The sequence below is a fragment of the Nocardia sp. Tas62D01 genome (assembly GCF_055232035.1).
Genome location: NZ_JBUYUZ010000001.1, coordinates 687862 through 743538, shown reverse-complemented (window position 1 = coordinate 743538; position 55677 = coordinate 687862). Strand labels below are relative to the sequence as shown.

Below are 55677 nucleotides of genomic sequence, written 5' to 3'. Positions count from 1 at the left end.
TATGCACGCCGCGGTCGACGAACTCGAGCGCGAGGTTCTCGCTTCCGCCACGTGGCGAGTCCGGGCCGTGGAACGGGGACGCGTCGGTCTCGGTGGCGGGCCTGCCTTGGGTGAGGGCGGCGACACCTGAGGCGAGCAGGAATGGACGGTCAGTACCAACGAGTGTGTCGCCGATGGTCTGGACTGCGGTTCGCTCGGCCGCGTTCGAGGCGGCCGGGTTGGACCAGTCGTGCTTGTTCGCGAGATGGATGACGGCCTCGGTGTCCTTGGCTCCGGCCCGGATGCTGTCGAGGTCGTCCAGGTCGCCGCGGCGGACGTGGGCCCCCTTCGCCTCCAGGGTCGTGGCGGACGCGTCGGACCTGGCCAGTCCGGTGACCTCGTGGCCCGCAGCGAGCAGTTCGTCGACCACGGCGGAGCCGATCCATCCAGAGGCTCCCGTGACGAAAACGCGCATGACGTGATCTCCTTTGACGCCCGCCACCGGGCGGAGCGATTGATTCGGTGATTGATGTCTGTGACTGACGTCAGCCACAGACATGACCATACGCCTCCAAGTCAGTCGCTGTCATCACTACACTCGACCGCATGGTGCGTTGGGAACCGGGGGCTGCCGAGCGGCTGCAGAAGGCCGCGCTCGATCTGTTCGCCACCCGCGGGTTCGAGCAGACGACCGCCACGGAGATCGCCGAGTCCGTCGGCCTGACGGAGCGGACCTTCTTCCGCCATTTCAGCGACAAGCGCGAGGTCCTCTTCTACGGGCAGCACCTGCTCGTCCAGGCGTTCCTTACTGGCGTGGACACCGCACCACCAGACGCATCCCCGCTCGAGATCGTCGCCTCCGCCCTACAGTCCGCGACGTCCTTCTTCCCTAACGAGCGCCGGCCCCACTCCCGCACGCGACAATCCGTCATCGACCAGAACCCGGCGCTGCAGGAACGCGAGCGGAACAAGCTCGCCAGCCTCGCCACGACAGTCGCCGGCGCCCTCCGCGCACGAGGCGTCGACGAACTTGCCGCCACCCTGGCGGCAGAGTCAGGCACCACCGTGTTCGGGATCGCCTTCACACAATGGATCCGCGAGGACGAACAGCGATCTCTCGCCGACATCGCAGCGGAGGTGCTGCGCGAACTGCTGACCCTGACCGCAAAGGCGACGGCGTCAGGAAGGATCCCGCGATAACACGGACAGGTAACCACAAGAACCCTCGCCGCTTCGCTATCAGCTTGCCGTCCTCGTCATCGAGATAGAAGAACCGCTCCAGCTCCGGCCGGGTCGGCGCCTTCCCGTACGACGCGGCCTACTCATCGGTCGAGAACTTCACTGGCATGGCCGCCGACCGTACGCGGAAACCGCAGGCCAGGGGGCAACTTCACCGAAGGAACCGAACCCCCCAGCCAAGATCAACGGCTTAGCGTTGACCGCTGTACCGATGTTCCCCAAGCCCGGGACCCAGTACAAGCCCGCGCGGCGGGACAGAAAGGTCGGCAGCCACGACGGGCCATTGAAGACCGAGACATCGGGAACGCAGATCCCGGTAGATCCTTGGGTGGTCGAATGGCTCGTGAGCCTGGTGGACGGCCGCGCTGCCGGCAAGTTCGCGAGGTTCGCGGCCAGTCGTTCGGGTGCGCATGTCTCAGAAGGCGCTACGCAACCGCGTCTATGAGGCAGGCTCGGCCATGGGTGGGGAACCGGCCAAGCTCGTCCCTTGAGGGCCGGACGGGAAGATGCGCCAACAGATGGGCTTCCATTCGCTGCGTCATCTGTACGGCTCGTTGCTGGCGGATGGGGCCTGCAGACCGGCGGATGTGACGCGGCGCATGAGGCATAAGAACTACACCACCACCCTCGATGTCTACGCGAACTGGTGGACGGACAGCAGGATGCGGCGCTGACCATCGGGGACGCTCTGCGGCGCGGGCTTCGGGAATACCGGAAGACGGTCAGCGGGTTGCGGATCGTAGGTGAATCGTAGACAGCAGGGCGACACCCCCAAGATGTGCAGGTCAACGCTGGGATAGGCTCTATCGGTCATGATGTCGGTTTTTACGGGTCCGTTCAACGGTGCGCCCCAGACGGTCTACCTCGATCATGCGGCGACCACACCAATGCTGCCTGCCGCGATCGAGGCGATGACGACTGCCCTCGGACTGGCGGGCAACGCGTCATCGCTGCACGGTTCCGGTCGCGCGGCCCGGCGACTGCTGGAGGAAGCGCGCGAGTCGATTGCCGCGAATCTGGGCGCCCGACCCTCCGAGGTGATCTTCACCTCGGGTGGAACCGAGAGCGACAATCTGGCGATCAAGGGCATTTACTGGGCACGCCGCGACGACGATCCGCGGCGGACCCGGATCATCGCGAGCTCGACCGAGCATCACGCGGTCATCGACACCGTCGAATGGCTGGAACAGCACGAGGGCGCGCAGGTGACCTGGTTGCCGGTGGACGCCGACGGTGTGGTGTCGCCGCGCTCGCTGCGTGCCGCGCTCGCCGAATACGTCGACGAGGTCGCGCTGGTCTCCGTCATGTGGGCCAACAACGAGGTCGGCACCATCGCGCCGATCCGTGAATTGGCCGCAGTGGCACAGGAATTCGGCGTGCCCATGCACAGCGACGCCATCCAGGCCGCCGCGCAGCTGTCGATCGATTTCGGCGCCAGCGGTCTTTCGGCGGCCAGTTTCGCCGGGCACAAGGTCGGTGGACCGCACGGTGTCGGAGTGCTGCTGCTGGGCAGGCAGGTGTCGTGCGTGCCGCTGCTGCACGGCGGCGGGCACGAGCGGGATCTGCGCTCCGGCACGTCGGATACCGCGGCGGCGGTTGGGCTGGCCACCGCGCTGCGCGAGACCGTGGCCGAGTTGCCCACGCGCACCATGGAATTGACCGGTCTGCGCGACGATCTGATCGAGCGGATCCGCGACACCGTCCCGGACGCGGTGCTCAACGGTCCCGAGGGCGAGCACCGGTTGCCCGGCAATGTGCACTTCACCTTCCCCGGCTGCGAAGGCGATTCGTTGCTGATGCTGCTGGACGCGGCGGGGATCGAGTGCTCGACCGGGTCGGCCTGCACTGCGGGCGTTGCCACGCCGAGCCATGTGCTGATCGCCATGGGCGTCGAGCCGTGGCAGGCGCGCGGTTCGCTGCGATTTTCATTGGGACACACCTCGACTCGCGCCGACGTGGACGCGTTACTGAAGGTGTTGCCCCAGGTAGTGGAGCGGGCCAGGGCCGCGGGCCTGGCCGGCGCGAAGGGAGGTGTCTGATATGCGAGTACTCGCCGCGATGAGTGGTGGTGTGGATTCGGCGGTAGCGGCGGCACGTGCCCTCGACGCTGGTCACGAAGTGGTCGGCGTGCATCTCGCGCTGTCGGCGACGCCGGGCACGCTGCGCACCGGTTCCCGTGGCTGCTGCTCGAAGGAGGACGCCGGTGATGCCCGGCGGGCCGCCGATGTACTCGGAATCCCGTTCTACGTCTGGGATTTCGCCGATCGCTTCAAGGAAGACGTGATCGACGATTTCGTCGCCGCCTATGCGGCGGGCGAGACGCCGAACCCGTGCCTGCGGTGCAACGAGAAGATCAAGTTCTCCGCGCTCGCCGATCGTGCGGTGGCGCTCGGCTTCGACGCCGTGGTCACCGGGCACTACGCACGACTGGAGGACGGGGTACTGCGGCGCGCGGTCGATGCCGACAAGGACCAGTCCTACGTGCTGGCCGTGCTGACCGCACAACAGCTTTCGCGCGCCATGTTCCCGGTGGGCGACACCCCCAAGCCGCAAATTCGCGCCGAGGCCGCCGAGCGTGGCCTCGCGGTGGCAAACAAGCCGGACAGCCACGACATCTGCTTCATCCCGTCCGGCGATACCCGTGCGTTCCTCGGCGCGAAGATCGGCATCCGCCCCGGTGCGGTCGTCGACGGTGACGGCCAGGTGCTCGCGAATCACGAAGGCGTGCACGGCTTCACGATCGGCCAGCGCAAGGGTCTGGGGTTGCCCGGGCCCGCGGCCGACGGCAAGCCGCGCTATGTCACCGATATTGATCCCGACTCCGGCACCGTGCGGGTCGGCTCGGCCGAGGATCTGCAGGTCTGGGGCGTGCAGGCCGATCGCGCCATCTGGACCTCCGGCGAGGCGCCGGACGGGCCGATCGAATGCGTCGTGCAGGTGCGCGCCCACGGCGGCATGGCACCCGCGGTCGCCGAAGAGGTCGGCGCGGGACTGACGGTGCGGCTGCGTGAGCCGCTGACCGGCGTCGCCCGCGGTCAGGCCATCGTGCTCTACCGCCCGGACGCCGCGGGCGACCAGGTCATCGGCAGTGGCACCATTACCGGCACGGCGCGCGACGAATCGGGCGCGGCTCGCGATGAGTCCAACGCGGTCAGTGGTGCGGGCGCGACGCAGTGACCGCCGTCGGTGCACGGCACGAGAGGCGAGCACCGCTGATGTCCGCCGCCGTGGTGCGCCGCATCGATTCGGGTGCAGCGCTGTGAGTGCCGCGCGTGTTTCGCGGTACGGTGAGCGAAATCGGTTCCTGCACGATGCGATGAGCGGCGCAGGAGCGACACAGTCCACTGCGGGAACGCGCCGCATCTTTTCGTCATCCCGGCGTCTGCGGGGATGCGGCACACGATGAGGCGCGAGCCTCGTACAGAGGTGGCATGGTGAGCGAGATCGCCAGGGAATCGGGCGTAGTCGACGCGAAAGGACCCGACGCGAAAGAACCGCTGCGGATCCGGGGCGGTATCGCGACGGCCGTCGGCTCATGGCCGGGTACCGACCCGCGCGAGGCAGCGGCCACCATTATCGGTGAGCTGCCGGACCTGGCGCATCTCGTGGAATTGCCCGGGCGCGGCGTGGGTTCGGACATGATCGGCCGGGTGTCGGCGCTGCTGGTCGATATGCGATTCGATACCACCACGCGGGGTTACCGACTGGCGCCGCGACCGGGCGCCGCGTCCCGGCGCGCCAATGATCTGCTGCGTTCGGATCTGGACGCGCTCGAAGAAGCCTGGGAGACATCGGGTTCGGCGGGCACCGGCCGCATTGTCAAGGTGCAGGCCACCGGCCCACTCACCCTCGCCGCGCAGGTCGAACTGCCCGGCGGGCATCGCATCCTCACAGATTCCGGTGCGGTGCGCGATCTTTCGGAATCCCTGGCCGAAGGCTTGGCCCAGCACGTGGCCGAGGTGCGCAAGCGGCTCGGCGCGGAAGTGATTCTGCAACTGGACGAACCGTCGTTGACCGATGTGCTGAACGGTTCGCTGCGCGGGGCGAGTGTGCTCAACACCGTGCGCGCCATGCCGGAACCTGAGGCGCTCGCGGTATTGGACGGGGTGATCACCGGCCAGCCCGCACCTGTGCTGCTGCACAGTTGCGCCGAATCGCCCGCGCTGGCGTTGCTGCGTGGCAGCGCGGCGGCCGCGATAGGTTTCGACGTGGCGACGATCGGCACGCCCGACCTTGACAGCATCGGCGAAATACTCGATGCGGGTAAGCAATTGGTGCTCGGCCTGGTGCCGACCACGCCGCCCGCGAAACCGGTCACGTGGCGCGACTTCGCCGAACCCGGTGTCCGCCTGATCGATCGCCTCGGCTTTCCCCGAACCGCGCTCGCCGATCAGGTCGTGGTCAGCCCTGCATGTGGATTGGGAGGCGCTGCGCTGGAGTGGGCCCGCCAAGCACTCCGCTTGTCCGCCGAAGTGGCTCGCGCCTATGCCGAAGAGCCGGATTCGCTCACCTTCGGCTGACCCCGCAGCCCGGACGTCTGCCCGCGAGCAGCGCCAAGTATCGCCGCATTCATCCTCCGTTCTGCACCATCGCGCGCAGATCGTGAGGCCGAGGGGTGCCGGCCGTACATGGCCCGGCCGTGCGCCCACGCTGCCGGCTCGGCTAGCTCCCGGACACACCGGTCGGCAACGCCCACACGGACCGAACCGGGCGGCGACGTGCGGGAACGTGCCGTCGAGATGTCGGTGGGCTCGGCTAATGTGCGTTGGGTGAGTGACAGCGACAGTGCGGCGGTTCCGGCGACGGCAGAGCAGCGGGTGGAGTGGCAGCGGCTCGCGGACGAGGTTCGTGAGCATCAGTTCCGCTACTACGTGCGCGATGCGCCGATCATTACCGACGGCGAGTTCGACACGTTGTTGCGGCAGTTGCAGGCCATGGAGGAGGAGCATCCGGATCTGCGGACTCCGGATTCGCCGACCCAGCTGGTGGGTGGCGGGTTCGCCACGGATTTCACCGCCGTCGACCACCTCGAGCGGATGCTGTCGCTGGACAATGTGTTCGATTTCGACGAGCTGCGCACCTGGGCGAGCCGGGTGGAGGCCGAGACCGGGCCGAACCTGCACTACCTGTGCGAAGTGAAGATCGACGGTGTCGCGCTGAACCTCGTCTACGAGAAAGGGCGCCTGGTGCGCGGCGCGACCCGCGGCGATGGGCGCACCGGCGAGGACGTCACCCTCAATGCCCGCACCATCGAGGACATTCCGGGCGAGCTGAAGCCCAGCGACGAGTTCCCGATCCCGGACCTGCTGGAGGTCCGCGGCGAGGTGTACTTCCGGCTCGAGGACTTCGAGACGCTCAATGCCACCATTGTCGCGGAAGGCAAACCGCCGTACGCGAATCCGCGCAACACCGCGGCGGGCTCGCTGCGGCAGAAAGATCCCTCGGTGACCGCGCGGCGCAGGCTGCGGATGATCTGTCACGGCTTCGGGCGCATCGAGGGATACACCCCGACCGCGCAGTACGAGGCGTACCGCGCGCTCGCCGCATGGGGGCTGCCGGTGTCCGAGCACACCAGGCGGGTGCAGGGCATCGACGCCGTGATCGAGCGCGTCGCCTACTGGGGCGAGCATCGCCACGATATCGAGCACGAGATCGACGGACAGGTGATCAAGGTCGACGAGAGGGCGTTGCAACGCCGCCTGGGTTCCACCTCGCGGGCGCCGCGCTGGGCGATCGCCTACAAGTACCCGCCCGAAGAGGCCACGACCAAGCTGCTGAACATCGAGGTGAATGTCGGCCGCACCGGCCGCGTCACCCCGTTCGCGGTGATGGAGCCGGTGTTCATCGCGGGTTCCACGGTCGCGATGGCGACGCTGCACAATGCCTCGGAGGTCAAGCGCAAGGGTGTGCTGATCGGCGATACCGTCACCATCCGCAAGGCGGGTGACGTGATCCCCGAGGTGCTCGGCCCGGTGGTGGACGCGCGGACCGGCGACGAACGCGAGTTCGTGATGCCGACGCACTGCCCGGAGTGCGGGACCGAACTGGCGCCGGCGAAGGAGGGCGACGCCGATATCCGCTGCCCGAATCAGCGGTTCTGCCCGGCGCAGCTGCGGGAGCGGGTGTTCCACGTCGCCGGACGCGGTGCGTTCGACATCGAGTCGCTCGGCTACGAGGCCGCGATCGACCTGCTCAAATCCGGTGCGATCACCGATGAGGGCGACCTGTTCGACCTCACCGAGGAACGGCTGCTCACCACGACTTTGTTCGCCAACAAGGACCGCAGCCTTTCCGCCAACGGCAAGCGACTGCTGGAGAACCTGGCCGCCGCCAAGGACCGCCCACTGTGGCGCGGGCTGGTCGGCCTGTCGATCCGGCACGTCGGGCCCACTGCGGCGCGCGCGCTGGCCTCGGAATTCGGCAGCATGGAGCGGATCCAGGAGGCGTCGGCGGAGGAGCTCGGCGCTGCCGACGGCGTCGGCCCGACGATCGCCACGGCGGCGGCGGAATGGTTCACTGTCGACTGGCATCGCGCGATCGTCGACAAATGGCGTGCCGCGGGCGTACGGATGGAAGACGAACGCGACGACTCCATCAAGCGCACGCTGGAGGGTTTGTCGATCGTGGTGACCGGTTCGCTGCAAGGCTTTTCGCGCGACGGCGCCAAGGAGGCCATCCTGGCGCGCGGCGGCAAGGCGTCCGGCTCGGTCTCGAAGAAGACCGCCTTCGTGGTCATCGGCGATTCGCCGGGGACGAAGGCCGCCAAGGCGGAGGAGTTGGGTGTGCCGATTCTGGACGAGGACGGGTTCCGGTTGCTGCTGGAGGCGGGACCGGCGGCGGTGACGCCAGAGGCGGTCGAGGAGGACAGGGCGGCGGAGGACGAGTAGGACACGTCGGTCGGTCGCGCGCGGTGACGATCGGGGGAGGGCCGGGCGAACCGGTACGGGGGTCCATGGCGACCTGACCGCCGGATGCGCGGCGAGGGATTCGAGGTACGGGGGTTCGATCTGTGCATATCGGCCGCATCGTCGTGCGATCTCCAAGGGGAGCTGGTGACGGCGGCGACGGCTCGCCTGGTGAACGACACCAGAGCGGCGGGCGGCCGCATCATCGCGGTCGGCACCACGGTGACGAGAGCGCTGGAAACCACCGCCGATCACACCGGAAGGGTGCACCCCGCCCAAGGTTGGACCAATCTGGTCCTCGGCCCCGATCGCCCCGCTCGAACGGTGGAGGCGATTATCACCGGTTGGCACGCCCCCGGCGCCTCGCACCTGGACCTACTCGTCGCGGTAGCAGGCAAACCCACCGTCGACGCGGCATATGCCACCGCCCTCGACACCGGCTACCTCTGGCACGAATTCGGCGACAGCGCCCTGCTTTTCGGCGCTAGGAAGGTCTGACGGTGACGGTGGCGTCGAGCTGGCCGTCGATTTCGACCCGCCCGCACTGGCCGTTACTCAGGTTGAGGTGGCGCGTCGCGGTCTTGGTCTTGGAGGTCTTGATGGTGGCATCGACGATCACGTTGACCGGTCCCACCGAGCACACCTTCGAGATCGCGGGCGAGCCATTGAAACTCGCCGTGCCGCCACCCTGGCAGGTGTTCGTCTCGTTATTGAAGAAGATCCGCGCCGTACCATCCGGGCAGGGCGCTTCGGCGCTGGCCTGAGGACCGACGACAACCATCGACCCCATGGCGATGGCGGCCACAATGGAGCTTCGGACTACAAGGCGCTGAACCGTCAGTTCCATTGTTACCATCCGTTCAAGGGCTTCACAGCTGTAGCGCCACATGAGCAACCGTGGCGTCAGCATGTTAACGTGCCACGCAAACCCCCGCACAACGAATTCGCCCCATACCCAGTTCAGCGCCGGTTCACGGGTCGCCGCGGGCCCCGCCGGAAACAGGAGATCGTCGACGGGCAGGGTCGTTTCCGCATAGCGCACCGGAATGCGGTCGCCCGGAAGGTATTCCGTCCGCGTCCGGTAGCCGGTCGGTGTCGGCTCGGTGTGCTCGAAAACCACGTCTTTCGTGACCACCCAGTACACCGCGTATCCAGCGCGAACGTAAAGCTTGGCCTTTGTGCCGAGGTCGGGGCGGTGAGCTATCCGATCGTCGACATTTCCGCTGGTAGATGGTGCGAGTAGGGTGTTGTCCACAGGCGCTTGGTCAAGCGTCGGTGTGCCGGTCGGCGATTCGGTGGGTGCGGGGTTGGGTGGTGGCGGTGTCGCGGGGTGGTGGGGGAGACGACAGGATGGCGGGATGCTGCGGAGTTTTCAGGTGACGAACCATAGATCGCTGGCGGATCGGCAGGAGTTGCGGTTGAGCCGGGGGAGCGGGCCGGTGGCGGTGCCGGTGACGGCGGTGCACGGTGCGACCGCCGCGGGTAAGACGAGCCTGATCGACGCGCTGGGGCAGATGCGGGATGCGGTGTTGAATTCGGTGACCGGGTGGGACCCCTATGCGGGGCCGGTGCGGTCGCCGCATCTCGGGTTTCCGGATCGGCCTTCGGAATTCGTGACGGGTTTCGTCGCCGAGGGTGTGCCGTATACGTATGGCTTCCAGTTGGACAATGCCGATGTCACGGCGGAATGGTTGCATGCGCATCCGCGGTCGCGGAAGCGAATCGTGTTCGAGCGCAACGGAGAACAGATCAAGATCGGTCCGATGTTCGAGGCCGCGCGGTATGGGATCGCGGCGCTGATTCCGCTGGTGCGCCCCAACGCGTTGCTGCTCAGCCTCGCCGGGCAGATGTATGCCGAGTCGCTGGTGCCCGCCTACCGGTGGTTCTCGTCGATGCTCGAGGTGCAGCACGGTCGGACGGAGGCAACCGCGGTCGCGCATCGGCTCGGCAGCCACGTGTCGGCCTCACCGGATAATGCGGCGCGGCTGCTCATGCTGTTGCGTACCGCCGAGCTGGGCATCACCGATCTGCTGATCGCCGAAAACGATCCGCTGTACGCCGACTACCTCCGGGAACTCGACCGCGATATCGCGGCGACCGCCAAGCAGGTCGAGCTGTGCGCGTCCTCACCCGCGCACGCCGACAACCTGTTGCGGGAGAACGGCATTACCGCGATCGTGCTCGATCGCGAGCTGAGCAACCTGAAGGCCGCACGCGACGCCCTGTACACCCGCATGGTGGCCCGCCGCGGCGTCGGCCTGAGCCTGGTGCACACGGGCATCGACGCCCCCTTCGATATCGCGGACGAATCCACCGCCACGCTGTCGCTGTTGCGCCTGTTGCCGACCATGCTCGACGCACTCGACTCCGGCCGCGTGCTCGCGATCGACGACATCGACGCCAATCTCCCCACCGAGGAGACCGACCGCCTCATCCAGCTCTTCCAGAACCCCGAAACCAATTCCCGTGGCGCACAACTGATCTTCACCACGAACAACCGCGCCCTGATCGACCGAGGCAACGGCCGCTCGCAACGCACCCGCACCGCCGTCTGGCAGGTCCGCCGCACCGACAACGGCGCCAGCGAGCTAGCGGCGCTGTAGCTCCATACGCCGGATGGACCGCCGCGCTGCCTCATCGGTTGCCAATTATCGCCGAACGATGCAGCAGCGGTGGTCGTGGATCGCTGACCGCACGAAGCAGCAGCGGTGGCCATGGAACGCCGACCGCAACGGAAGCGGCAGCGGTGGGCAGGGAGCAGCAAGCTCACGTTCTGGTCGCACGTGGCGAACGCCGAGGTCGGCGCGGCCGTGGCGTGATCGTTCCTCGCGCCGGAACCAATAGCATGGTGGACATGCTGCAGTTCGGGATGCTTCTGATCATGGTCGCCGCGCTGGTGGGGTTGATCATGGTCTACGTGCGTGGGCGCCGAGGGTTCCAACCGGCGCAGCCGGAAACGGGCTCGCTCTACCTCACTGGGGTGAGCCCGCGCCCCGATGCCGAGGGCGAGCAGTTCGTTACCATCACCGGCAACCTCACGGGGCCCTCGGTGCCGGGCATCGTGGTGTACGGCCGTTTCGCCTGGGACGTGAACGCCTGGCCCGCCATCGGCGACTACATCACCGTCATCTACCCACCCGGCAAACCGGAGCGCTTCCAGGTCACCGTTCCCAGTGCGGGCTGAACCCGCCGAGCGGAACATGGCCGTGGCAAACGTCGAGTAGGCCCTCGGCCATGTCCCGCTCGCGCCGGTCGGCTGTGACGTGGGGCTCTTCGGGGTGGATGGCAGGATGCCGGGTATGGGTGTGAAGGACTCTGGGGTCGTTGTCCGGGATGCTCGGCCGGACGAGTACGACGCGGTGGGCGAGCTGACCGTCGAGGTCTATGTCGGCGAGGGGTATGTGGATCCTGCGAGTCCGTACAAGGCGGAGCTTGCCGACATCACGCATCGTGCGGCCGAGGCGCAGGTGTTGGTGGCGGTGCACGGTGACCGGGTGGTGGGGTCGCTGACGGTGGCCCGGCCCGGCACGCCGTACGCGGGGATCGCCCGACCGGGTGAGCTGGAGTTCCGGATGCTCGCGGTTGCGAAGACGGCGCGCGGACTCGGCGCGGGAACGGCGTTGGTGCGCACCGTGATCGAGATGGCGACCGCGGAATCCCTTGCCGCGGTGGTCCTTACGACCATGCCCGCCATGGTCGACGCCCGGCGGATCTACGACCGCTTCGGCTTTGTACCAGTGCCGGAACGGGATTGGCGCACAGAGGCAGGCGAGTTGCTAACCGTCCTCAGCCTTCGACTTGCCTGACCCAGCACGATGCCCAGCCGGGGGACGCAACAACGGCCCGAACCCGGCCAGGCACTCGACGCAGGACCTTCGTGCAACTCGCGCGGCACTCGACCTGCATGGCCTGAGACGCGGAGAGACGGACTAGCCCAAAACCGTTGCGACGATTCCGGCGAGGTAGCCGAGTCGTGCTACCTCCGACGGGCGGAAGTCGGGGCCGCCGGGTCGGCCGAGCAGCAGCACCTTGCCGGTATTGCCCAGCGGTGCCGCAGCCAGCTTGGTGTCCATGTCGTTCCAGATCTGCGGTACCCACTCGGCCTCGGGATCCAGGACCGCGGGCTTCTCCAGTGGCATCCACGGCGCCGAAGCCGCTTGTGTCTCCGGCGCACTCGGGCTGCCGACCACCCGGTAGGCGCCCTGCGGGCCCATGTCGATGATGGTGCTCCAGCCGACCCGCAGCACCCGGGGCACGCCGTCGACGAGCACCTGCAGCCGGTCGTCGCGGGCGCTGGCGACCTGGTCGATGAGTTCGAGTTCGCGGTGGGTGTCCAGCACGCCGGAGTACGGGCGGATGGAATCCACGCGCACGTCGCCGATCGATTCGGCCGCGGTGATCAACGTGTCGGGTAGCGCGCCCTGCGGTACCTCCACGACGAGGTCGTCGACCGCGAAGCCCGCGCCGCGTTCCACCACATCCAGCGAGAGAATATCGGCGCCGACGGAACCCAGCGCGAGCGCGAGCGCACCGAGGCTTCCCGGTCGATCCGGAAGTTGCACGCGGAGCAGGTACGACACGCGCGTTCCTTTCCTTGGCGGCCGAGGCTATGTACACGCATACCCGGTTCTCGCAATACTTACACCCCCGAGTCCCGGTTATCGACTCGAAGTAGCGCCAGTGATGGATGTCACTCGGTAATTTCACGCGAACACAGCGTGTCACGCTATTACTCGGGGTGTGTCGTCGCGCGCCCGGCTCCTGTGAAAGTGAGCTCCCGGCGAGTCGCTAGGCTGTGCGTGGCCGATTCACCATGCTCAACCATGCCGAAAGGGGTTCCGCGGTGCCCGCCATCTCCCGCGACGAGGTCGCACACCTTGCCCGGCTGTCCAGGCTCGCCCTGTCCGAGTCCGAACTCGATCAGTTCGCCGGTCAGTTGGATTCGATCCTGAGCCACGTGCGGACCATCTCCGAGGTTGCCGCAGCCGATGTTCCCCCCACCTCCTCGCCGAACCCGGCGACGAATGTCACGCGGCCAGACGAGGTCGTGCCCTGCTTGACCCCGGAGCAGGCGCTGTCCGGCGCGCCCGCGGTCGAAGAGCAGCGGTTCCTGGTGCCGCAGATTCTGGGAGAGGGCGAATGAGCGAGCGCAGCGAGCGAACGATAGACACAGCCGAGCGGTCGCTCGTGACGGCGCCGAGCGTTAGCGAGGTGTCGGCATGAGCGAGCGCAGCGAGCGAACAATAGACACAGCCGAGCGGTCGCTCGTGACGGCGCCGAGCGTTAGCGAGGTGTCGGCATGAGCGACCTGACCACCCTGTCGGCCGCCGAGCTGGCCGACAAGATCCACGGTCGCGAGGTGTCCTCGGTGGAGGTCACCCAGGCCCATCTGGACCGGATCGCGACGGCGGACGGTGAGATCAACGCGTTCCTGCACGTCGCGGGGGAGCAGGCACTGGCCACCGCGGCCGGAGTGGATGCCGCGCTGGCCGCTGGCGGTGCGGCCGCGTCGCCGCTGGCCGGAGTTCCGTTGGCGCTCAAGGACGTTTTCACCACCACGGATATGCCGACCACCTGTGGCTCGAAAATACTCGAGGGCTGGGTGTCGCCGTACGACGCGACGGTGACCACGCGGCTGCGCGACGCGGGCATCCCGATCCTCGGCAAGACCAATATGGACGAGTTCGCGATGGGTTCCTCCACCGAGAACTCAGCCTACGGCCCGACCCGAAACCCGTGGGATACCAGTCGGATTCCCGGTGGCTCCGGCGGTGGTTCGGCGGCTGCACTCGCGTCGAACCAGGCGCCGCTCGCCATCGGTACCGACACCGGCGGTTCCATCCGTCAGCCCGCCGCGGTGACGGCCACCGTCGGCACCAAGCCGACCTACGGCACGGTGTCGCGCTACGGCCTGGTCGCGTGTGCGTCGTCGCTGGATCAGGGTGGCCCGTGTGGGCGCACGGTGCTGGATACCGCACTGCTGCATGAGGTGATCGCCGGATACGACCCGCGCGACTCCACCTCGCGGAAGGTGCCGGTGCCGCCGGTGGTCGCCGCGGCTCGCGAAGGCGCGAAGGGCGATCTGCGCGGGCTGAAAGTCGGTGTGGTGAAGGAACTTCACTCCGACAGCTACCAGCCGGGCGTGCTCGCCTCGTTCGATACCGCGGTCACCGTGCTCAAAGAGTTGGGCGCGGAGGTCGTCGAGGTGTCGTGCCCGCACTTCGAGTACGCGCTGTCGGCGTATTACCTGGTGATGCCCAGTGAGGTGTCGTCGAACCTGGCCCGCTTCGACGCCATGCGCTACGGCCTGCGCGTCGGTGACGACGGTCAGCACAGCGCCGAGCAGGTGATGGCCGCGACCAGGGCCGCCGGATTCGGTCCGGAAGTCAAGCGCCGCATCATGATCGGCACCTACGCGCTGTCGGCGGGTTACTACGACGCCTACTACGGCCAGGCTCTGAAGGTGCGTACGCTGATCGCGCGCGACTTCGACAACGCCTACGAGAAGGTCGACGTGCTCGTCTCGCCGACCAGCCCGTTCACCCCGTGGAAGCTGGGTGAGAAGGTGGACGATCCGCTGGCCATGTACCTGTCGGACCTGTGCACCCTGCCCACCAACCTCGCCGGACACCCGGCCATGTCGGTGCCGTCCGGGTTGAGCAAGGACGACGGCATGCCGGTCGGCCTCCAGATCATGGCGCCCGCGCTGGCCGACGATCGGCTGTACCGCGTGGGTGCGGCATACGAGGCGGCGCGCGGACCGATCGCCTGACCTGAATGGTCGGAAGAGTTGACGGGCGCTGCGTCTTCCGGTGCGGCCTGCGCCCACTCGGAGTCCGCGTCGGTCTCCGGCGGCGTTGCGGTGGGATCCGGATAGTCCGGCATACCGAGGATGGCCGTGCGGAGTTCGTCGTAGGTGGGCAGCGCGGTGCCCAACCGCATGCTTGACTTCGCCCAGTCGGTGTCGAAACCGGCGAGGTCAGCGAATGCAACGTCGAAGTCGACCACCGCGTCGTATTCGCCGGAGGTCCGGATCCACTGGTTGACCGCGTCACGCTTGGCCGCGGCGGTGGCCGAGTAGACGGCGGCCGTCGCGTCGGCGCGAGTCAGTGGGTGCGGAGGGATTCGGATTGCCGGCGGATGCCTGCGGTCATGCCGGCGAAGCCGCGCTCGAGGGCTTTGCCGAGCAGGGCCGTTACTACGGGCTGGAGCCGGCCTGCGAGTTCGAAGTGGGATTCATAACGGGTGCGATCGGGGCCGAGCGCGGTGACCGTATGCGAGCGCTGGCTGTGCAGAGCGCCGAGGGGGACCGGCTTCATGGCGTAGCTGAGTTCGTGGCCCGGGGTGTGGGTGCGGACCCACTCGCGTTGGCGTCGGGGGGTGGAGCCCACCAGTTTGACGAGCATGTCGATCGGCTCGCCCGGGACGAGCGAGCTGCGGCATTCGACGCAGAAGGGATTCCACTCGCCGTAGCGGGGGAAATCGGTGATCACCTGCCATACCAGCTCGACGGGGGCGTCGATGTCGACGGTGGCGTCGATGACGAAGGTCATGGGAGCAAACTAGAACATGTTTCAGCGCCGGGCAAGGAGCGGGGCCGTCAGCAGGTGCCGAGGGCGGTGCCCTGGTCGGTGCCGTACCGGTGACCGTGACCCGGCGGGGCATTCAGTGCGCCCAGCAGATCGGTACTGGCCTGCAGGAAGCTGACCACCGGAAGCCATTGGGGGACAGGGGCGTCCACTCGAACGCCGGTGAGGTCGGGGCCGTGCCACAGCAGTGACGGTGACCAGTGGACCACCGGGTCGGAGCTGTTGGCCAGTACGGTCGCGCCGGCGCGGTGGACCTGGCCCGCCGGTGGGCCCGCCCAGAGGGCGGCGCAGGTGCGGCGGTCCTGATCGGCGTTGTCGGTGAAAACCGAGCTGCCGCCGAGGGCGCCGAGGCTCTGGCCATAGATGTATAGCTTGGGCCTGTGGTCCAAGCCGCGGATGCGGTTCTCGACGGCGGTGAACAGTGCCCGCGCGTAGGCCACCGCGTCGTCGCGGCCGAACAGGAACGTGGCCCAGCTGGGGGCGTAGGAGTACTGCATGCCGACGAGGGTGACATCGCCGCCGAAGCGTTGGTAGAAACCGGTGACTGCATTGGCGTCGATCCAGCCCGACCCGGTCGGAATCGCGACCACGATATTGGAACGGTCGAATCCGCCCGAACGCTCCAACTCCCGAATCGCGAGCGCCACCCGGGAGTCGAGGTCGGGCGCGGAATCCAGGCCGACGTAGACCCGCACCGGACCGGCGGGCGAACCGCTGACGAACTTGCGACCCTCCGCTCCCAGAGACGGCCAGCTGACCGCGGATTCGGCGCTGCCGGACCGGAGGAACGAAACCGGTCGCACCAGACTGGGATCGATCGTCGCATTGGCCGTGGCGTAGGCGTCGCGGCGCCAATCGACCACCGCGGGAACGCCGACGAGATACAGCGCAGCCGCCGCGACCGTCGCGACCGCGATGCTGCGCGACGACCCCAGCGAGCGCACCACCCAACCCACGCCGCGAGCGATCCCGGCGAACACCCCGACAACCAGCACGACACCGATCGCGCAGCGCAACCAGTAGTCTGCTCCGGTAGGCGGCCTACCCATCGCTGCACGCAGCCCGTTCTGCCAGTGACCCGCCTGCGCGGCTGCGCCGACGATCGAGACTCCGGTCAGGCCCAGCAATGGCAGCCGCCAGCGTGCCAGCCGCCGATCGAGATCGAAGTCCCAGCGCCCCAACAGGAATCGAACCACGGCCGCGATGCCCGATGTCATCGCGACGAGTAGCCCGGTCAGTACCGCCTGGGTTGTCGGCGTGCGCGGAAGCAACCCGGGAGCCAACGACATGAGCGTGCCGATCCCGATGCCGAGCGTCGTGCCTATCCGGGGCTGTAGCATCCGGTGAAAGGTATTGGTAGTGAACAGTTTCCAGTAATCGACCTGGTTCTGCGGCATCGGTGCCCGCGATTCACAGTCGATCACGTCATCCGTCGCGGAACCGTTGACCCGAGATTCGACTGTCGAGTGGATCGGCACGCTGATTGCGGTCTCCGGTGACGGTCTGTGTGTGCTGGGAGCGGCACGTAGCGCGCCGATGTTAGTCGCTGCGATCGCCGACGCGTCGTTCATGTTCTGCGCGAACGTGGCGTCCGTGGTCTCGGGTGCCGAGCGAGTTGGCGCGGACGCTGGGTCGCGCGTGGTGAGGTTGGTCATCGTTGAACACCCAGTGCGTCAGTCTGTTTGAGCGATGTGCGGCGAGTCGTTGTCGCGGGTGCACCGTCGCCGAACGTGCGGTGCGCACCACCGGCGGTCCGGGCGTCGCTGCGGCCGAGGGTGGGGAAGGCGCCCGCGAACGCGGCGAAACCGGCGGCGAGGCCGAGGATGCCGCCGCCGACGATCAGCGACAGCCAACCGCTGAAGCCGCGCTCGGCATCGGAATCTGCTGCGCCCAAGAGTGATTCGGTCACCGGCACGCCGTAGTCCTGTCGCCGGGAGTTGATATCGACGAAGGTCGCTGCGATGGTGGCCATCGTGTTGCAGCGGGCGCGGGAGAGGGTGTCCTCGCGGGCGACGCAGGATTCGTGCATGTGCTGGCCGAGGGTGGTGTCGAGGGCCTGACGGGCCCACGGACCGAGGGGTTCGCCGTGCTGGCCCGCGTAGCGCAGGAGATCGTATCCGAGGTCGTGGGCCTTGCAGGCGGTCTCGAATTCGACGGGCAGGGTGACCGGCGACGAGCAATCGCCCATCGGGTTGGCCAGCAGGCGGTCGACGATGTCGGGTTGGTAGCCGAATGTGGCGGCGAAGTCATCGGGGATGGCGGCGGCCGAGCCGGGACCGCCCGCGGCCAGGTCCGCCACCGCGGCGCCCGCGGAGATGTTTTCCACCGGGGTTCGATTCGCCGTGGCGGCGTGCGTCGCCGGTGCCGGGACGACGGTGGCTGCCATGGTGGTCAGCGCCGCCGCCGTCAATGCCGCGGACCGCCGCAAGCCCGTGGAGCGCGTGGATGATAGGGGGCGTAGGTCGTCGGTGGCGGCCGCTGACTTGGCGCCGGCCTGCCGTTCGGTGGTCGGTGTGCTCATGATCGATGACGCTATGAATTGGCCGCGCCGCGGCGCCTCCTGCCGGGGTGCGGTTCCCTGGCGGTGCCGCCGGGTGAGCGGCGCCGACGGCTACCCCTCGGGTACTGGTGCGAATTCACCCGTGGGTATGAGGACCGCGGCAGGGTCGGGTTCCTACTGTCGTAGTCATGAAGCAGAAACGCGCTGCCGCGAGCAGCCTGATGAACGCTCGGATGTGGTTCGACGTGTTCACGGTGCTCGTCGCGCTCGTCTTCTACGCGGTGGCGTGGCCGACCCTGCACATCACGCACGCGGTGCCAGTGGCGGTGCAGCCCTTCATCGCCGCGCTCGCCGCTTTCCCGATCCTGCTGATCCGGATCAATCCGGCGCTCGGCTGGGCGATCTCGGCGGGGTCCGCGCTGATCATCGCGCTGGCGATACCGCATCAGCCGCACAGCGAGATCCCCATCCAGGTCGTGCACATCCTGTGCCTTTTCGCGTTGTTGTTCGCCGTGGCGGTGCGCGCGGCGGTGCCGATCATCGCCGTCGCATGGGGCGCGACTTCGCTGCTGCTGGCCACCACCATGTCCGGCGACGGGGGCGATCTCGCGAGCTCGGCCTGGGGTTGGCCGATCGCGCTTGCCGCCGTGGTGCTGCTCGCGTTGCTGGTGCGCTGGTTGGTGCAGTCGCGCCAGCAGTTGCTGCGCAAGGAGGAGGAGAACGAGCTGGAGCGGGCCCGTCGCGCCATCCTGGAGGAGAAGGCCCGCATCGCCCGCGACCTGCACGATGTGGTGGCCCACCACATGTCGCTGGTGGTGGTGCAGGCGCAGACCGCGCCGTACCGGGTCGAGGGTGTGACGCCGGCCGCGAGGGCGGAATTCGAATCCATCGGCGCCACCGCGCGCGAGGCGTTGAACGAGATCCGCGGCATGCTCGGCGTGCTGCGCAGCGACGGTCAGCTGCCAGAACACGCGCCGCAACCGAAGGCCGCGGACGTGCTGAGTCTGTTCGAGGGCGCGCGCCGGGCGGGTGTGCGGATCGACTGGACGATCGACGGCCCGCTGGACGCGGTCCCCGAGACCACCGGCCTCGCGCTGTACCGAATCGTGCAGGAGTCGTTGTCGAACACGTCCAGGCACGCACCCGGCGCACCGGTTCAGGTGGAGATCAGGTGCGGCGTCGAGCTGCAACTGCGGGTCGGCAACGACCCCGGCGCGGTCGCGGCCGGGCAGGGCGACAACGGTGGCCACGGCGTCGCCGGAATGCGTGCCAGGGCGCTGGCGGCGGGCGGCGAGGTGAGCGCGGCACCACGTGCCGACGGCGGTTTCGAGGTGCTGGCCCGGCTGCCACTGAGCCCGACGGTCGAACTGTCACTCGATCCGGCCGCCGCACTCGGCTCCGTCGCCGACAAGGTGACCTGAGGGCGATACCACGAGGCCGGCTGCATCTAAAGCGAGCTGCTGATGGCCTCGGCACGACCGGCCGACCGCGACAAAACGGCCTGCCGGCGGGCGTCTCGGATTCCTCGAAGCGGCCGAGGCAGAAAGGAACTCGAATCATCCGGGTATATCGTCGGCTCGTGCCTTATACGTGTTCCATGCGCTGACGCGGCAGCGGGTTCATCGGCGAGTCAGCACACCCGCCGGAAGCGAAATATCATGGCGGACGACGGAATCCAGCCAGCCCATCGTTTCTACGCCGAGTCGTCGTCGAATCGTTGCCCGCCAATGCATCCACGATTGTGTGGGCATCACCCACCAACGCCGACATTAGCGTATCGCGGGCGGCTTAATCGTCCCCGGCGATCGCTGGTTTTCCCGGGTCGTCGTAATCATGCGCCCGGCACTGCGCGGCGATGTTGTCCCTCGACCCCCGCGAACGCGCCGTCGGCGAGCTCGGGAACTCGCTGCTCGAAGACTACCGTCGAGGCGCTGCGGCGAGTCAGCTTGTGCCCATGGCGGATCGGTGCCATCGGCGTCGCCGTGCTGGTGCTGCTGCACATCGAGCACGGCCGCACCCCGTACCCGCGACATGCCGCTACCCGGCTCAATCATCAAGTCGTATACAGGTATCCACGTCGGCGGCGCATTGTTCAATTCAGTCATAAGTAGGGCGTCGGTTCCATGACGGTGATGGAGATAGCGGTCCGGACATGGGCTTCAGTCGAAAACGGACAAAAAACGGATCGGAGGATCCATTGTCAAAGTGTCGCCGCTGGAGGTTACTGGATAGAGCGAGGTCGGCACCGCTGCAGGAGAACACTTTTCACCTCATCATCGATTGGAGCAGATCCATGCCACCTGTTATCACTACCCTTACACCCAGTTCGGGGCCCGTCGCGGGTTTCAACTCTGTGGTGATCACCGGCTCCGGTTTCAGCGGTGTCGGTCCGTTGACCGTGCGGTTCGGCACGACGGCAACCACATTCACCATCGACTCCAATACCCAGATCACGGCCATCGCCCCGCCTGGGACGGGCACGGTGAACGTCACCGTCACTGCAAATCTGGACGGCACGAGCAGCCCGCTGCCCTACATCTATGGCCCCGGCCTCGTCTATGCCAGCGATGGCGTCAACCCCGGCACGGTGTATTCGATGCCGGCAACCGGTGGCATAGCAACCCCCGTGGTGACCGGCCTGAATGCGCCTATGGGTCTCGCCCGCGTCGGTAACACCCTCTATATCGCCGAATTCGGGGCCAACAGGGTGGTGTCGGTGCCGGCAACTGGCGGCCCGGTAACCCCCCTGGTGACGACCGGTCTGTCGGGCCCTGTCGATGTCGCCGTTTCCGGTAGCACCCTCTTCATCACCGACAGCGGCAACCTGAGGGTGGTGTCGGCGCCCATCGGCGGCGGTAGCCCCACCTTGGTCGCCACCGTCGCCACCGGCGTGTTCGGTGTCGCGGTTTAACCTTCAGGAGAACTGCCGAATTATTCGCGTGTTGTCCCCGGTCGGCCTGTGGTTGGCCGGGGACAATCGTGCGAGCTGTATGCAGCCCGAACGCCTTCCAGATCCGGCCCACCGTCGACTTCGACAGTCCGCTCTCGGCGGCCATCGATGCCCGCGACCAGCGACCAGTGCGTGGCATCGGCCGGCTGCCGTTCCAACGTCGCCACGAGCACCGCCTCGACCCGCTCGTCGGTGATCGTACGCGGCGCCCCGGGCCGCGGCTCATCACCTAAACCCTCGATTCGCTTGTCCAGGAACCGTTTCCGCCACTTGGTCACCGTCTGCGGCCAAATCCCCAGCTCGGCGGCGACCTCCTTGTTCGACCGCACCCATCTTCCCCGGACGTGTGTTGACGTGTCTTGGTGTTGACGGCAGTGTCGGTGTCCGCCCGAAGGATGGCTCCCCTTTCGGTTTGCGTGCATGGTTTCCCCTGTATGGCAATGGTTTTGGTGAGCGCTACCGGTGTGGTCGGATCGAGGGGTGAGGGGGGACTGGGTGTGGGGTGAAGGGGGTTCATAAGCACGCCCGACCCCCGTGCCTCGATGGAAGGTGGAGTGCAGTCTGCGTGGTGTCGTGATGTGTGTTGGTGGGCTAGTCCGGTGGCTGGTCAGAGGATCGCTGTGTGGTGCTGTCCATGAAGCGGAATAGTTCGACGCTGTACTCGTGGTGGAGTTCCTGGACAGCTCCACTCCACCGGGCGGCCTTTACCTATTTATGGATTGCCGAGCTCACTCGCACATGATCCCTGGGCATTTCAGCTACCGGGTGCCTGGCGCTGCGTCGGGCACCGAACCCGCCAGCGGAGTGGAGTCGACGTATATGACCTCATAGACGCGTTCGGTGAACTTCCAGCCCTCCGAGGTCCGCTGGTAGCGGTCGTGGTAGACGGAGTAGTTCAGATGCGAGCTGCCGTCGCGCAGGCGCCCGAACTCCGAGAGGTAGGCTCGGCCGATCGCGGTTTCGCCGTTGAGCTGGATCGTGCCCGGGTGCGTGTTTTGTACGAAGTAGTCCCAGAGATCCTTCAGCCGCTCGATCCCGGTTCGGATTTCCTCGCGGCTGACGTACTCGACATTGGCGAGGGGGATCCGCAATTGGCCGTCCGGTGTGAACAGTGAAATGAGGCGGTTGTAGTCCCCCATCATCCTCGCGTCGGTGAACTCCCCGCGCAGAGCCTCGATCTCGAAGCGGTCGGCGATCGCCTGAATGTCGCTCATCGGTTTCCTCTCTTGTCGGCCTTGTCGGCCTCGAACTGTGCGGTATTGCGCTGCTGAGGCGGTCACCAGCCGTAGGGGGCCGAATCGACCCCAGGCGACGAGCGCGGCGAGCACGAGCAGGATGGTTCGGCTGGAGGACTTTCACCAGGCCGGACATGGCGAACATGGCGGCCAGGATCGCCTGCACGATCCACAAGAACACGGTCATCGAGGGTCTCTCCGGTGTCGTTGGTGCGCGTCTCACCAGTACGACGACACAACCCCTGAGAATGTGAGGTGCCGCGCGAACCTCACAGTTCGATGCGCTGTTTCGTCGAAATAGTGACGACAGATGCGACCAAGGGAGTCGGCGACACTATGAGCACCCGATCCGAGCCAGGAGACGACCGGCTCGATCCGAGCCTGAGCGCGATCATGAGCGAGCGGCGTCAGCTGATCAATCTCGCCTACCGACTCCTCGGCTCCCTGGCCGATGCCGAGGATGTCGTACAAGAGACCTACGCCCGCTGGTACGCCATGTCCCCACAGCAGCAGCAAGCCATCGAATCCCCCGGCGGCTGGCTGATGAAGGTCGCCAGCCGCATCCGCCTCGACCTGCTCGGCTCGGCACGAGCCAGGCGGGAAAGCTATGTGGGCGAATGGATCCCGGAGCCGCTGCCCGATCGCACGGAATGGATCAACGGACGGGCGGGCGGCGCCACCGTCGATCCGGCCGACCGAGTCACCCTCGACGAGTCGATCAGCATGGCCTTCCTCGTCGTGCTCGAATTGATGACTCCGGCCGAGCGCGTCGCGTTCATCCTTCACGATGTGTTCCGCTACTCCTTCGCCGAAGTGGCCGAGATCGTCGGCCGGACACCGGCGGCATGTCGCCAGCTGGCCTCCTCGGCCCGCCGTCGTATTCGCGCGTCTCGGGGGCCCACGACTCCCACAGTTCGGCGCGCCGACATCGTCAGGGACTTCAAACAGGCATGGGAAGCCAAGGACCTCGCCGCCCTGATCGGCCTCCTCGACCCCGACGCCATCGCAATCGGCGACGGCGGCGGCCTCGTCAGCGCTGGAGTCCGCCCGGTCGAAGGCGGCGAGCAGATCGCACGCTATGTCGTCGAATTCACCAACAGGGCAACCGATCTGACGATCCTGGAGCATACGGTCAACGGTCAGCCCGGCCTGGTGGCTCAGCAAGACGGCGTCACCGTGGCGGTGCTGGCGTTCGACATCGCAGGCGACCAGATCAAGCACATCTGGGCAGTACGCAACCCCGAGAAGCTCCGGCCTTGGACGGCGGTCTGACGCGTTTTCGCGTGGACTGGTGAGGTCGCGCGCATACCGCTATCGGCGGTACGCTCGGCGGTATGGCTGGACGAAAGACGTCGGTGTCGTTCGACGACGAGACGCTAAAGATCCTCGCACGCCGCGCCGAAGAAGAAGGCGTAGATCGATCGGCATATCTGGCGCAGTTGGTGCTCCGCGACGATCTACGGCGCAGGATCACAGCCGACAGCGCCACCTTGAACGCGGCTGGGCACACCCCTGACCGCGCAACCGCGGTCACCGCGGCCCTTATTGCGCAGCGCCGCGCGGCCGATTGATGGCAACGCCCCGATTCGGCGAGGTCTGGAACGCCCCGTCGGGCTCAGTGCTGCCCGGCGGAATGCTGTGCCTGATCGTCTCCAGCGACGATTTCAACCGCATCAGGCGCCAGTACATCATCGTCGAGGTCGTCGCCGAGCCGTTGACCGGCGACGCGATCCTCTGCGATCTCGGGCCTGTCGGCGTCGCGCTGACCGGTGCCCCCTTCACGGTCGGCCCGGGCTGGTGGACCGGCGTTGAGGAGCCCATCGCGGTGCTCAACGAGGAAGTCGCGCGGCGGGCCGCCGACCAGATTCGGGCAATCCTCGGCCCCTGACCTGCCTGGACGAACGGCCGGAACACACCAACTACCGGCACCGCTTCCGGTTGGGGTCCCGGTAGTTCTCGCACAAAAACACGGAAATGCTGGTCAGAGACGGTTTTTCGCACTGATGGTTGTGGCGATTGGGTCGGGTAGCTATGTCGCAAGTTCGTTGCGCAGGCGCCGTATCTCAGCGCGTCGTCGTAAACCCCGCTGGTCAAGCTCGGGCCGAGCCCGGCGCGACTGCAGGTGCGTGCACTACCGTGCGACGTGACCGCTCTGGTCGACATCGCCGAGCGGGCCGATCCCTATCCCGCGCAGATCCGTTCGGTCAGCTGCTGCCGAACGAGCCGCCGCCGCCCCAGCCGCGGTTGCCCCAGCCGTCGCCCCAGCCGCGGTTGCCCCAGCCGTCGCCCCAGCCGCGGCCGCCCCCACCGCCGCCGCCCCAGCCGTGGCCGCCCCCACCGCCGCCGCCCCAGCCGTGGCCGCCCCCACCCCAGCCGTGGCCGCCCCCACCGCCGCCGCCCCCACCGCCGCCGCCCCAAGGGCGATCAACCTGTACCACTACGGGTACGGGCGTCGGCGCGGCCACAGCAGGAACCGCCGCCGTCGTCATCGGAATGGCTATCGCGGCTCCAACGAGCGCGACCTTCGTGAGCAACTGGCACGTGGTGGTTCGGTGCGTCTTGTTGGTCATCATTACCTTCTTCCGGCGAGTTCGTCGCACGGACCTAACTCGCCGATTGTCGAGTTCATTGACATTCAACGACGCTTATGATATTAGCCCTGCACCGTCGTCGCCACCACCACGCGAACAGCCGGATTGCGTAGTGACCTAGTCCGGATCGGTGCTGCTGGCGTCTCGGTGTTCAAGGTGCTGGAGATCGAGGGTGACCGCGCGGGTGTTGGCGGTCGGGGACGGCGCGCTTGGCGACCGCGGCTTATCGCCGAACGGTTTTCCCGGACAAGGGTTTTGGCTGCGCAGCGTCGCTCGGTTTCGTCGCCGGGTGTACCGGTCGCGGTGATCGCGGCGGCGAGCACCGTCGGGCTCGGCTCCAGCGGGTGACGTTCGTCGTGCTGCGGGTCTCCACCGCCCCAGAGCGGAGGAGCCAATTAGGGTGAGCGAGTGGCAATAACGGTTTTGATCGCCGACGATCAGGCGATGGTGCGTCAGGGCTTCGGGGCGTTGCTGGCCGCCCAACCCGACATCAGCGTCGTCGGTGACGCGCCGGATGGGAATGTCGCGGTGGCCGAGGCCAAGCGGCTGCGACCGGATGTGGTGCTGATGGATGTCCGGATGCCGGAGATGAACGGCCTCGATGCCGCGCGCGCCATCCTTGCCGCCGGTTTCGATCCGCCGGTGCGGGTGCTGATGCTGACCACGTTCGATATCGACGACTATGTCTACGAAGCGCTCAGTCTCGGTGCGAGCGGGTTTCTGCTCAAGGATGCTCCGGCCGAAGAACTGGTGCGCGCGGTCCGCGTGGTCGCCGACGGTCAGGCACTGCTGGCGCCGACCGTCACTCGCAGGCTGATCGCCGATGTCACGCGCCGCCGCACCGCGACTCGCGCCAAGCCCACTCCCGCTTTGGGTTTACTGACCCCGCGCGAGCGCGAGGTGCTGGAGCTGATCGCGAAAGGCATGTCCAACACTGAGATCGCCGAAACTCTTTTCGTCGCCGAGCAGACCGTGAAAACCCATGTCTCCAAGGTGTTCTCGAAACTCGACCTGCGCGATCGCGCGCAAGCTGTCGTCCTGGCCTACGAATCGGGCCTGGTCACCCCGGGCTGATCGGCACGCGACGGGCCGATCCGTAGCAGCCGGATCAGTGCGGGCATTTGCCGCCGCGTAGTTCGTCGAGGTGCCGCGCGATCAGCAGCGCCAGCCGGTCGAGCAGCGCGGTGGCGTCCTCGAACTGGCCCGTATCGGCCTGTGCCGCAAGGGCGATGGCGACGTCGCCGGATTTCGTCGGCACCACGCCGAACTGCCGGACCAGGTAGACGCCGGTGTTGTCGTCCGGTCCCCAGCCGCCCTTGAACTCGGCGCCGGTGATCGAACCGAGGCCCCAGCGCTGTTCCGGCGTGATCTGCTGCATCAACTCGGTCACAGGGGCGGACTGCGCCAAACACGGCAGCCGCGAGGCGAACCGGGCCTGGTTGGCCAGCGTCCATTCGGTCTGCCCGAAGGCGGTGTAGTCCAGCCGGGTTCGTGGCCCGGCCACGCCGGTCACCGCATCTCCGGCCTCATCCAATACTTCCTGCACGGCCTTCGCGGCTTCCAGGCCGTCGCCGAGCGACTCCCAGAGTGCCTCGGCCGCACCGTTATCGGAGACCGTGATCGCGGCCTCGGCGTCGCTCGCCGCGCCTTCGGGATCGTGCCGCAACGCGGCGATCGCCAGCGGCACTTTGATGGTCGACCAGGCGATGCCACTGGTCCAGTCGCCGAAGATGGTCATCCGGCCACCACCGACCGGCATGATCGCCATCCCGACCTGACCGGGCAGGTTGGGCTGCAGCTGGGTGAAATCGGCGGCCAGCGAGTCCGGCAGGTTGATCGACCCCCTGGGACGCCACGACCCAGCGGTGTCGACTGTGATCGTCAGCGCGGTCGATGGCTCGTGCTTGTTCGGTAGCAGACCGCAGGAGGTCACCATGAGCAGCGTGGCCACCGCAGCGCAGTGCAACACCGCGCGCCAGGCAGAAATTGTTCTCAAAACCTCATCACCGCGTTCTCCCCACCACCACAACATGTGACCGTTGTTCGTCGGCGGTGCAAAACTTACCCGTCACACCCGAGAGCCCATTCGGCCGGTGACCGAACGTCGGCATCATCATCGCGTCGTCGGACAGTGACTCGATGATGATGCCTAGTGGATAGTTTTGCCGATTTTCGCGAAGAATTCGAAACGTCGTGGCCACGGGGCTACCCGGTAGGCTGACTGACCTGTATTCACCTCGAAGGGGGTCGCGTTGCTGAAAAGCGGTGAGGTGTTTGCCGGGTTCACCATCGAGCGTCTGCTCGGGCAGGGTGGCATGGGATCGGTGTACCTAGCCCGCCATCCTCGATTGCCCAGACAGACCGCGCTCAAACTGCTCAACCGCGAACTGTTCACCGACGCCGAGGTGCGGGCCCGCTTCGAGCGCGAGGCCGATCTGGCCGCGCATCTGGACCACCCGAATATCGTCGCCGTCTACGACCGTGGCTCCGAGGACGAGCAGCTATGGATCTCCCTGCAGTACGTCGACGGCGTCGACGCGGCGACGGTGAACCCGATGACGCTGCCGCCGGAGCGGGCGGTGCAGATCATCGAGGGTGTCGCGGGCGCACTGGATTACGCACACGGCATGGGCGTGCTGCACCGCGATGTGAAGCCCGCCAACATCATGCTGGCGCGGTCGGTCGGCGGGCAAGGGGAACGGGTGTTCCTCGCCGACTTCGGGATCGCCCGGCTGCGTGAGGATTCCACGCACCTGACCCAGGTCGGTATGTTCACCGCGACCCTGGCCTACGCGTCGCCGGAGCAGATGACCGGCGCGCATCTCGACCATCGCTCCGATCAGTATTCGCTGGCCTGCGCGCTGTACTGGCTGTTCACCGGGATGGCCCCGTTCGACGCGCCCGATCCGAACGACATCATCCGCGGCCACCTGCAATTCGCCGCACCGCCGTTGGCCGCGAAACGGCAGGGCCTGAACCCGGCGCTCGACGGCGTGCTGGCGCGGGCCATGGCCAAACGTCCCGATCAGCGCTACGCCTCCTGCGCGGAGTTCGCCGCGGCCGGCCGCCACGCACTCACCGCGCCCGCGCAACCGATGCCACCGGTGGCCACCGTCCAGATGAATCCGTCCTTTTCCGCTCCGCTGCCGGTGTATTCGGGACCAGGAGCGACGCTGAGTGTGCCGCCCGCGAATCCCACCATGGCGGTGCCGCCCGCCGCCGATCACGCGGCATTTCCGCAGCCGGTCGGTGTGCCGCCGCAGGCTGTGGCTCCTGCCGGACCCGGGTACGGTGGTGCGCCGCCACAGCCTGCGGCCTATCCCGGGCCATCTGCGGTGAATCCCGGTGCCCTACAGCCGATGCGGGCCGCTCCTCAGGCCGGTTCCGCGCAGCCGGCGGGCGGACCGAGCTATATCTTGTCATCCACACCGCATGGGTATAGCGCTGCGCCCCAGCAGCATTCGGTTTATCCCGACCCGCGCGCGGTGAATCCAGTTGTCGGACAGCCTATGCCGCCTATGCCGTCGCAAGTGCCGTCGGCGTACCCGCCTGCGCCGCCGGGGCCGCCGGGGCCGAGTTACGGTGGCCCGCAGCAGGTGCCGCCGCGCAGATCCTCCGGTACCGTCGGCTGGGCCGTGCTCGGCGTCGTGGTCGCTGTTGTCGCGGTGGTCGCCGTCATCGGGGTGATGGCCTTCGGCTCGGGGTCGGAGGAGGATTCCGCGACATCGTCCGGGCCGTCCTCGGCGCCTGCCACATCGCCCGCGCCGCCGGATCCGCTGGCGCCGAGCCGCCGCGCTTTCCCCAACCTGCTGCCGCAGGGCGCCAACCCATTCGGTAACGCCGCCTACCAGGACGCGAGTTGCATGTCTCGCAAAGCCGCCGACGGCCTGCGGCTCAAAGATGAACCGCTGCAATCCAGTCGGTGGGTGACAGCGTGGGAGTGCAGCCGCGACGTCTCCGACACCAACCACATGAACTACACGATTCTCGCCTACGATTCCCCGGCGGCCGCGCAGGCGGTCGTCGCCGCGCTACCCCCGAATACCGCGACTCCCGGGCGCAAGAGCGCCGCAGCCCAGACCGCGCACCTGTGGACCGAGCCCGACCCGCCGGGCCCGCTCGCGCCGTTCTACCACACGGCAAAGCTGGTGGTCAGCTTCGAATCCGATCCCGCCCGCTCGAATTATCTGCTGTATGTGAGCGATCACGGCACTTCCGGCGCCTCGCAGACCGCGCCGCCGTCGGTGCAAGACGCGGTTACCGCATGGTGGGCCGCTGCGCCGTTGTAAGGACCCTGGGAATTGTTGCCGGACGGTGGAATCCAGAGGGCTGCCTCCTCGCGCCGATATCGACACGCCGACGCCGGGGGTGTCGCGGTTTCCGGATTCAGTCGACGGCGAGTGCCTCGACGATCGGCATACGCGCCGCGCGCATGGCGGGCGGGATCGAGCCGAGCAGGGCGAGGCCGAGGGCGGCGGTCCCGTAGACCAACAGGATCGGGCTCGCGGCGTAGACGATATTGATGGTGATCGCGTGGCCCATGGCGACCGTAGCCAGGAATTGCACCGCCGCGCCGACGACGAGACCTATTGCCGCGCCGACCAATCCGATCCCGGCCGCCTCGGCAAGGACCGAGCGCAACAGAAACTTGCGGCTGGTGCCCATGGCGCGCAGCACACCCAGTTCGCGGCGGCGTTCGAGCACCGAGAGCATGAGCGTGTTCAGCAGTGCCACCGTGGCCACCAGCACCACGATCCACAGGATGGCGTTGCTCATCGCCGCACCCTGCCGCACGCTCGAGGAGATCGCGGTCACCGCGGCCTTGCCCGTGTCGACATGGATGTCCGCGGGCACCACCTGCTGGACCGCGGCCTGCACCGCGCGGTGGTCCGCACCCGGTTGCATCGTCACCGCCAGAATCGTCTCGCCCGGTCGTTCGTACCACTGGCGCAGCCGGCCGAGATCCATTATGACGACGCCCGCGATCGCGGAGAAGTACGGAATCACCTGCAGCACTTCGACGGTGTGGTCGCCGGTCGGGGTGGGCAGCGTGACCTCGGCGCCCTCGTGGACTCCCAACGATCGCGCGACGTCACGCGAGATCACCACGCCCTCACCCGCGGCCATGCGGGTGACCGCGTCGTGATCCACCGCTCCGGTCCTACGGCCCGCATCGGCGGGATAGCCCTGCAGCATCACCCGCCCGGTACCGAGGGTGGCGAAGGCCATCTGCGCCGGGCTGACATCGGCGACGCCCGGCACCGCCGCGATCTTGTCCCGCAGGTCTACCGGCAGCAGTGGCCCGGTCGGAAACTGTTCCATCGCACTGGGACTCACATACAGATCGGTGCTGCCCAAGCCCTCGAACGTGGCGGTGGCCGAGTCGACCATATTGCGCGTGGCGCCGCCCATGGCCACGGTGGCGGCCACGCCGATCATCACCGTCATCGCGGTCGCCCACACGCGCCGAGGTGCGCGTTCCAAGGTGATGGCGCCCAGTGCACCCGGTGCGCCGAATATCCGGGCCACCGCCGCGGCTACGCGCACGATCGGCCCGGTTGCCGCGAAGCACAGCGTCACGGCCGCGGTGAAGGACAGGGAGATCGAGGCCAGCGAGTAGCGGCCGAGGTCGGTCTCGGCGATGCCGATCGCGGTAACGGTCAGCCCGAGTCCGACCGCGATGGCAACCCATCGCAGCCTCGGGTTCACCGCATCGGTGCGGGCCACCCCGACCGGAACCAGCGCCTCGATCGGCTCGACCTTGTATACCTGCCTGGCCGCGATGCCCGCGGCAGCGACACTGGCCAGCACGCAGGCAGCGATCGCGACAGGAATCGCGTATCCCGGCACCATGTATTCCGTGCGTGCTTCCACCGACTGCACGATCGCGGCCGGTAGCCGGTCAATCGCGTTGCGGCCCATGAAGACACCGATCACCGCGCCGATTACGCCACCGAAGATGCCGAGCAGCGCCGCCTCGGCCAGCAGGTCGCGCACCATCGGCGCGCGTTTGCCGCCGATGGCGCGCAGCAGTGACAACACCGGCCTGCGTTGTGCGACAGCCATGTTCATCGCGTTGTAGATCAGGAACCCCGAGACGATCAGGGCCGCGGCCGAGGCCATCAGCGTCGAATACCGGACGAGCTGAATCGCGCCGCCCGCCTGGGCTGTGCGCAGGCTCGGTTCGGCGACAACGGCGCGGCCGTCGACCACCTTGGTCAGCGCGTTCCGCAGCGCCGCGAGATCGGTACCCGGTGCGGCGACGATCTGAATGGAGTCCAGCCGCCCGGTCCGTCCGGTGATCTTCTGTGCTACCCCCAGCGTGGCGGCGACGATGTGGCCGCCGTTGAGTTGCTCGGACGTCTTGTCGTCGAGAACCCCTGCGACGGTGACGGTTCCGGACCCGAGGGGGAACTGTTCGCCCTCGGCGTGGCCCATCGCGGCGCCGACGAGGACACCATTGGGGACGGTCAGCAGCTTGCTTGCCTGTGCGCCCATCGGCCCGGCCAACTCGCTGCCCAGCGCGCCGATGCTCGTATCGGCGCCGATCAGCAGTGCCCGGTCGGCGCCGGTGCCGATCTGGGCGCGCAACATCGGCACCGCCTTGTCGACTCCCGGTGTGGTCGCGATCCGTTGCTGCAGTTGCTGCTCGAACCCGGCGTCGGTGACACCGGAGATCTCCAGCGCTGCTTTGCCGCCGAGACTACGGGTGAGCCGATCCACCGATCCGGTGACCGAACCGGAGATGCTGAACACCGCGACCAGCAGGGCCGCCGAAACGCCCATCACGGTCAGCGACATGAGGGTGCGGCCGCGATGGGCGAGCAGTTCACCGATATTGAACAACCGCAGCCGATCCCACGCGGCCATGATCATTCGCGCACCGTGCGCTTTGCCGCATCGACCTTGTCGTTGGAGCCGATCTGCCCGTCGCGCAACGTGATTATCCGATCGCAGTACTGGATGGCGCCCATATCGTGGGTCACCATCACCACGGAGTTGCCGTTGCCCGCGAAATCGCCGAGCAGCTTCAAGATGGCCGCACCGGTCTTCGAATCGAGGTTGCCGGTGGGCTCGTCGGCCAGGATCAGCGGCGGGTCCATGATCAGCGCGCGCGCCACCGCGACCCGCTGCATCTGCCCGCCGGACAGCTCGGCGGGCCGGTGTGCGGCACGATCGCCGAGGCCGACCCGCTCCAGCAGCTCCAGGGCGCGCGGCTTGGCCTTGCGTAATCCGGTGCCGTCCAACAGCTTCGGGATCGCGACGTTCTCCCAGGCGGTCAGCGTCGGAAGCAGATTGAAGAATTGGAAGATGAAACCGACACGGTGGCGTCGGAATTCGGACTGGCGCTCCTCGTCCAGCGCGCCGATCTCCTCACCCTGAAAGCGGATCGACCCCGAATCCGGGCTGTCGAGCGCGCCGAGCAGGTGCAGCAGGGTGCTCTTGCCCGAGCCGGACGGCCCGATGATCGAGGTGAATTCGCCCGACTCGATGCGCAGACTGATGCCGTCGAGTGCGCGTACGGTCTGCTCGCCGACCCGGTATTCCTTGGTGATGTCCGACAGTTCCAACATGGCGTGATCCAGCATGACGGTCCCCCGCCCTCTTCGCCAGTAAACGGATCGCCGACCGCAGGACTTATCGTGCGAACGCTTCGGAGGCCAGGTGGCGGCGGCGATAGTGGGCATCGAGCACCGCGCGCAGCGCGGGCTGTTCGGCGACGAGTTCGAGATAGGCATCGACGGCGGACTGCCCCTCGACCAGGGCCTGTTCCATCTTCACGTCGAGGTGGATGTTCCACCGGTAGTGCAGCGCGAGCAGCAATCCCTCCGGCCCGCCGAACAGCCGTTCCAGCTCGGGGATCCCCGTGAACAGGTCGGGACTGTCCGGATCGACCGCCGCACGGGTGAGCACGGTGTGCACGATGTCGGTTCGAGTGTGCTGATCTTCCCAGGACATGGCTTTTGCCTTCCGTGATGTGTTCGTCTCTGGCCGCGGGTGACGCTGCGCGGAGAGGATGCGACTCACGCTACGGCCGCTGAATGCGGTGTCTTCGTGCCGGGACGCGAATTGAACTCCTACCGTGGTAGGACAGCCGGACCGCTCACAGTACGATGTACCAGGCCGGATTCGGCGGTCAGCCTTACTACCTTACAAGATGGATGTGACCCCCGTCATGATCTCGCCGGTGGGCGCTCGTCGGTTACTTCGGGATGGCCGCGACTGCGTTGTTCCTGCTCCAGCCGGTGCCGGCGGATTTCGCTCCGTTCATCCTCGTGAAAACCCATGTAGGACACATATTCGGCAAGCTCGAGCTGCGCGATCGGGCCACCGCGATTGTCTTTGCGTTTGACCACGGGGTGGTCTCACCAGGAGAATCCACTGTCTGACGGGCAGGCTCCGGTCGCGAACCAACGTGATTGGCGGTGCGTGATCTCGGCCCGGGAAGTGGAGGAATGACGGGGTGGACGGACCTGGTTGGAGGGTTGGCAGTCGATTCGGGCCGTACGAGCTGCGCTCGCTGCTCGGCAAGGGAGGCATGGGCGAGGTCTACGAGGCCTACGACACGGTGAAAGACCGGGTCGTCGCGGTCAAGCTGCTGTCGGAAGAACTCGCGCAGGACCCGGGCTACCAGGTGCGCTTCCGGCGCGAGTCGCAGGCCGCCGCCCGGCTGGCCGAGCCGCACATCATCCCCATTCACGACTGGGGCGTGATCGATAGTGTGCTGTTCATCGACATGCGCCTGGTGCCCGGCGTGGATCTGGGCTCATTGCTGCGCAATCAAGGGCCGATGAACGCCGAACGCGCGATCAGGATCATCGAGCAGATCGGCGCGGGTCTGGACGCCGCGCACGCCGACGGCCTGGTGCACCGCGACGTCAAACCGGCCAACATTCTGGTCACCGACGCGGATTTCGCCTACCTGGTCGACTTCGGTATCGCCCACACCGAGGGCGACAGCACGATGACCCAGGTCGGTATGGCCATCGGTTCCTACACCTACATGGCGCCGGAGCGGTTCGACGTCGGTCCGGTGACCGGCCGCGCGGACATCTATTCGCTGGCCTGCGTGCTGCACGAATGCCTCACTGGAACGACACCGTTCCCGGTGTCGAGCATGAGTGTGCTGATCAGGTCGCATCTTTCCGCACCGCCGCCGCGACCGAGCGTGCAGCGACCGGGACTTCCGCCCGCGCTGGACGAGGTGATCGCGCGCGGCATGGCGAAGGACCCGGCCGACCGTTATTCGACCGCGACAGAGCTGTCGCGTGTCGCCCGGGTCGCGCTGGGGGCCGCACCGGCAGCGAACACGCGCACGTTCGTAGTGCGCGCGCCGGACCCGGCGACCTTCGGTAAGTCGGATCCGACCGTGGTGCAACGGTCATCGGCGTTCATCCCGGCGGAGAGCACAGGCGAGCTGGTGATCCGTCCCACGGATCCGACCATGGTGACCGCCACCGACTTGCAGTTCACGCCGCTGCCGCCGCGAAAGCCCGCGGCCACACCATTCGGGCCGCCCGCACCCTTTCAGCCGACGCCGCAGGTACCTCTGGTCCGGCCGTTTCCGGATGCGCACCTATATCGAGAGGATCAGCAGTATTCGGGCGGGCGGTCGTACGAGGAGCCGCAGTACCCAGACGCGCAAGAGTATTCGGGCGGGCCACAGTACACGGAACGGCAGCATCCTGGTGCGGAGCGGTATTCGGATACACCCACACAGTCACAGCATCTTGGTGCGCAGCGGTATTCGGATACACCGCCGTACACGGAGCCGCAGCATCCTGGCGCGGAGCAGTACTCGGATATGCCGCCGTACACTGATGCGCAGCAATATTCGGACGCGCCGGAGCACCCAGGGGTCGAGCAATACTCGGACACGGAGCAATACACCGCGCCGCCGCAACAGTATTCGGACCCGCACCAGCACGCGGAGACGCAACGGTATTCGGCCCACCAGAGTTCGGACGCATCGTTCTACCCCGACGCGCAGCCGTTTTCGGATGCTCGGCCGGATCCACAGCAGTTCTCCGGTGCCTCGTCGGATTCGCCTTTCCAGCCGCAGTATCAGCCGCAGCACGCCCGCGACTTCCGGGCGCCCGGCTATGTGGCTCGCGACTATGTGGCTCGCGACGACTACGCCGCCCGCGACGACTATGCGGACTCCGGCGACTACGAGGCCGACGACTACTACGGCACGGATTCCGCTGCGGACCCATACTTACCGCCACCAAATCGCCGCTCGATCGTGATGCCCATGCTGATCGGTGTGGTGGTTGTCCTCGTCCTCGTGGTCGGTGGGGTGATCGGCTGGCAGATGCTGGGCTCCCGCGGTTCCGGGACATCCGCAGCGCCCAACGAGGCAGGGTCGGCCGTCACATCGACGGCTCCCAACAGCACGACACCGGGCACGTCGGCTACGAGGCCCGCGACGTCGTCCGCGCAGGCGTCGTCCACTCCGGTGACGCTGCCCGTCGGCGCCAAGGCGTGCTCGACCGGGCAATCGAGGCCGGGGACCTTCGCACAGGCCGCCGCGGGCAGCGAGGTGACCAGTTGCGCCTTCGCGGAGGAGGTGCGCCAGGCCTACGCCGAGTCCGCCACCGCAAATGTCTCGCGGGCACCACGTTCGGTGGTGGCGACCAGTCCGGTCACCGGCCGGACCTACACGATGGAGTGCACCGCGGACGGCCAGTTGGTGACGTGCAGCGGCGGCGACAACGCCGTGGTGTACGTCTACTGAGCAGGCGTATTCCCGGCGGAGCTCAGCGGGGGTGTGCCCGCCGCGAGCGAGCCTCTCCACGTCGTTGCGCACGATGTCCAAGGCCGGTCCGGTCTTGGAGCGATGTGACATATCGACGTCCGGGCCGAGAATGGCCTTCACCGAAGCTACTGCGCGATAACCGATCTCGTGCGCGGCGTGACCGTGGCGCAGCAGGTCGACCTCACGCTTGGTGCGTTCGTCGACCAGCAGCAACTCGGGCAGGGTGCGGTCGTCGACGCGACCGGCGTCGATGTCCTCGACGACCGCGAGCAGCACCGCCTTCTCGGCGGGATGCAGGCCCTCCCGGTCGAGCATCTCGCGCCACTTTGACGGATTCGACCGTGGTCCTTGGTGGGAGTCATTGCCCATTGGCGACGAGGGCCAGGCCGTCGACATCGACGACGTTGACGCCACACTCACCGCTCACGGCTACACCCGCACCTGCGACTGGCGGCCACGTACCACCGCCTCCGGCGCGATCCGCTACTTCGCCGAGGCGACGATCCGAATCGAGAACCTCTGATGAGCAACACCTTCGCGGCCTGAACTCGCTACATAGGTCAGCCCGGACTGTGATGGTCCGGGCTGACCTAATTCGAGGCGCTGTCCCGCGTGTGTCCCGACCGAACGTCCCGGAACGCCGCCGCGCATCCCAAAGTGAATCCCGTAAGTAATCCCAAACTGGTATGCTTCAGGCATGAGCACCCAGATCACGGTCCGCCTGCCCGACGATGCCGTGGCCTTCCTGGACGAGGAAGTGCGTAACCACGGCGAACCCAGCCGCGCCACGCTCGTGCTGCGTGCGCTGGAAAGAGAGCGCCGCCGCATCGCCGCTATGCGGGATGCTCAGATTCTCGCGGCCTCCAACGATGTCGACGACATGGACGCGCTGGCTAACTACGCCGCCACCACGTTCGGCGATATCGACTGATGCGACCCATCCACGTGGCGCAACTCGACAGGTCCCGCCCGGTGGTCGTCCTTACGCGCGAAGTGGTACGACCACATCGCAACAACATCACCGTGGCCCCGATCACCGGCACGATCCGCGGCCTGTCTACCGAGGTGGCTGTGGGCCGCGCCAACGGCCTCGACAAGGACTGTGTTGTCAGCTGCGACAACATCACCACCATTCCTGCTACCGCACTGGGTAGACAGATCGGATTTCTGTTCCCCAACCAGGAGTCCGATCTCACCCGCGCGATCCACAACGCCTTCGACCTCGACGCCCCCTGACGGGTTCAAAGCTAGAGTCTCTAAAACGATCGGTTCTCAGACACCTCGGTCAAGTCGGCGCCCCTGGCGACCCCGAACAGGAGCACGAAGCCGACGCCTTCGCCACCGAATTCCTCACCCCTGCAGCCACGATCGGCGACCAGCTGTCATCCCGGGTTGATTTCGGGGGTTGATATTGGTAGGCACCCGTATTCAAGTGGTCGGAATTCCTCCCGGTGAAATGGGCTCAGCGGGTGTGGATCATCGTGTTCGAGCGCGGCCGTGATCAGCGCGCGTGCCTGCTCGCCGACTACAGCTCGGGCGGCGAGCAGATCGAAGGCCTTTTCATCCAGCGCGATTTCGCGGGGTTGGTAACGGTCGGCTCGGCGGCGATGGTCTCGACGTGCCGATGCACGCCTTCGGTGCCGCACTGTGGCCGATCTGCGTGTACTGCAGCCGCGAGCGCATCCGCCGCATGTTCGACCGCGTCACCGAACCCGGTCGGTCAGCTCGCCTGTTTCCAGCAGGGTCTTGAGGTCGGCGAGGACGCGCGGCCAGCCAAGGCTGATGTTCTCCAGTACCTTGCTGCCCGGTGCGAAGCCGTCGTGGACGACGGTGAGTTTCACCAGGCCGCCGGTGTCTTCGAGGTGGAAGGCCACCTTGGAGCGCGGCTCCGGTGTCCCCCCGTCGCACGTCGTCTTGTTGTGCCAGGTGTAGGCGAGGCGGCGATACGGATCGGATTCCAGGACAACCTGTTCGGGGTCATCGGCGATGCGGCCGTCGCCGGTCGTCACGACGATGGTCGAGCCGGGCCGCCAGTCCGACTCGAAGGTGTATCCGGCCCAGTACCGCCGGGTGAAGGCGGGCTCCGTCAGCGCCTGCCATAACCGTTCCGGTGTGGTGCGGATATAGGTGGTGTAGACGAATTCGGGGTTGCCGGTCGTGTCCAAGGGGGTCCCTTCCAAGGCTTGTTTCAGATCCGCGAGGGCTTCGACGCGGGCCCGGTCGTACTGGTTGATCCATCGCTGTGCGATCTCGTTGATCGGCGCGGCGTTGAGGTAGTGGAACTTCTCCCGGCCCCGCCACACCGCGGTGACAAGGTTGGCCTGTTCGAGAACCGCCAGGTGCTTGCTGACGGACTGCCGGGCCATGTCCAGGCCGGCGCACAGTTCCCGGAGCGTCTGGCCGTTGCGGGCGTTGAGACTGTCCAGGAGTTGGCGCCGGCTCGGATCGGCCAGGGCCCGGAAGACCTCGTCCACGCGTGCGGTCAGCTCCAGCTGCTGGCGCGGGGCATCTCGGCGACAGGCTGCCAGCCACCGTTCTCCAGCCCGTTCTTCAGGCTGAACAGGAACTGCCCCCACCGGGTGGAGCAGTGGTGCATGAACTCCACCGGCTCACGCCAGTTCGCGTGGGTGAACTTCACGACCGTCTCCTCCGCCGCGGGTCCAGGGTAGATATCGAACGTGATCGTAGTGCCGACCCACTCGGCCGGGCCGTCGACGCATTCCCACGCCACCTGCTTACCTGGGACGAGCTCGGCCACCCGCACAGTGAGGACGGGCTCGTCCCCGCCGCCGAACTCGAGTTCCTTCTCGGCGTCGCCGCTCGTGGGCATCCACCACTTCGACACCCCCTCGGGCGTGCTCACGGTGTCGTAAACCATCTGCTGTGGGGCGTAGACGCCCACACGGTGCCGGATATCAGCCATGGGTGATTCTCCTCTGTGATAGGCAGCCGTTCTGTTGCCTATCACAAATTATGCAGCCGATCGGTTGCATGTCAACCGTGACCGGCATCGGGGGTCGATCCGCCCGATCCGGCGATAGCGGCTGAACGTCGAGCGGCGATGGGCTGTCAGTGGTGTTGGGCTGCACCCCAAATAGACACACCATTTCGGCGCACCGCTCACTTTGGTATCAAGCTGCTGCCCGGTCTAGCTGCCACCGACCATCGGTCCCGACGAACGAGCCAGCACTGGGCCGAATGCCGGTCCTTCCTGCGGCGTCCCGGACGAACGCGCCCTCATTTTCCCGCCTCCACGGCGGCCAAGCGCAGCGGCCCAGGTTCCTGATTCGAAACCTCGGTATGGGTGATATCGCACGCCGCGACAAAGGCTTCGACTTTGCGGTCGATCTCAGGGACGAATACCTGATTCAGCCAGTTCGTGCAGCGCTATTCAGGATATTCCTATTGACCTGGGGGTCTCCGCGTCGCCAGCGAGTCGCGCACCGTCCATTGTGGTCCGGACCAGCGCCTTTGGTGCGCAGCGGCGGTCCGCCGTAGCGGGCGTTACGCTCAGTGTCGTGTCGAACCACGGAAGAGGCGGACCGCGCCCCGAGCAATTACGGTTTCCAGATGCTGTACCGACGCCGAGAGTGGGGGGAGTCCGCAACGCTGATGTGTCGACACGTTTCTACTGATCGATCCCGGCGATTCCGGAATGCTATCGGCGCCGCCGCGTTGACCGCACTGCTCCCGATCGCCGCCTGTGGTACGGGCTCGAACGCGGCGTCGCCGCCCTCGAGTATCACCGAGGCCGCGGTGCAGACCGACACGCAGCACCTGTCGATGACGGTTCCCGGCACGCTCGCGGCCGGATTCGCGGAACTGCAGGCCGGCCTGAAAGGCCACGTCGGCATGGCGATTATGCCGGTCGGCGGCGACAAGATGGTCACCTTCGGTGATTGGACCACCGGCCCCGCGTGGTCGACCATGAAGATTCCGTTGACAGTCGCCGCGCTGCGCCATAGCTCGGCCAACACCAGCTACGCCGCATCCGCTGCGATCACTGCCTCGGACAACGCTGCTGCCGACACCCTGTGGCAGTCACTCGGCAGTGCTGAGGACGCCGCCAAGGCGGTGGAAGCGGTGCTGGGCGAAGGCGGTGACACCAAGACCACGGTGCCCGCGACTCGGGCTCGGCCGGAGTATTCGGCGTTCGGTCAGGCGGACTGGGCGCTGGCCGAACAGGTTCAGTTCGCATCCCGGCTGCCGTGCCTGCCGCAGACGGGAAATGTCATCCCGCTGATGAAGCAGATCACCCCAAGTCAGCGCTGGGGTCTCGGCGCGTTCACCGGCGCCGAATTCAAGGGCGGCTGGGGACCGGACCCCGCCGGCGCGTACCTGGTGCGGCAGTTCGGGCTGGTGCCTACCCCAGGCGGCCAGATCGCGGTCGCCCTTGCGGCACAACCTGATTCGGGGGCGTTCTCGGACGGCATGACGACTCTGGACCAGATAGCGACGCTGATCTCGCAGCATCTCGGCGAATTGTCCGGTGGCGCCTGCGCCCCTTGACCGGGTAACGACCACCCCCGGCAATCGTGGTCGGCAATAAAGTCACCAGTTGCGCCTTCGCCGAAGAGGTCCGCAAGGCATACGCTGGGGGCGCGACCGCGGCCGAGGGCGCGCGCTCGGTGGTTGCCTGCAGTCCCGCCGAAGAACGGGACTACACGATGGATTGCACGGCCGGTGGCGAGTTCGTCACCTGCACCGGCGGCGAGAATGCGATTGTGTATGTCTACTGACCTGTCCCGTTACCCAGGGTTCACGGGGGCGAGGCTCCACGGCGCCGGGCTGCCGGGCAAGATATCGGCCATGCGCATCGGAGTCTTGACCGGAGGCGGAGACTGTCCAGGACTGAACGCGGTGATCCGCGCCGTTGTTCGCACCGCGAACGGACGGTACGGCGACGCGATCGTCGGCTTCCAGGACGGCTGGCGCGGTCTATTGGAAGACCGCAAGATCCCGATTCTCAATGACGATCGCACCGACCGGCTGCTCACCAAGGGCGGCACCATGCTCGGCACCGCACGCACCAACCCGGACGTGCTGCACGCCGGGCTCGGGCAGATCAGGCAGACCCTCGACGACAACGGCATCGAAGCGCTCATCCCGATCGGTGGCGAAGGCACGCTGACCGCCGCGAGCTGGCTGTCCGACGAGGGGGTCCCCGTGGTCGGGGTCCCGAAGACCATCGATAACGACATCGACTGCACCGACGTCACTTTCGGCCACGACACCGCCCTGTCCATCGCCACCGAGGCGATCGACCGACTGCACACCACCGCGGAATCGCATCAGCGCGTCATGCTCGTCGAGGTGATGGGCCGCCACGCGGGCTGGATCGCCATCCACGCGGGCATGGCCGCGGGCGCGCATCTGACCCTGGTACCCGAGGTGCCGTTCGACGTGGGCGAGGTCTGCACCTTGATCAAGCGCCGATTCCAGCGCGGCGACAAGCACTTCATCTGCGTCGTCGCGGAGGGCGCCCATCCCGCACCCGATTCCGGATTCGCCTTGCTCGAGGGCGGAATCGACGAGTTCGGGCACGAGCGCTTCACCGGCGTCGCCCAGCAGCTCGGCGTCGAAATCGAACGCCGCATCGGCAAGGAAGTTCGCACCACCGTCCTCGGCCACGTCCAGCGTGGCGGCAGCCCCACACCCTACGACCGCGTCCTCGCCACCCGCTTCGGCCTGCACGCCGCCGAAGCCGTGCACGCGGGCCGCTTCGGCCAGATGGTTTCCCTACGCGGCACCGCTATCGATCTGGTTCCACTATCGGAAGCCACCAAGCAACTCAAACGCGTCCCTGAGGACCGCTACCGCGAAGCCGAGGCATTCTTCGGCTAAATCCCGATAGCGCCCGATAGCATCCGTCGCTATCGTTGACGTATGACCAGGACGATCAGCCAAGCCGAGCTTCGTAATGGCAGTGCGGCAGTGATGGATGCGCTCGAGGCGGGTGAGGAGTTCATCATCACCCGCAACGGCAGGCCTGTCGGGGAGCTGAAGCCGATCAGGCCCGAACCGGAGGTCACGACGGCCGAGCTCAAGCGGCGCATGTCCCGGTTCCCGAGCTCGCAGAGCGGAGCTGCGATACGCGCTGAGGTCGATGCCGTCTTCGGTGAAGACCGGCTCGATGACTGAAACCCGGCATGCCGTAGGGGTTCTCGACACCTGTGTACTGATCGACCTTGCGCAACTTCCGGACGACTCTCTGCCTGTTTTCGCGAGGATCAGCACGGTGACGCTTGCCGAACTGGGGCTCGGCGTAGCCGTCGCATCGACAGATGCGCAACGGCTTCGGCGCATGGAGCAGCTGCAGGAGGTCGAGAGCTCGTTCAAAGCCCTACAGTTCGATTCAGCGGCCGCGCGCCGATTTACGCTGTTGGCTGGGCTGGTCATCGCTGCGAAGCGCAGCCCGAAACCGCGCAAACTCGATCTTATGATCGCGGCCGTGGCATCGGTGCACCAGTTGCCGCTGTACACACGTAATGCCAAAGATTTCGTAGGACTCGAAGGTGCATTGACCGTCGTGGCAGTGTGACATCTGCACTGCGCCCGGATAATTCGGATGATCGCGGTCCGCGCATTGGTACTGTGACCGTATGCGCACAGGGCGGGTGGCCGCGTTCATTCTCTTCGTCGTTGCCGCGGTGGTGGCCGGATGCTCGTCGGGATCGGACGCGAATCCGTCGTCCGAACCGGTGCGCGGTGACTGGCACGGGTCCATCGAGGCTCCGGGGCAGCCGGTCGATGTCGGCGTGACCTTCGCCGACAACGGCACCGCAACCATCGACATCCCGATCCAGGGTGTGCGGGCGGCGGCGCTGAAGGATGTGAAGAGCGACCGCACCGCGGTGGAGTTCGCCATCGCGGACGTCCCGGGCGACCCGAAGTTCACCGGCAAGTACGACTCCGGCTCCGACAAGGTCACCGGCGACTTCGTTCAGTCCGGGCAGAGTTTCCCGCTGGCGCTGCAGCGCGGCAAGGTCGCCCCGGTGGTCCGCCCGCAGGAGCCCAAGCCGCCGTTCCCGTACCGCTCGGAGGATGCCACCTACCACAGCGGCGACATCACCATCGCGGGCACGTTGACCAAGCCGCAGGGCGACGGGCGCTTCCCCGCGGTGCTGATGATCACCGGCAGCGGACCCCAGGACCGTGACGAAGCGCTCATGGGCCACAAGCCTTTCCTGCTCATCGCGGACACCCTCACCCGCGCCGGCTACGCGGTGCTGCGCACCGATGACCGTGGTGTCGGCGGCACCAGCGGCAACCTCAACGAAGCGAACTACACCGATCTGGCGGATGATGTCGCGGCCGGTGTGGGCTTCCTGCGTGGCCGCCCCGATATCGACCCGGCCCAGGTGGGGCTGTTCGGCCACAGCGAGGGCGGGTACCTCGCTCCGCTGGTGGCCGCGCGGCCCGACAGCGGCGTCGCGTTCGTCATCGCGATGGCTGGTCCGTCGGTGGCCGGCGCCGACGTGGTGAACGAGCAGACCAGGCTGATCGGCGCGGCAGAGGGGACCCCGCCCGACGAACTGGACGCCCAGGTTCGCGACACCGCCGCCTTGGTCGCCCTGCTGCGCGCGGGCGATATCGCGGGCGCCAAGGAACTGGCCCACCGCCAGAACGCCGCGCTCCCGGAGGACAAGCGCGCCAAGGACTCCGATATCGACGCCCAGATCAGCCCCAACTTCACGGCGCTGGTCGCCTACGACCCGGCACCCGCACTGCAGGCCCTCCGCGTCCCGGTCCTCGCCTTCTACGGCGGCAAGGACCTCCAGGTCGCCGCCGCCCAGAACGAACAGCCGATGCGCGACAACCTGGCCGCCGACCCCGATGCCACCGTCCACACCTTCCCCGGCGTCAACCACCTCATGCAGCCCACCGAAACCGGCAAGCCCAGCGAATACACCACCATCGAAACCACGATCTCGCCCGAGGTGCTCACCTACGTCACCGGCTGGCTGACTCAGCACGTTCCGCCGAAGTAAGTCACCGCCGTCGTAACCCTGGGAAGCCGGCTGCAAGCGGGTGAATAGACTTATCGCCATGAGCGCACCCACAGTCGAGCTGATGGATTATGCCGATGTCCTTTCGCGGTACGAGCCGGTGCTCGGCATGGAGGTCCACGTCGAGCTGAATACGGCGACCAAGATGTTCTGCGGTTGCCCCACCGAGTTCGGCTCGGAACCGAACACTCAGGTGTGCCCGGTGTGCCTCGGTCTGCCGGGTTCGCTGCCAGTGGTGAACGAGAAGGCCGTGGAGTCGGCGATCCGGATCGGGCTCGCGCTGAACTGTTCGATCACCCCGTGGGGCCGGTTCGCGCGCAAGAACTACTTCTACCCCGACCAGCCGAAGAACTACCAGATCAGCCAGTACGACGAGCCGATCGCCACCAACGGTCACCTCGACGTGGTGCTCGACGACGGCAGTACCTTCCGCGTCGAGATCGAGCGCGCGCACATGGAGGAGGACACCGGTAAGTCGCTGCACGTCGGTGGCGCGACCGGTCGCATCCACGGCGCGAGCCACTCACTGCTGGACTACAACCGGGCGGGCGTGCCGCTCATCGAGATCGTCACCAAGCCGATCACCGGCTCGGGGGAGCGGGCGCCGGAGGTGGCGCGCGCCTACGTGACGGCGCTGCGTCAGGTGCTCGAGTCGCTGAATGTCTCCGACGTGAAGATGGAGCAGGGTTCGCTGCGCTGCGACGCCAACGTCTCGCTGATGCCCATCGGCGCAACGGAATTCGGCACCCGCACCGAAACCAAGAACGTGAACTCGCTCAAGAGCGTCGAGGTCGCGGTCCGCTACGAGATGCGCCGTCAGGCCGCGCTGTTGGCCGCCGGCGGCAGCATCGTTCAGGAGACCAGGCACTTCCACGAGGCCGACGGCTCCACCTCGCCGGGCCGGGTCAAGGAAACCGCCGAGGACTACCGCTACTTCCCCGAACCGGACCTGGAACCCGTTGCGCCCGAGGCAGATCGGGTTGAGCAGCTGCGCTCCACCATTCCCGAGTACCCGTGGCTGCGCCGCGCCAGGATCCAGGCCGACTGGGAGCTGTCGGACGAAGTGATGCGCGACCTGGTCAACGCGGGCGCGCTCGATCTCATCATTGCCACCGTCGACGCGGGCGCCCCGCCGAACGAGGCCCGCTCCTGGTGGGTCGCCTACCTCACCGAAAAGGCCAAGGAGCGCGAGGTTTCGCTGGAGGACCTGCCGATCACGCCGACTCAGGTGGCCGAGGTGATCAAGCTCGTCGAGGCGAAGACGGTGAACAACAAGGTCGCCAAGCAGGTCGTCGACTTCGTGCTGGCTGGCGAGGGCGATCCGGCCGAGATCGTCGAGACCAAGGGCCTCGGCATGGTCAGCGACGACAGCGCGCTGCAGGCCGAGGTCGAGAAGGCGCTCGCCACGAACCCGGACATCGCCGAGCGCATCCGCTCGGGCAAGGTGCAGGCCGCGGGCAAGATCGTCGGCGACGTCATGAAGGCCACCCGCGGCCAGGCCGACGCCGCCCGCGTCCGCGAACTGGTTCTCGCCGCCTGCTCCTGAGCCGGTTAATCCGACCCGCCGCCACCCTTCGGCGGCGGAATCTTGACCACGCGATCATCGAAGGGCCCCGGCTGACCGTCGGTCTTGTTGACCGTCGCCACCCAGACGGTGCCGTCGCTTGCCGCGGCGGCCCCACCGAGCTGTCCGTACTTGTCCTGCGCGAAGAGGGTGGGCGCCGAGGTCACCGCGTGCGTGTTCTGATCGGCTGTCACGATCGCCAGCGCCTTGCCGCCGGTCAGCGCAACCGCCACGCCGTCGGGTCCGGCCGCGCATCCGGCGACGCCGGGCCGATCGGGCCAGGTCCATGCCGTGGTGACCGAACCGTCCTTGGCGAGGCGCTGCAACCGGTCCTCGGTGGCGGTGCGGTCGGTGATCCAGATGCTGTCCTTGCCGTCTGCGCAGATATCGCCCGCTATGCCGATGCCGGACACCACGACCTCCGCCGTGGCCCCCGGCGCCGGTGAGTTCACCCGAAGCACCTTGCCCGCCAGCGAGGACGGCGCCGAGGCCGCGCCGGGGTTGCCCGCGTCGCCGGTCAGCACCAGCAGTTGGTCGGGTGCGACGAACTCCAGCGCGCCGTGATTTCCGCTGGATCCCTTCGGAATTCCGGTCAGGATGTCCTTGGGCGGCCCGCCCTCGGCGATGCGGACCACGCGATTGTCGGTCGCGGTGGTGATGTAGGCGTAGATCAGCCCGTCCTCGCCGTAGGTGGGCGAGAGCGCGATGTCGGTGAGTCCGCCGTCGCCGGAGCCGTCCACGTTCACCCGGGCGACCTCCACCGGGGGCGCCTGCGGCTCGCTCGGATCGACCGGCACCGATTTGTAGATGATTCCGGTGCGCCGCTCTGCCACCAGCGCGGCGTCGCCGACTGCGACCAGGCCGCCGGTGGAGTCCAGGCAGGTGGTCACCACGTTCGGGTCCGGATCGATGCACGGACCGGTCGGGCGGGCGCCCGGTGTCGGTGCCTGCGACGGAGGTTTGGGGTCGGCGGGATTCAAGGTCGGCTCGGGTGTGAACGGGCTCGATGCGGAATCGTCGAACCTGGCACATCCGACCAGCAGGATGCAGCCGAGCGCCAAGCTCAGGGCGACGCGACCCGCGACAACCAAACTCATGGTTCAGACGTTACGGAAACAGCGGCCGCCGCGCCGCTCCCGGGTGGGGTGTCGGGGCCCGAAACCCCGCGGACTGACACGCCGTTGCTACCAGACTCCCCGTCCACGGGCGTAGCGGCATATTGTGTTAAGCCGTGAGCGAGAAGCCGAAAGACTCAGAGGGCGCGAGTTCAGCGCCGTCCACTGCCGAGCAGTCGGCTGTGACGTCCACCGGTCGAGGGGTGACCAGTCCATTCGATGCACCCACCGAGCAGTTTCCGTCGTTGTCCAAGGGCCCGGAGCTGCCCAAGGACGTGCCGCGGACCGATGACGAGTTGGGCCTGGAACCCGAGGTCCCCGCGGTCGGCGAGCAGGCCGCTGCGGCCGAAGCGCCGACCTACGCCTACGCCAGCATTCCGCCCGCCGCGAACCCCCCTGGCGAGACCAACCGGTCGCTGCGGCGCCGCAACGGCGACGGCCGCCGCGGCACCCTCGATTTCGGTCTGTTCGTATTGCGCTTGGTCGTCGGTGGCACCTTCATCTACCACGGTCTGCAGAAGCTCACCGGCTGGTTCCACGGCCCCGGCCTCGACGGCACCCGCGACATGATGTCCAACGGCGGCTGGGACCACGCGACGATGTCCACCGTCCTGGTCATCGCCGGCGAACTCGGCGGCGGTGCACTGCTGGTGCTCGGCCTGGCCACCCCGCTGGCCGCGGGCGCCGTGCTCGCGACGATCCTCGACGCGTGGATGTGGAAGCAGAGCATGGTTTCCGGCTTCCAGTACAAGGCAGGCCAGTCCGGCGTGGAGTTGGAGAGCGTCCTCGCGGGCGCCGCCACCGTCATCATCCTGACCGGCCCCGGCCGCTGGGCCTTCGACCGCAACCGCGGCTGGGCCACCCGCCCCGCGTTCGGCTCCTTCTTCGTCCTCCTCCTCGCCATAGCCGCCGCCATCGGCACCTGGTACTGGCTGCACGGCGGCAACCCCCTAACCGGAATCGGCCCCTTCAACTAGCCTGCCGCACAAGTCAACGGCGCCCTCGTACCCACGGGGGCGCCATTCCTTTGTTCGCGAGTGGTATATGGCGGCGGCAAACACCGAGTGGCCCCCTCCGCATGTGCCACTCGTCAAGAGGTGGTCCGGCGACGAAAACGGCGTCCCCCGTATCGAATACGGGGGACGCCGGTTGTTGGCCGGGGTGTTTACGGAACGTAGCGGACGGCGCCCTTGTCGGCCGAGGTGGCCAGGGCGGCGTAGGCGCGCAATGCGGTGGTGACGGGGCGGATGCGGTTGGCCGGCTGCCAGGGGCGTTCGGACGCTTCCATTTTCGCGCGCCGCTCGGCCAGCACCGCGTCATCGACAAGCACCTCGAGGGTCCGGGTGGTGACGTCGATGCGGATCTGGTCGCCGTTCTCGATCAGGCCGATAGTGCCGCCGCCGGCGGCCTCGGGGGACATGTGGCCGATCGACAGGCCCGAGGTGCCGCCGGAGAAGCGGCCGTCGGTGATCAGCGCGCATTCCTTGCCGAGGCCCGCGCCCTTCAGGAATGCGGTGGGGTGCAACATCTCCTGCATGCCGGGGCCGCCCTTCGGGCCCTCGTAGCGCACCACGATCACATCGCCCGGCTTGATCTTCTTGCCGAGGATCGCCGACACGGCCTCTTCCTGGGATTCAACGACGACCGCGGGACCCTGGAACGAGAACAGCTCCTCGTCGATGCCCGCGGTCTTGAGGACGGCGCCGTCGACCGCGATATTGCCGCGCAGCACGACCAGGCCACCCTCCTTGGTGTAGGCGTGCTCGAGGTCGCGGATGCAGCCGCCCTCGGCGTCGGTGTCCAGCGACGACCAGCGGTTATCGGTGGAGAACGGCTCGGTGGTGCGCACCCCGCCTGGCGCGGCGTGGAACAGCTCGATGGCTTCCTCGGAAGCCTTGCCGGAGCGGATATCCCAGGTGTCGAGCCACTCGTCGAAGCTCTTGGTGTGCACGGTGGAGACGTCGGTCTCCAACAGCCCGGCGCGCCGCAGTTCGCCGAGGATGGCGGGGATGCCACCGGCGCGGTGCACGTCTTCCATGTGGTAATCGGAGTTGGGGGAGACCTTCGACAGCGTGGGCACCTGGCGGCTGATCTCTTCGATGGTGTGCAGATCGAAGTCGATCTCGCCCTCTTGGGCGGCGGCCAGGGTGTGCAGCACCGTGTTGGTGGAACCGCCCATCGCCACGTCCAGGGTCATCGCGTTGCGGAATGCCTTGGCGTTGGCCACGTTTCGTGGCAGCACCGACGCGTCGTCCTCGCGGTACCAGCGGTTGGCGATATCGACGACCACAGTGCCCGCCCGCTCGAACAGCGCGCGGCGCGCGGCGTGCGTGGCCAGCGTGGAGCCGTTGCCCGGCAGCGCCAGACCCAGCGCCTCGGTCAGGCAGTTCATCGAGTTCGCGGTGAACATGCCGGAGCAGGAGCCGCAGGTCGGACACGCGCTGCGCTCGACCTCGGCAAGCCCGTCCTCGCTGACGTTCATGTTCGCGCTGGCCGAGATCGCGGTGATCAGATCGGTCGGCGCCTGCGCGACACCGCCGACGACCACGGCCTTACCGGCCTCCATCGGACCGCCGGAGACGAACACGGTCGGGATGTTGAGGCGCATCGCGGCGTTGAGCATGCCGGGAGTGATCTTGTCGCAGTTGGAGATACACACCAGTGCGTCGGCGGTGTGCGCGTTCGCCATGTACTCGACGGAGTCGGCGATGATCTCGCGCGAGGGCAGCGAGTAGAGCATGCCGCCATGACCCATGGCGATGCCGTCGTCGACTGCGATGGTGTGGAACTCACGCGCCACGCCGCCCGCGGCGCGAACTGCCTCGGCCACGATCTCGCCGACGTTCTTCAGGTGCACGTGGCCAGGCACGAACTGGGTGTAGGAGTTCGCGATGGCGACGATCGGCTTGCCGAAGTCTGAGTCGGTCATACCGGTGGCGCGCCACAGTGCGCGAGCGCCTGCGGCATTGCGGCCGATGGTGGTGGTGCGTGAACGAAGCGGTGGCATTTATGGATCCTCGGGAGGTCGCGGGGGCTGATGTGCGGTGGCCGGACATTCGTCCGTCCTGGCGCTCTGAGCGACTGCACACAGAGTTTGCTGCTCGGCGGCCTCCCCACGTTACTCCCGGGTGGAGCAGGCCCTGTGGGCCGTGCCCGGACTTCGGCTCCGCGTGCTTCCGAGGCGCGACTAGGACTTGGAGTCGGACTCGACGTCGCCTGCCGGGGCTTCGACATCAGGCGCCTGGGCCTCGGCCTGCTGCGCCTGGGCCTCGGCACGCTTTGCCTCGTACTCCCGCTCCTCGGCCTCGGCGGCAGCGGCGAACAGATCCGGGATCCGCCCACCCGAGGCGCGGATCAAATCGCGCAGCCGGTCGTAGCCGACCGCGGGAAGTTTCACATCGGTGTCATCGGTGAGGTGGGCGCGCACAAACCCACGCTTCGGGATGCTCACCCCGGCGACTTGTGACCAGTCGAGGTGCCGCGAACCGAAAACGGTTCGTAGATTCAGCCCGTCCGCGGAGACGGAAGTCCTTGTGCGGGCTATCCATATGACCAACGCCACCGGGATCAGCAGCAGCCACCACAGCGCGATGGGCCAGCCGACGAAGGGGAAGAAGACGCAGAAGAACAGCACCAGTGCGCCCAGGTACGCCAGCTGCGGAATGCGGATGACCTGCGCTGTCGCCTGCGGCCGGGACGGGTCCGACGAGCTACCCGTATCCGATCCCGCGGCAGGCGTGTGGGACGATTTATCCGGTGGCACGGACTGATGCGGTGATGACACACCACCATCCTCGCATCATGGTGAACGGACTCGAGTACCCGCTCTGTCCCACATAATGGGACTGGTTTGACTGATCGGCTCGCGCACACATACCGTCATGTGCGTGAATCGAAACGAGTTGCTCGTAATCGGCCGGCGCGTCCAGCGTTGAGCCTGACTACCTGAGTCGAATACGTCAGCTCGCGCGCGACGCGCCACCCTCGAACAGCCATGCTGTCGGGGGCTTTTTTGTGTTCGGACTATAGATCGTGTTCTCCGACCACGGCGCGACGCGTGCACCCGCGTGCACAGCAAGTGTTGTCCGGGGTAACGACAAGCAGTGAGGAAACCAAGACGGTGAGCGCACCAACCGCCCGGCCAGGGCCCTCGGCCCGCAGGCCTGCGCCTTTGGCGAATCAGCTGGCATCGCCCGCTGGCATCCCGACGAACGCGGCAGACCGCCGCCAGGTCCCGCCCGAGCGGGTCACCGGCGCGCAGTCGGTCGTCCGTTCGCTCGAAGAACTCGGTGTCGACACGGTATTCGGCATTCCCGGCGGTGCGATTCTCCCGGTATACGACCCCCTGTTCGACTCCACCAGGGTGCGACACGTGCTGGTGCGCCATGAGCAGGGCGCGGGTCACGCCGCGACCGGCTACGCCCAGGCCACCGGCAGGGTTGGTGTGTGCATGGCCACCTCCGGCCCCGGCGCGACAAACCTGGTCACCCCGATCGCCGACGCTCAGATGGACTCGGTCCCGATCGTCGCGATCACCGGCCAGGTCGGCCGCAGCCTGATCGGCACGGACGCCTTTCAGGAAGCCGACATCTCCGGCATCACCATGCCGATCACCAAGCACAACTTCCTCATCACCGAGGGCATCGACATCCCGCGCATCATGGCCGAGGCGTTCTACCTGGCCTCGAGCGGCCGTCCCGGCGCGGTGCTCGTCGACATCCCGAAGGACGTGCTGCAGGCGAACACCACCTTCAGCTGGCCGCCGGAAATGCGGCTGCCCGGCTACCGTCCGGTCACCAAGCCGCACGGCAAGCAGGTGCGCGAGGCCGCCCGGATGATCATGGAAGCCAAGCACCCGGTGCTCTACGTCGGCGGCGGTGTGATCAAGGCCGACGCGTCGCCCGAGCTGCTCGAGCTGGCCGAGCTGACCGGCATCCCGGTGGTCACCACCCTGATGGCGCGTGGCGCGTTCCCCGACAGCCACACCCTGAACATGGGCATGCCGGGTATGCACGGCACCGTCGGCGCGGTTGCGGCACTGCAGCGCTCCGATCTGCTGATCACCCTCGGCGCCCGTTTCGACGACCGCGTCACCGGTCAGCTGGAGTCCTTCGCGCCCGGTGCCAAGGTGATCCACGCCGATATCGACCCGGCCGAGATCGGCAAGAACCGGCACGCCGACGTCCCGATCGTTGGTGACTGCCGCGAGGTGATCGCCGAACTGATCGAGACACTGAAGGCCGACTCGACCGCCACCGCGGCTCCGCTGCTCGACCTCACCGAGTGGTGGAAGTACCTGAACGGCGTCCGCGAGAGCTACCCGCTCGGCTGGACCACCCCGAGCGATGGTTCGCTCTCGCCCGAATTCGTCATCGAGGCGCTCGGCCGCCTGGCCGGACCCGACGCGATCTACTGCGCGGGCGTCGGTCAGCACCAGATGTGGGCCGCCCAGTTCATCAAGTATGAGAAGCCGCGTACCTGGTTGAACTCCGGCGGTCTCGGCACCATGGGCTACGCCGTTCCGGCCGCCATGGGCGCCAAGATGGGTGCTCCGGACAAAGAGGTGTGGGCGGTCGACGGTGACGGCTGCTTCCAGATGACCAACCAGGAGCTGGCCACCTGCGCGGTGGAGGGCATCCCGATCAAGGTCGCGCTGATCAACAACGGCAACCTGGGCATGGTCCGCCAGTGGCAGACCCTGTTCTACGAACAGCGCTACTCCAACACCGACCTGGGCACGCACGGTCTGCGCATCCCAGACTTCGTCAAGCTCGCCGAAGCCCTTGGCTGCCACGGCATCCGGGTCGAGCGCGAGGAGGACGTGGAGGCCGCGATCCGCGAGGCGCAATCCATCAACGACCGTCCCGTGGTGATCGACTTCATCGTCGGCAAGGACGCCCAGGTGTGGCCGATGGTCGCCGCGGGCACCGGCAACGACGAAATCATGGCCGCGCGCGGCATCCGCCCGCTCTTCGACGAGGACGAGCAGCCCGCCGAGCCCGCCGTCATCCATGAAGCGCTGTTGCACGAGAAGAACAAGGTGAACGAAGGATGAGCACCACCCACACCCTCAGCGTGCTCGTGGAGGACAAGCCGGGCGTGCTGGCGCGAGTCGCCGCGCTGTTCTCCCGCCGTGGCTTCAATATCGAGTCACTGGCGGTCGGCGGCACCGAGATCGCCGAGATCTCGCGCATGACCATCGTCGTCACCGTCGACGCCCTGCCGCTCGAGCAGGTCACCAAGCAGCTCAACAAGCTGGTCAACGTCATCAAGATCGTCGAGCAGGACTCCGACGCCTCAGTGGCCAGGGAACTGATCCTGGTAAAGGTGCGTGCGGACGCTAGCGTGCGGACCCAGGTGATCGAGGCCACTACGCTCTTCCGGGCGAAGGTCATCGACGTGTCCCCGGACGCGCTCACCGTCGAGGCGACCGGAACCCGGTCCAAGCTCGACGCGCTGCTGCGCATGCTCGAACCGTACGGAATCCGCGAGATCGTGCAGTCCGGCGTCGTCGCGGTGGGTCGTGGACCGAAGTCGATCACCGCGACTCGCTAGGGCGCGAGCCGTCGATCACAGCGAGCGGTTAATCTTGCTGCGATCGCCGGTCGGCCGCACTGCGCTTCCCCGCACACGCGGGGCATCTGATTTTGATCTGAAAATTACAAACCATCACCGGCGTAAGCATGGTGTTCCCCGCCCAGGCGGGGATGATCCTCCAGAAGGGAACCAATCACAGTGGCAGTCGAGATGTTCTACGACGACGATGCCGATCTGTCGATCATCCAGGGCCGCAAGGTCGCTGTCATCGGCTACGGCAGCCAGGGCCACGCGCACTCGCTGAGCCTGCGCGACTCCGGCGTGGAAGTCCGCGTCGGCCTTGCCGAGGGTTCGAAGTCGCGCCCGAAGGCCGAAGAGGCGGGCCTGACCGTCGGCACTCCGGCCGAGGTTTCGGAGTGGGCCGACGTGATCATGGTGCTGGCCCCCGACACCGCGCAGGCGTCGATCTTCACCAACGACATCGAGCCCAACCTGAAGGACGGCGACGCGCTGTTCTTCGGCCACGGCCTCAACATCCACTTCGGTCTGATCAAGGCTCCGGCCAACATCACCGTCGCGATGGTCGCCCCGAAGGGCCCCGGCCACCTGGTGCGTCGTCAGTTCGTCGACGGCAAGGGCGTGCCCGCCCTGATCGCCGTCGATCAGGACCCGAAGGGCGAGGGACAGGACCTGGCGCTGTCCTACGCCAAGGGCATCGGCGGAACCCGCGCCGGCGTCATCAAGACCAGCTTCAAGGAAGAGACCGAGACCGACCTCTTCGGTGAGCAGGCCGTGCTCTGCGGTGGCACCGAGGAACTGGTCAAGACCGGCTTCGAGGTCATGGTCGAGGCAGGCTACGCGCCCGAGATGGCGTACTTCGAGGTGCTGCACGAGCTGAAGCTGATCGTCGACCTCATGTACGAGGGCGGCATCGCGCGGATGAACTACTCGGTCTCCGACACTGCCGAGTTCGGTGGCTACGTGTCGGGCCCACGGGTCATCGACGCCGACACCAAGAAGCGCATGCAGGACATCCTGAAGGACATCCAGGACGGCAGCTTCGTCAAGCGTCTCGTCGCCAATGTCGAGGGCGGCAACAAGGAGCTCGAGGCGCTGCGCAAGGAGAACGCCGAGCACCCGATCGAGGTCACCGGCGCCAAGCTGCGCGGCCTGATGAGCTGGGTCGACCGGCCGATCACCGAAACCGCGTAACACGCACGAACACCACAGTGGCCCATCCCGATTCGTCGGGTGGGCCACTTGTGTACCGGCGGGCTCGCTACTCGCCCGTAGCGTCGCGGGTGCCTATTGTCCTCGGGGACAACGGAGTCGGAACCGTGCATCCGCATACCTCAATAGATCGGTGAGCTGTGACCACCCCATCCACCACCCTTGGCTCCGGCTCCGTCCCGAGCCCGGCATCGGCCGGCCTACGCTCCGAGGCGATCCACCGTTTTCTCGTCAAACCCGTCGACGCCGGCATCACGGGATCGGTCGACGGCGGCAAGCTTCTCGAGTGGATCGACAAAGTCGCCTATGCTGCGGCGGCCCAGTGGAGCGGCCACTACTGCGTGACCGCCTACGTCGGCAACATCCACCTCGACCGGCCGATCGCGGTCGGTGAGCTGGTCGAGTTGCATGCGAATCTCGTCCACACCGGCCGCACGAGCATGCATATTCTCGTCAGCGTCTATTCGACCGACCCGACCCGGAAGAAGCCGGTGCAGACGGCGCAGTGTGTGACGATCTTCGTCGCGGTCGACGACAACAAGCAGACCGTGGCGGTTCCGCAGTGGAATCCGACAACAATTCTCGAGCTGCAGCGGCATCGGCAGGCGCGGGCCAGGATTTCGGTGCGGAAAAGGATCGAGGAGGCCATGGCCGCTGCGCACTACACGGCCGAGGGCACCGCGCCGAGCGCAACGCTGCGATTCCTGGCGGCTCCGTCGGACATCAACTGGGGTGGCAAGGTGCACGGTGGCCGCACGATGGGGTGGATCGACGAGGCGGCCTACGTCTGCGGAGCTGATTGGGTCGGGCAGCACGTCATTACGTCCTACTTCGGCGGGATCCGCTTCTACCAGCCGATCGTCATCGGCCACATCGTCGAGGTCACCGCTCGGCTGATCCACACCCGGTCGCGCAGCATGCACCTCAGTGTGCACGTAACGTCCACGGACACCCACTCCGACAAACCCGCGCTCGCCGCTCATGGCCTCGCCGTCGTCGTCGCGGTCGACGACAGCGGAAAAGCGCGGCCCGTCCGGCAATGGGCGCCGGTTTCCGACGAAGACCGATCGCTCGAGGCCCATGCCCGCCACCTCATCGAGCTGCGTTCCCAGGTCGAGCCGTTCACCTCGGCGAGCGATATGCCCGCCGATGCCGAACCCAGCCACTTCCGTGCACTTATGCCGAGCTGAGTCGTCCCGGTCGGAATGTGGGAGGGCGGCAAGAAGGAGCTCGAGGGTCTGCGCAAGGCCGGCGTCGAGCACCCGATCGAGGTCAGTCCGGCAAACCCTGTCAATGGCCATTTGTGTCGGCGGTCGGTAGCCGGATTTCGCTCACGATGCTGGTCCTTCCTTGATGACGGGCATGCCGATCTCGGTGAGTGTGGTTGTGCTAGTTGAGCGTTCGCGCATTCAGTCGAGGCCGGCCAGTTTAGCCGCGGCGGCGTGGAGGCTGACTCGCAGTCCTTCGGCTTCGCC

General features: G+C 67.0%; 52 protein-coding genes and 4 pseudogenes (1 of these 56 only partly in view). 37 read left to right on the top strand and 19 right to left on the bottom strand.

Annotated features, from left to right (window positions below):
* A protein-coding gene (locus ACV7NQ_RS03720) for an SDR family oxidoreductase (protein ID WP_463358320.1) crosses the window boundary here: on the bottom strand, window positions 1-454 show its 5' portion. The gene continues 443 nt to the left of window position 1, outside the view; 454 of the gene's 897 nt are visible here — the first part of the coding sequence; the start codon lies at window positions 452-454; its stop codon lies off the left edge, out of view.
* A gap of 131 nt (window positions 455-585) precedes the next feature.
* Here ACV7NQ_RS03720 and ACV7NQ_RS03715 point away from each other — a divergent pair, with 131 nt between their 5' ends.
* Window positions 586-1179: a TetR family transcriptional regulator gene (locus tag ACV7NQ_RS03715; protein WP_463358319.1), complete on the top strand. Its 594-nt coding sequence runs from the start codon at window positions 586-588 to the stop codon at window positions 1177-1179.
* Between the two features lie 673 nt (window positions 1180-1852).
* Here ACV7NQ_RS03715 and ACV7NQ_RS03710 read toward each other — a convergent pair.
* Complete coding sequence (locus tag ACV7NQ_RS03710; protein WP_463358318.1) at window positions 1853-2032, bottom strand: hypothetical protein; 180 nt, start codon at window positions 2030-2032, stop codon at window positions 1853-1855.
* On the opposite strand from ACV7NQ_RS03710, the gene ACV7NQ_RS03705 reads away from it, so the two are divergent.
* The 5 genes and pseudogenes from ACV7NQ_RS03705 to ACV7NQ_RS03685 form a co-directional block, all read left to right on the top strand.
* Complete coding sequence (locus ACV7NQ_RS03705; protein WP_463358317.1) at window positions 2031-3257, top strand: cysteine desulfurase family protein; 1227 nt, start codon at window positions 2031-2033, stop codon at window positions 3255-3257. The two genes, ACV7NQ_RS03710 and ACV7NQ_RS03705, sit on opposite strands and share 2 nt — an antisense overlap.
* A 1-nt stretch (window position 3258) precedes the next feature.
* Window positions 3259-4395 (top strand): tRNA 2-thiouridine(34) synthase MnmA, encoded by a 1137-nt coding sequence (gene mnmA / locus ACV7NQ_RS03700; RefSeq protein WP_463358316.1) that lies wholly within the window; start codon window positions 3259-3261, stop codon window positions 4393-4395.
* Window positions 4396-4649: 254 nt separating this feature from the next.
* Entirely contained in the window at window positions 4650-5738 is a 1089-nt protein-coding gene (locus ACV7NQ_RS03695) for a methionine synthase (protein WP_463358315.1), read from the top strand.
* Between the two features lie 249 nt (window positions 5739-5987).
* Window positions 5988-8105 carry an NAD-dependent DNA ligase LigA gene (ligA, locus tag ACV7NQ_RS03690; protein ID WP_463358314.1) on the top strand — a complete coding sequence of 706 codons (2118 nt, stop codon included), beginning with the start codon at window positions 5988-5990 and terminating at the stop codon, window positions 8103-8105.
* A gap of 165 nt (window positions 8106-8270) precedes the next feature.
* Window positions 8271-8621, top strand: a pseudogene (locus tag ACV7NQ_RS03685) (S-adenosylmethionine:tRNA ribosyltransferase-isomerase); the annotation flags it as partial.
* Here ACV7NQ_RS03685 and ACV7NQ_RS03680 read toward each other — a convergent pair.
* A complete protein-coding gene (locus ACV7NQ_RS03680) occupies window positions 8608-9258 on the bottom strand; it encodes a hypothetical protein (RefSeq protein ID WP_463358313.1) in 651 nt (216 codons plus the stop codon). The pseudogene ACV7NQ_RS03685 and the gene ACV7NQ_RS03680 sit on opposite strands and share 14 nt — an antisense overlap.
* 241 nt (window positions 9259-9499) lie before the next feature.
* On the opposite strand from ACV7NQ_RS03680, the gene ACV7NQ_RS03675 reads away from it, so the two are divergent.
* The 3 genes from ACV7NQ_RS03675 to ACV7NQ_RS03665 all read left to right on the top strand — a co-directional run bounded on the left by ACV7NQ_RS03675 (window position 9500) and on the right by ACV7NQ_RS03665 (window position 11929).
* Window positions 9500-10726: an AAA family ATPase gene (locus tag ACV7NQ_RS03675; RefSeq protein ID WP_463358312.1), complete on the top strand. Its 1227-nt coding sequence runs from the start codon at window positions 9500-9502 to the stop codon at window positions 10724-10726.
* Window positions 10727-10977: 251 nt separating this feature from the next.
* The gene (locus ACV7NQ_RS03670) at window positions 10978-11307 is read left to right on the top strand and encodes a hypothetical protein (RefSeq protein ID WP_463358311.1); all 330 of its coding nucleotides are present in this window, start codon (window positions 10978-10980) and stop codon (window positions 11305-11307) included.
* A gap of 115 nt (window positions 11308-11422) precedes the next feature.
* Window positions 11423-11929 carry a GNAT family N-acetyltransferase gene (locus ACV7NQ_RS03665; protein ID WP_463358310.1) on the top strand — a complete coding sequence of 169 codons (507 nt, stop codon included), beginning with the start codon at window positions 11423-11425 and terminating at the stop codon, window positions 11927-11929.
* A gap of 123 nt (window positions 11930-12052) precedes the next feature.
* Here the strand turns inward: ACV7NQ_RS03665 and ACV7NQ_RS03660 are convergent, their stop codons facing one another.
* Window positions 12053-12703, bottom strand: coding sequence for an ACT domain-containing protein (locus ACV7NQ_RS03660; RefSeq protein WP_463358309.1), 651 nt, complete (start codon window positions 12701-12703; stop codon window positions 12053-12055).
* Between the two features lie 263 nt (window positions 12704-12966).
* Between ACV7NQ_RS03660 and gatC the strand changes: the two genes are divergently transcribed.
* Window positions 12967-13266, top strand: a complete 300-nt coding sequence (gene gatC / locus ACV7NQ_RS03655) for an Asp-tRNA(Asn)/Glu-tRNA(Gln) amidotransferase subunit GatC (RefSeq protein ID WP_463358308.1) — start codon at window positions 12967-12969, stop codon at window positions 13264-13266.
* Between the two features lie 156 nt (window positions 13267-13422).
* Complete coding sequence (gene gatA, locus ACV7NQ_RS03650) at window positions 13423-14895, top strand: Asp-tRNA(Asn)/Glu-tRNA(Gln) amidotransferase subunit GatA (protein WP_463358307.1); 1473 nt, start codon at window positions 13423-13425, stop codon at window positions 14893-14895.
* 334 nt (window positions 14896-15229) lie between these two features.
* Here gatA and ACV7NQ_RS03645 read toward each other — a convergent pair whose 3' ends face one another.
* Genes ACV7NQ_RS03645 through ACV7NQ_RS03635 form a run of 3 tightly spaced genes read right to left on the bottom strand, consistent with a single transcriptional unit; the run spans window position 15230 to window position 18233 of the window.
* On the bottom strand, window positions 15230-15676 hold the full coding sequence (locus tag ACV7NQ_RS03645) for an SRPBCC family protein (RefSeq protein ID WP_463358306.1): 447 nt from the start codon (window positions 15674-15676) through the stop codon (window positions 15230-15232).
* 47 nt (window positions 15677-15723) lie between these two features.
* Window positions 15724-17367, bottom strand: a complete 1644-nt coding sequence (locus ACV7NQ_RS03640) for an alpha/beta-hydrolase family protein (protein WP_463358305.1) — start codon at window positions 17365-17367, stop codon at window positions 15724-15726.
* The gene (locus ACV7NQ_RS03635; protein WP_463358304.1) at window positions 17364-18233 is read right to left on the bottom strand and encodes a hypothetical protein; all 870 of its coding nucleotides are present in this window, start codon (window positions 18231-18233) and stop codon (window positions 17364-17366) included. The genes ACV7NQ_RS03640 and ACV7NQ_RS03635 overlap by 4 nt, the downstream gene beginning before the upstream one ends.
* Window positions 18234-18400: 167 nt before the next feature.
* Between ACV7NQ_RS03635 and ACV7NQ_RS03630 the strand changes: the two genes are divergently transcribed.
* From ACV7NQ_RS03630 to ACV7NQ_RS03620, 3 genes and pseudogenes are all read left to right on the top strand, one after another.
* Window positions 18401-19633, top strand: coding sequence for a sensor histidine kinase (locus tag ACV7NQ_RS03630; protein WP_463358303.1), 1233 nt, complete (start codon window positions 18401-18403; stop codon window positions 19631-19633).
* Window positions 19634-20091: 458 nt separating this feature from the next.
* Window positions 20092-20230, top strand: a pseudogene (locus ACV7NQ_RS03625) (IS5/IS1182 family transposase); the annotation flags it as partial.
* 275 nt (window positions 20231-20505) lie between these two features.
* Window positions 20506-21123 carry an IPT/TIG domain-containing protein gene (locus tag ACV7NQ_RS03620; protein ID WP_463358302.1) on the top strand — a complete coding sequence of 206 codons (618 nt, stop codon included), beginning with the start codon at window positions 20506-20508 and terminating at the stop codon, window positions 21121-21123.
* 67 nt (window positions 21124-21190) lie between these two features.
* Here the strand turns inward: ACV7NQ_RS03620 and ACV7NQ_RS03615 are convergent.
* Window positions 21191-21485: pseudogene (locus ACV7NQ_RS03615) on the bottom strand (helix-turn-helix domain-containing protein); the annotation flags it as partial.
* 435 nt (window positions 21486-21920) lie between these two features.
* A complete protein-coding gene (locus ACV7NQ_RS03610; RefSeq protein ID WP_463358301.1) occupies window positions 21921-22376 on the bottom strand; it encodes a nuclear transport factor 2 family protein in 456 nt (151 codons plus the stop codon).
* Between the two features lie 357 nt (window positions 22377-22733).
* Between ACV7NQ_RS03610 and sigJ the strand changes: the two genes are divergently transcribed.
* From sigJ to ACV7NQ_RS03595, 3 genes are all read left to right on the top strand, one after another.
* Window positions 22734-23669, top strand: a complete 936-nt coding sequence (sigJ, locus tag ACV7NQ_RS03605; protein ID WP_463358300.1) for an RNA polymerase sigma factor SigJ — start codon at window positions 22734-22736, stop codon at window positions 23667-23669.
* Window positions 23670-23731: 62 nt separating this feature from the next.
* Window positions 23732-23968 (top strand): hypothetical protein, encoded by a 237-nt coding sequence (locus ACV7NQ_RS03600; protein WP_463358299.1) that lies wholly within the window; start codon window positions 23732-23734, stop codon window positions 23966-23968.
* The gene (locus ACV7NQ_RS03595) at window positions 23968-24285 is read left to right on the top strand and encodes a hypothetical protein (protein ID WP_463358298.1); all 318 of its coding nucleotides are present in this window, start codon (window positions 23968-23970) and stop codon (window positions 24283-24285) included. The genes ACV7NQ_RS03600 and ACV7NQ_RS03595 overlap by 1 nt, the downstream gene beginning before the upstream one ends.
* A 316-nt stretch (window positions 24286-24601) precedes the next feature.
* Here the strand turns inward: ACV7NQ_RS03595 and ACV7NQ_RS03590 are convergent, their stop codons facing one another.
* Window positions 24602-24997 (bottom strand): hypothetical protein, encoded by a 396-nt coding sequence (locus ACV7NQ_RS03590; RefSeq protein ID WP_463358297.1) that lies wholly within the window; start codon window positions 24995-24997, stop codon window positions 24602-24604.
* A 399-nt stretch (window positions 24998-25396) separates the two neighbouring features.
* On the opposite strand from ACV7NQ_RS03590, the gene ACV7NQ_RS03585 reads away from it, so the two are divergent.
* Window positions 25397-26062 carry a response regulator gene (locus tag ACV7NQ_RS03585; RefSeq protein ID WP_463358296.1) on the top strand — a complete coding sequence of 222 codons (666 nt, stop codon included), beginning with the start codon at window positions 25397-25399 and terminating at the stop codon, window positions 26060-26062.
* A 34-nt stretch (window positions 26063-26096) separates the two neighbouring features.
* On the opposite strand, the gene ACV7NQ_RS03580 is transcribed toward ACV7NQ_RS03585, so the two are convergent.
* Window positions 26097-26984 (bottom strand): serine hydrolase, encoded by an 888-nt coding sequence (locus ACV7NQ_RS03580; protein WP_463358295.1) that lies wholly within the window; start codon window positions 26982-26984, stop codon window positions 26097-26099.
* A 256-nt stretch (window positions 26985-27240) separates the two neighbouring features.
* Here ACV7NQ_RS03580 and ACV7NQ_RS03575 point away from each other — a divergent pair, with 256 nt between their 5' ends.
* Window positions 27241-29277: a serine/threonine-protein kinase gene (locus ACV7NQ_RS03575; protein WP_463358294.1), complete on the top strand. Its 2037-nt coding sequence runs from the start codon at window positions 27241-27243 to the stop codon at window positions 29275-29277.
* A gap of 97 nt (window positions 29278-29374) precedes the next feature.
* Here ACV7NQ_RS03575 and ACV7NQ_RS03570 read toward each other — a convergent pair whose 3' ends face one another.
* The 3 genes from ACV7NQ_RS03570 to ACV7NQ_RS03560 all read right to left on the bottom strand — a co-directional run bounded on the left by ACV7NQ_RS03570 (window position 29375) and on the right by ACV7NQ_RS03560 (window position 32947).
* Window positions 29375-31864 (bottom strand): FtsX-like permease family protein, encoded by a 2490-nt coding sequence (locus ACV7NQ_RS03570; RefSeq protein ID WP_463358293.1) that lies wholly within the window; start codon window positions 31862-31864, stop codon window positions 29375-29377.
* The gene (locus ACV7NQ_RS03565) at window positions 31861-32562 is read right to left on the bottom strand and encodes an ABC transporter ATP-binding protein (protein ID WP_463358292.1); all 702 of its coding nucleotides are present in this window, start codon (window positions 32560-32562) and stop codon (window positions 31861-31863) included. Before ACV7NQ_RS03565 ends, ACV7NQ_RS03570 begins: the two co-directional genes overlap by 4 nt.
* 64 nt (window positions 32563-32626) lie before the next feature.
* The gene (locus ACV7NQ_RS03560) at window positions 32627-32947 is read right to left on the bottom strand and encodes a hypothetical protein (protein ID WP_463358291.1); all 321 of its coding nucleotides are present in this window, start codon (window positions 32945-32947) and stop codon (window positions 32627-32629) included.
* A gap of 311 nt (window positions 32948-33258) precedes the next feature.
* On the opposite strand from ACV7NQ_RS03560, the pseudogene ACV7NQ_RS03555 reads away from it, so the two are divergent.
* The 6 genes and pseudogenes from ACV7NQ_RS03555 to ACV7NQ_RS03530 all read left to right on the top strand — a co-directional run.
* Window positions 33259-33378: pseudogene (locus ACV7NQ_RS03555) on the top strand (DNA-binding response regulator); the annotation flags it as partial.
* 74 nt (window positions 33379-33452) lie between these two features.
* Window positions 33453-35726, top strand: a complete 2274-nt coding sequence (locus ACV7NQ_RS03550) for a serine/threonine-protein kinase (RefSeq protein WP_463358290.1) — start codon at window positions 33453-33455, stop codon at window positions 35724-35726.
* Between the two features lie 177 nt (window positions 35727-35903).
* The gene (locus tag ACV7NQ_RS03545) at window positions 35904-36077 is read left to right on the top strand and encodes a hypothetical protein (protein ID WP_463358289.1); all 174 of its coding nucleotides are present in this window, start codon (window positions 35904-35906) and stop codon (window positions 36075-36077) included.
* Window positions 36078-36108: 31 nt separating this feature from the next.
* Window positions 36109-36270, top strand: a complete 162-nt coding sequence (locus ACV7NQ_RS03540; protein ID WP_463358288.1) for a hypothetical protein — start codon at window positions 36109-36111, stop codon at window positions 36268-36270.
* Between the two features lie 174 nt (window positions 36271-36444).
* The gene (locus tag ACV7NQ_RS03535) at window positions 36445-36678 is read left to right on the top strand and encodes a YlcI/YnfO family protein (RefSeq protein WP_463358287.1); all 234 of its coding nucleotides are present in this window, start codon (window positions 36445-36447) and stop codon (window positions 36676-36678) included.
* On the top strand, window positions 36678-36983 hold the full coding sequence (locus ACV7NQ_RS03530; protein ID WP_463358286.1) for a type II toxin-antitoxin system PemK/MazF family toxin: 306 nt from the start codon (window positions 36678-36680) through the stop codon (window positions 36981-36983). Before ACV7NQ_RS03535 ends, ACV7NQ_RS03530 begins: the two co-directional genes overlap by 1 nt.
* 467 nt (window positions 36984-37450) lie before the next feature.
* Here ACV7NQ_RS03530 and ACV7NQ_RS03525 read toward each other — a convergent pair whose 3' ends face one another.
* Entirely contained in the window at window positions 37451-38221 is a 771-nt protein-coding gene (locus ACV7NQ_RS03525) for an ArsR/SmtB family transcription factor (RefSeq protein WP_463358285.1), read from the bottom strand.
* Between the two features lie 8 nt (window positions 38222-38229).
* Complete coding sequence (locus ACV7NQ_RS03520) at window positions 38230-38670, bottom strand: SRPBCC family protein (protein ID WP_463358284.1); 441 nt, start codon at window positions 38668-38670, stop codon at window positions 38230-38232.
* A gap of 752 nt (window positions 38671-39422) precedes the next feature.
* Here ACV7NQ_RS03520 and ACV7NQ_RS03515 point away from each other — a divergent pair.
* The 7 genes from ACV7NQ_RS03515 (at window position 39423) to gatB (ending at window position 45302) form a co-directional block, all read left to right on the top strand.
* Window positions 39423-40256 carry a serine hydrolase gene (locus ACV7NQ_RS03515; RefSeq protein ID WP_463358283.1) on the top strand — a complete coding sequence of 278 codons (834 nt, stop codon included), beginning with the start codon at window positions 39423-39425 and terminating at the stop codon, window positions 40254-40256.
* 26 nt (window positions 40257-40282) lie between these two features.
* Complete coding sequence (locus ACV7NQ_RS03510; protein ID WP_463358282.1) at window positions 40283-40486, top strand: hypothetical protein; 204 nt, start codon at window positions 40283-40285, stop codon at window positions 40484-40486.
* 70 nt (window positions 40487-40556) lie between these two features.
* A complete protein-coding gene (locus tag ACV7NQ_RS03505; protein ID WP_463358281.1) occupies window positions 40557-41591 on the top strand; it encodes an ATP-dependent 6-phosphofructokinase in 1035 nt (344 codons plus the stop codon).
* A 42-nt stretch (window positions 41592-41633) separates the two neighbouring features.
* On the top strand, window positions 41634-41888 hold the full coding sequence (locus ACV7NQ_RS03500; protein ID WP_463358280.1) for a type II toxin-antitoxin system Phd/YefM family antitoxin: 255 nt from the start codon (window positions 41634-41636) through the stop codon (window positions 41886-41888).
* Complete coding sequence (locus tag ACV7NQ_RS03495) at window positions 41881-42288, top strand: PIN domain-containing protein (protein WP_463358279.1); 408 nt, start codon at window positions 41881-41883, stop codon at window positions 42286-42288. The genes ACV7NQ_RS03500 and ACV7NQ_RS03495 overlap by 8 nt, the downstream gene beginning before the upstream one ends.
* A 61-nt stretch (window positions 42289-42349) precedes the next feature.
* A complete protein-coding gene (locus ACV7NQ_RS03490) occupies window positions 42350-43738 on the top strand; it encodes an alpha/beta hydrolase family protein (RefSeq protein ID WP_463358278.1) in 1389 nt (462 codons plus the stop codon).
* Between the two features lie 58 nt (window positions 43739-43796).
* The gene (gatB, locus tag ACV7NQ_RS03485) at window positions 43797-45302 is read left to right on the top strand and encodes an Asp-tRNA(Asn)/Glu-tRNA(Gln) amidotransferase subunit GatB (protein ID WP_463358277.1); all 1506 of its coding nucleotides are present in this window, start codon (window positions 43797-43799) and stop codon (window positions 45300-45302) included.
* 5 nt (window positions 45303-45307) lie between these two features.
* Here gatB and ACV7NQ_RS03480 read toward each other — a convergent pair whose 3' ends face one another.
* Window positions 45308-46417: a PQQ-dependent sugar dehydrogenase gene (locus ACV7NQ_RS03480; RefSeq protein ID WP_463358276.1), complete on the bottom strand. Its 1110-nt coding sequence runs from the start codon at window positions 46415-46417 to the stop codon at window positions 45308-45310.
* A gap of 134 nt (window positions 46418-46551) precedes the next feature.
* Between ACV7NQ_RS03480 and ACV7NQ_RS03475 the strand changes: the two genes are divergently transcribed.
* Complete coding sequence (locus ACV7NQ_RS03475) at window positions 46552-47412, top strand: DoxX family protein (RefSeq protein ID WP_463358275.1); 861 nt, start codon at window positions 46552-46554, stop codon at window positions 47410-47412.
* A gap of 188 nt (window positions 47413-47600) precedes the next feature.
* On the opposite strand, the gene ilvD is transcribed toward ACV7NQ_RS03475, so the two are convergent.
* Window positions 47601-49442 (bottom strand): dihydroxy-acid dehydratase, encoded by a 1842-nt coding sequence (ilvD, locus tag ACV7NQ_RS03470; RefSeq protein WP_463358274.1) that lies wholly within the window; start codon window positions 49440-49442, stop codon window positions 47601-47603.
* A gap of 180 nt (window positions 49443-49622) precedes the next feature.
* A complete protein-coding gene (locus ACV7NQ_RS03465) occupies window positions 49623-50219 on the bottom strand; it encodes a PH domain-containing protein (protein ID WP_463358273.1) in 597 nt (198 codons plus the stop codon).
* Between the two features lie 336 nt (window positions 50220-50555).
* Between ACV7NQ_RS03465 and ACV7NQ_RS03460 the strand changes: the two genes are divergently transcribed.
* The 4 genes from ACV7NQ_RS03460 (at window position 50556) to ACV7NQ_RS03445 (ending at window position 55392) form a co-directional block, all read left to right on the top strand.
* Window positions 50556-52490 (top strand): acetolactate synthase large subunit, encoded by a 1935-nt coding sequence (locus ACV7NQ_RS03460; protein WP_463358272.1) that lies wholly within the window; start codon window positions 50556-50558, stop codon window positions 52488-52490.
* Window positions 52487-52990 carry an acetolactate synthase small subunit gene (ilvN, locus tag ACV7NQ_RS03455; protein WP_463358271.1) on the top strand — a complete coding sequence of 168 codons (504 nt, stop codon included), beginning with the start codon at window positions 52487-52489 and terminating at the stop codon, window positions 52988-52990. Before ACV7NQ_RS03460 ends, ilvN begins: the two co-directional genes overlap by 4 nt.
* Window positions 52991-53182: 192 nt before the next feature.
* Complete coding sequence (ilvC, locus tag ACV7NQ_RS03450; RefSeq protein ID WP_463365523.1) at window positions 53183-54184, top strand: ketol-acid reductoisomerase; 1002 nt, start codon at window positions 53183-53185, stop codon at window positions 54182-54184.
* A 158-nt stretch (window positions 54185-54342) separates the two neighbouring features.
* Window positions 54343-55392 carry an acyl-CoA thioesterase gene (locus ACV7NQ_RS03445; protein ID WP_463358270.1) on the top strand — a complete coding sequence of 350 codons (1050 nt, stop codon included), beginning with the start codon at window positions 54343-54345 and terminating at the stop codon, window positions 55390-55392.
* The last annotated feature ends 285 nt before the right edge of the window (window positions 55393-55677 follow it).

What these genes read in the sequence shown, in the direction of transcription:
- ACV7NQ_RS03530 (WP_463358286.1), top strand. Translation starts at nt 36,678, where the DNA reads ATGCGACCCATCCACGTGGCGCAACTCGACAGGTCCCGCCCGGTGGTC.
- ACV7NQ_RS03520 (WP_463358284.1), bottom strand. Translation starts at nt 38,670, where the DNA reads ATGGCTGATATCCGGCACCGTGTGGGCGTCTACGCCCCACAGCAGATG.
- ACV7NQ_RS03665 (WP_463358310.1), top strand. Translation starts at nt 11,423, where the DNA reads ATGGGTGTGAAGGACTCTGGGGTCGTTGTCCGGGATGCTCGGCCGGAC.
- gatB (WP_463358277.1), top strand. Translation starts at nt 43,797, where the DNA reads ATGAGCGCACCCACAGTCGAGCTGATGGATTATGCCGATGTCCTTTCG.
- ACV7NQ_RS03505 (WP_463358281.1), top strand. Translation starts at nt 40,557, where the DNA reads ATGCGCATCGGAGTCTTGACCGGAGGCGGAGACTGTCCAGGACTGAAC.
- ACV7NQ_RS03645 (WP_463358306.1), bottom strand. Translation starts at nt 15,676, where the DNA reads ATGACCTTCGTCATCGACGCCACCGTCGACATCGACGCCCCCGTCGAG.
- ACV7NQ_RS03640 (WP_463358305.1), bottom strand. Translation starts at nt 17,367, where the DNA reads ATGACCAACCTCACCACGCGCGACCCAGCGTCCGCGCCAACTCGCTCG.
- ACV7NQ_RS03670 (WP_463358311.1), top strand. Translation starts at nt 10,978, where the DNA reads ATGCTGCAGTTCGGGATGCTTCTGATCATGGTCGCCGCGCTGGTGGGG.
- ACV7NQ_RS03620 (WP_463358302.1), top strand. Translation starts at nt 20,506, where the DNA reads ATGCCACCTGTTATCACTACCCTTACACCCAGTTCGGGGCCCGTCGCG.
- sigJ (WP_463358300.1), top strand. Translation starts at nt 22,734, where the DNA reads ATGAGCACCCGATCCGAGCCAGGAGACGACCGGCTCGATCCGAGCCTG.
- mnmA (WP_463358316.1), top strand. Translation starts at nt 3,259, where the DNA reads ATGCGAGTACTCGCCGCGATGAGTGGTGGTGTGGATTCGGCGGTAGCG.
- ACV7NQ_RS03610 (WP_463358301.1), bottom strand. Translation starts at nt 22,376, where the DNA reads ATGAGCGACATTCAGGCGATCGCCGACCGCTTCGAGATCGAGGCTCTG.
- ACV7NQ_RS03710 (WP_463358318.1), bottom strand. Translation starts at nt 2,032, where the DNA reads ATGACCGATAGAGCCTATCCCAGCGTTGACCTGCACATCTTGGGGGTG.
- ACV7NQ_RS03600 (WP_463358299.1), top strand. Translation starts at nt 23,732, where the DNA reads ATGGCTGGACGAAAGACGTCGGTGTCGTTCGACGACGAGACGCTAAAG.
- ACV7NQ_RS03570 (WP_463358293.1), bottom strand. Translation starts at nt 31,864, where the DNA reads ATGATCATGGCCGCGTGGGATCGGCTGCGGTTGTTCAATATCGGTGAA.
- ACV7NQ_RS03715 (WP_463358319.1), top strand. Translation starts at nt 586, where the DNA reads ATGGTGCGTTGGGAACCGGGGGCTGCCGAGCGGCTGCAGAAGGCCGCG.
- ACV7NQ_RS03490 (WP_463358278.1), top strand. Translation starts at nt 42,350, where the DNA reads ATGCGCACAGGGCGGGTGGCCGCGTTCATTCTCTTCGTCGTTGCCGCG.
- ACV7NQ_RS03565 (WP_463358292.1), bottom strand. Translation starts at nt 32,562, where the DNA reads ATGTTGGAACTGTCGGACATCACCAAGGAATACCGGGTCGGCGAGCAG.
- ACV7NQ_RS03560 (WP_463358291.1), bottom strand. Translation starts at nt 32,947, where the DNA reads ATGTCCTGGGAAGATCAGCACACTCGAACCGACATCGTGCACACCGTG.
- ACV7NQ_RS03535 (WP_463358287.1), top strand. Translation starts at nt 36,445, where the DNA reads ATGAGCACCCAGATCACGGTCCGCCTGCCCGACGATGCCGTGGCCTTC.
- ilvD (WP_463358274.1), bottom strand. Translation starts at nt 49,442, where the DNA reads ATGCCACCGCTTCGTTCACGCACCACCACCATCGGCCGCAATGCCGCA.
- ilvN (WP_463358271.1), top strand. Translation starts at nt 52,487, where the DNA reads ATGAGCACCACCCACACCCTCAGCGTGCTCGTGGAGGACAAGCCGGGC.
- ACV7NQ_RS03495 (WP_463358279.1), top strand. Translation starts at nt 41,881, where the DNA reads ATGACTGAAACCCGGCATGCCGTAGGGGTTCTCGACACCTGTGTACTG.
- ACV7NQ_RS03635 (WP_463358304.1), bottom strand. Translation starts at nt 18,233, where the DNA reads ATGAGCACACCGACCACCGAACGGCAGGCCGGCGCCAAGTCAGCGGCC.
- ilvC (WP_463365523.1), top strand. Translation starts at nt 53,183, where the DNA reads ATGTTCTACGACGACGATGCCGATCTGTCGATCATCCAGGGCCGCAAG.
- gatA (WP_463358307.1), top strand. Translation starts at nt 13,423, where the DNA reads ATGAGCGACCTGACCACCCTGTCGGCCGCCGAGCTGGCCGACAAGATC.
- ACV7NQ_RS03695 (WP_463358315.1), top strand. Translation starts at nt 4,650, where the DNA reads ATGGTGAGCGAGATCGCCAGGGAATCGGGCGTAGTCGACGCGAAAGGA.
- ACV7NQ_RS03630 (WP_463358303.1), top strand. Translation starts at nt 18,401, where the DNA reads ATGAAGCAGAAACGCGCTGCCGCGAGCAGCCTGATGAACGCTCGGATG.
- ACV7NQ_RS03500 (WP_463358280.1), top strand. Translation starts at nt 41,634, where the DNA reads ATGACCAGGACGATCAGCCAAGCCGAGCTTCGTAATGGCAGTGCGGCA.
- ACV7NQ_RS03480 (WP_463358276.1), bottom strand. Translation starts at nt 46,417, where the DNA reads ATGAGTTTGGTTGTCGCGGGTCGCGTCGCCCTGAGCTTGGCGCTCGGC.
- ACV7NQ_RS03705 (WP_463358317.1), top strand. Translation starts at nt 2,031, where the DNA reads ATGATGTCGGTTTTTACGGGTCCGTTCAACGGTGCGCCCCAGACGGTC.
- ACV7NQ_RS03595 (WP_463358298.1), top strand. Translation starts at nt 23,968, where the DNA reads ATGGCAACGCCCCGATTCGGCGAGGTCTGGAACGCCCCGTCGGGCTCA.